Consider the following 54801-nt stretch of genomic DNA (forward strand, 5'->3'; position numbering starts at 1 on the left):
CCAATGCCGGCGGCGCCGGCATCACGACGCTGCCGAACTACCAGCTCTGGGTGAAGGACGTGAACGACGCCGGCGGGCTCGAACTGCCGGATGGCAAGAAGCTGCCGATCGAGGTGATCGAATATGACGACCGCTCCGCCTCCGAGGAACTGGTGCGTGCCGTCGAGCGCCTCGCCACGCAAGACGAGGCGGACTTTATCCTCGCGCCCTGGGGCACGGGCTTCAACCTCGCTGCCGCCCCCCTCTTCGACCGCTACGGTTATCCGCAGCTTGCCGTCTCCTCCGTCACCGACAAGGCGCCGGATTTCGTCAAGCGCTGGACGAAGAGTTTCTGGATGCTCGGCGGCGGCCATGACTATGCCGGCGCGCTTGCCGGCATCATCAAGAAGGCGGCCGCCGACGGCACGCTCAACAACAAGGTCGCCATGGTCTCGGTCGCCGACGGCTTCGGCATCGACCTCGTGACCGCCGCCCGCCCGGCCTTCGAGGCGGCCGGCATCGAGGTGGTCTATGACAAGACCTACCCGATCGGCACCTCCGACTTCACGCCGATGATCAACGAGGCGAAGGCGAGCGGCGCCGACAGTTTCGTCGCCTTCTCCTACCCGCCGGACACCTTCGCGCTGACCCAGCAGAGCCAGGTCGCGGACTTCAATCCCAAACTGCTCTATCTCGGCGTCGGCACCGGCTTCCCCATCTACGGCAAGAACAATGGCGACAATGCCACCGGCATCATGAGCCTCGGCGGCATCGACCCGGCCAATGCGGAGAATGCCGCCTACCGCAAGCGTCATGAAGAGGTGACAGGCCAGGGCCCGGATTACTGGGGCAGCGTCATCACCTACGCCTCGCTGCAGATGCTGCAGGAGGCGATCAAGCGCAAGGGCCTCGACCGAGAGGCCGTGTCGGCGGAGCTCTCGACCGGCACGTTCCAGACCGTGCTCGGCGAGACGAAGATGGAGGACAACCAGCTTCGTACCCTCTGGTGGACCGGCCAGTGGCAGAACGGTCAGTTCGTCGGCATCGCGCCCGTGGACCGCACCGGCGCAAGCCCGCCGATCCTGCCACGGCAGGCCTGGAAGAAGTAGCGGCAAGCCATCGTTACGGAAAGTGGATTGGGAAGAGGCAATCGGCGGACCGCCCCCATCCCTTCCTTCCGCACGCAGCCGAACGGGCGAGATTGCCCCTCACCCTAACCCTCTCCCCGCAAGCGGGAGAGGGAACGAGCCCCTCGCAACGGTGTTGGCTCGGGAAGCCGTCTCGGCACATCCCCTTCGCCCCCGCTCGCGGGGAGAAGGTGGCCGGCAGGGCGGATGAGGGGCATTCTGTCAGAAGTTAAAAGCCCGGCGGCTCGCCCGGCCCAAATGTAAGGAGTGGCCATGCTCGTCACGGCCGTGTTGTCCGGGCTCGTGCTCGGCGGAACCTACGCGCTGCTCGCCATGGGGCTGACGCTTCAATACGGCATCGCGCGCATCATGAACCTTGCCTATGGCGAGACGATCATCGCGGCGGCGTTCCTCGCCTATGTGCTGTTTAGCGGCTCTAGCATCAACCCGGTGCTCGGCCTTCTCGCCGCCGTCCCGCTCGGCTTCGCCTTCGGCTATCTCGTCTATGGCCTGATGATGCGCCCGCTGGTGCGCCGGGCCCGAAACCGGGAAACCCTCGAGATCGATTCCATCCTCGCCACCTTCGGCCTGCTGTTCGTCCTGCAGGGTGTCATGCTGGTGCTCTTCGGCAGCAACTATACGAGCTACAGCTATCTCAATGTCGGCGTGAACGTGCTCGGCACCAATATCGCCGCCAACCGCCTGCTCGCCTTCCTTCTCGCCATCGTGCTCGGCGGCGGCCTCTATCTGCTTTTGACCCGCACCCTCTGGGGCACCGCCCTGCGCGCCGTTGCCGTGTCGCCCGCCTCCGCGCCGCTCGTCGGCATCGACGTCGACCGCGCGGCCCGCTTCGCCTTCGCGATCGGCGGGGCGCTCGCCGCCGCCGGCGGTGTCGCCATCTCCATGTACCAGACGTTCACCGCAACGGCCGGCGTCGTCTTCACCATGAAGGCGCTGATCGTCGTCATCATGGGCGGCGTCGGCAACGTCCTGGGTGCTTTGCTCTCCGGCCTCATCCTCGGCCTCGTGGAAACCTTCGTCGCCACCTATGTCGATCCCGGCCTGACGCTTGCCGCCACCTATCTGATCTTCCTCGCCATCCTGCTCTGGCGCCCGGCGGGCCTGTTCGGGAGGGCTGCGCGGTGACCGTCCGCACTCTCCTCGGCCTTGGTATCGCCGGCCTCGTCCTCGCAGCGCTCGCAGCCCTGCCCTTCTTCGCCGGCCCCTATGCCGTGACGCTGATGATCGGCATGACGGGCTATGTGGTGCTCGCCACCGCCTGGGGCCTGTTTTCCGGCCCGACGCGGTATGTCTCGCTCGCCACCGTCGCCTTCTTCGGCATCGGCGCCTATACGGTGGGCGTGCTCAGCGAGACCCTGCCCTACCCGCTCGTCCTCCTCGTCGCCGCCCTGATCGGCCTTGCGGTGGCGCTCGTCGTCGGGCTGTCGACACTGCGGCTCGCCGGCGTCTATTTCGTCATCTTCACCTTCGGTCTTGCAGAACTCATCCGCCAGGTCGTCACCTGGTACGAGGTCAACGTGACCGGCACGCTCGGCCGCTACATCTTCCTGCCCGTGACGCCCGAAGGCATCTATTGGCAATTGCTGGCGCTTGCCGCCGCCACCTTCCTCATCTCCTGGGGGATCGGCCGGACCCGCTGGGGCCTTGCCCTGAAGGTCATCGGCGATGACGAGGTGGTGGCCAGCCATTGCGGCATCGACATCACCAGACTGAAGCTCGCGCTCTTCGCCACCAGCGCCGTCATCATCACCCTCGTGGGCGCGATCCAGGCACCGCGCTGGACCTATATCGAGCCGAGCATCGTCTTCAACCCGACCATCTCGTTCCTGACGCTGATCATGGCGCTGCTTGGTGGCGCGGACCGGCTGTGGGGGCCGTTGCTCGGCGCCATCCCGCTTTTCCTGCTCTTCGAGTGGCTGTCGGCCAATTTCCCGAACCACTATCCGATCATCCTCGGCCTCGTCTTCATCGCCATCGTCTTCCTGCTGCCGAAGGGCGTTCTGGCCGCCATCGAAGGCCGGACGAGAAAGGCAGGCGGGCAATGAGCGAACTCCTGGCGCTCACCGGCCTCACCAAGCGCTTCGGCGGCCTCACCGCGGTCAACGCCGTCTCCTTCTCGCTGGAACGCGGCGAGGTCGTCGGCCTGCTCGGGCCGAACGGGTCCGGCAAGACGACCGTGCTCAACATGATCTCCGGCCTCCTGCCGCCGACCGGCGGGCGGATCGCGCTGAACGGCGACGCGATCTCCGGGCTCGGCCCGAACCGCATCGCGAAAAAGGGGGTAGCCCGCACCTTCCAGCTCGTCCGCGCCCTGCCCTCGCTGACGGTGGCGGAAAACGTCATCGCAGCACTTGCCTTCGGCCGGCACCGGCTGTGGGGTGCCGTCGCCCGCGATGCGGCGCTCCACCACCTTTCCGCCGTCGGCCTCGCCGGGCGGGCCGATCAGCCGGCCGGCTCTCTCACCTATATCGACCAGAAGCGCATGGAGCTTGCCCGGGCGCTCGCCGCCGAGCCGGAACTGCTGCTGCTCGACGAATGGCTCGCCGGTCTCAACCCGACGGAACTCAAGACCGGCATCGACCTCATCCTGTCGCTGAAGGATCGCGGCATCACCGTGCTGCTCGTCGAGCATGTGATGGATGCCATCCGCGCGCTCTGCGGCCGCTCGATCGTCATGAATGCCGGCCGCAAGATCGCCGATGGCCCGACGGCCGAGACGCTGAAGGACCCGGAGGTGGTGCGTGCCTATCTCGGAGACGGCCATGTTTGAGATCCGCGACCTCTCCCTGCACTACGGCCAGCACCTCGCGCTCGACCAGATTACCGTCACGGTCGACAAGGGCGAAACGGTCGTCATCCTCGGCGCGAACGGGGCGGGCAAATCCTCGCTCCTCAAGGCGGCGGCAGGCCTCGTCAAGCCCGATCCCGGCGCCGGCATCCGCTTCGCCGGCACCGACATCGTCAACCGGCCCGCCCATCTCGTGCTCGAGGCGGGCATCGCGCTGGTGCCGGAAGGCCGCGGCGTCTTCGGCGACCTGACGGTGGAAGAAAACCTCGCGCTCGGTGCCTATGCCAGGCGTGCCCGTGCGCACAGCAAGGCAAGCCGCGACCTCGTCTATGCGCTCTTTCCCAAGCTTGCCGACCGGCGAAAGCAATTCGTCAACACCATGTCGGGTGGCGAGCAGCAAATGGTGGCGATCGGCCGGGCCTTGATGTCGAAGCCCGACCTCCTCATGCTCGACGAGCCGAGCCTCGGCCTTGCCCCCGTCGTGGTCGGCGAGCTTTTCGCAGCCCTCGGCCGCGTGCGCGAAAGCGGGCTGGCCCTCCTCATCGTCGAGCAGAACGTGAAACTGAGCCTTTCCCTCGCCGACCGCGGCTACCTCATGGAGGCCGGGCGCATCGTTGGCGAAAACACCGCAACAGCCCTGATGAACGACGACGCAGTGAAGCGTGCGTTCCTCGGCGCAACCGTCTGAATTTTGAGCAGGGAGCCAAACATGTCTGTCCTAGGACTGAAGATCAACAACCTCGACCAGGCGGCCTCCGACGGGCGCACCTTCTCCCGCATCAACCCGATTTCCGGCGAGGTGGCGTCCGAAGTCGCCGCCGCCTCGCTGGACGATGCGCGCCAGGCCGTCAACGCCGCGGCAAAGGCCTTTCCCGCCTGGTCGGCGACCGGCCCCGGCCAGCGGCGCAGGCTGCTCAACGCCGCTGCCGACAAGCTGCAGGCGAAGACGCCGGATTTCGTCGCCGCCATGGCCGCGGAGACGGGCGCCACGGCCGGCTGGGCAATGTTCAATGTCGGCCTTGCCGCCGACATGCTGCGCGAGGCGGCATCACTGACCACCCAGATCACCGGTGAAATCATTCCCTCCAACCGCCCCGGTTCGCTTGCCATGGGCCTGCGCCAGCCGGCCGGCGTGGTGCTGTCGATAGCGCCGTGGAATGCGCCGGTCATCCTTGGCGTGCGCTCGCTCGCCACGCCGCTCGCCTGCGGTAACACGGTCGTCATGAAGACCTCGGAAATCTGCCCCCGCACGCACCGGCTGATCGTCGATGCACTGCATGATGCCGGCCTACCGGAAGGCGTGCTCAATGCCGTCTCCAACGCGCCGGAGGACGCCGCCGCCATCGTCGAGACGATGATCGCCCATCCCGCCGTTCGCCGCGTCAACTTCACCGGTTCCACCCGCGTCGGCCGCATCATCGCCGAGACGGCGGGGCGCTATCTCAAGCCCGCCCTGCTCGAACTCGGCGGCAAGGCGCCCTTCGTCGTGCTGGACGACGCCGATATCGACGCGGCGGTCGCCGCCGCCGCCTTCGGCGCCTACATGAACCAGGGCCAAATCTGCATGTCGACCGAGCGCATCGTCGTCGATGAGACGGTCGCAGACCGCTTCGTCGAGGCGCTGGCCGAGAAAGCAAAAACCCTCGTCGCCGGTGATCCGCGCGAGGGTAACACGCCGCTCGGCTCGGTGGTCGATGCCCACGCAGCGCAACGCCTCGAGCAGCTCATCCGCGATGCGGTCGGCAAGGGTGCGGTGCTTGCCGCCGGCGGCAACGTCAGGGGTACCATCGTCGATGCCACCCTGCTCGACCGCGTGACGCCCGCCATGCGCATCTATGGCGAGGAAAGCTTCGGCCCCGTCGTCAGCGTCATCCGCGTCGGCTCGATCGACGAGGCGGTGCGCGTCGCCAACGACACGGAATACGGCCTCTCGGCCGCCGTCTTCGGCCGGGATGTCAACCGCGCCATGCAGGTCGCCCGGCGCATCGAATCCGGCATCTGCCACATCAACGGCCCGACCGTGCATGACGAAGCGCAGATGCCCTTCGGCGGCGTCAAGGAATCCGGCTATGGACGCTTCGGCGGCAAGGCCGGCATTGCCGAATTCACCGAACTGCGCTGGATTACCGTGCAGGACGGCCCGATCCATTACCCGATCTGAGCCATGACGCTTCTTCACAAAAAGACCTGCATCATCACGGGCGGCGCCGGCAGTATCGGCCTCGCCACCGCCCGGCTCTTCCTCGCCGAGGGCGCCAATGTCGTGCTCGTCGACCAGGACCGTGCCGGCCTGGAACGCGCCGCGGCCACCCTGCCGCAGGACCGGGTAGCGCTTGCCGTGGCGGATGTCACGGACGCGGCCTCCACCAGGACCTATGTCGACCTTGCCGTTGCCCGGTTCGGCGGCATCGACGTGCTGTTTTCCAATGCCGGCATCTTCGGCACCGTGGCGCCCATCGCCGACTATCCGCTCGAACTCTTCGACAAGGTGCAGGCCGTGCATGTCCGTGGCGCGTTTCTTGCCGCCCAGTGCGCCGTCCCCCACATGCGAAGCGGCGGCAGCATCGTCATCACGTCCAGCGTAGCGGCGACGCGCGGCGATGCGGGCGTCTATGCCTATATCACCGCCAAGCACGCCCAGACCGGCCTGATGCGCTGCCTTGCCAAGGAACTCGCGCCGCGCGGCATCCGCGTCAACACCGTCAATCCCGGCCCCGTTGACAACGGTTTCCAGCTTGCCGTGGAACAGGGCCTGGGAGCCGCGATCGGCGCGGATGGAACGGAGTTCTTCAACAGGCTCATCCCCATGGGCCGCCATGCCAGCCCCGACGAAGTCGCCCGCGCGGTGCTCTACCTCGCCTCCGATCAGGCGAGCTTCGTCACTGGCACGATGCTTATGGTCGACGGAGGCATGAGCATCTAGGACACAAAACCTTGTCATTGGAAAAATATATGCTACATTCTTTCCAGTGAAAGGATTTCGACCATGCAGCGCAACCCCATCCCACAGGCCAATGCAGAAGGCTCGGTGCTCACCAAGGCGGCTGTCGGCGCGGCGGATCGGCTGGGGCTGACCGCGCGCATCCTCTCCGGCGTCATCGGCGTTTCGGAGGCGACGGTGTCGCGGCTGAAGCGGCAGGATGTGCTGCTGGAGCGCGGCACGAAACCCTTCGAACTCGCCGTGCTGCTGGTGCGCCTCTTCCGCTCGCTCGACGCCATTACCGGCGGCGACGAGACCGTCGCCCGCGCCTGGATGACGGCAGAGAACAGCGCGCTCGGCGCGCGCCCCGTCGACCGTATCGTCTCCATTTCAGGCCTCATCGATGTCCTTGCCTATCTGGACGCCCGCCGCGCTCTCGTCTGAGGCGCGGCCCTTTGCGGGCCACGTCTGGCGGTTCGTCGAGGCACAGCACCGCGTCTCGACGCTGAAACTCGTCGATACGCTCGACGAGCAGGCACTGCTGGAAGACATTCTCGAGGAGAGCAAGCCGGTGCTGCCGCCGGAATGCGCCGGCCTCGACTATCTGCTCGCCACACCCTTCCGTTATGGTTCGGTCTATCCGCACGGTTCGCGCTTCCGCCGCGCCGGGCGCACACTCGGCGTCTACTATGCCGCCCTGTCGGTGGAGACGGCGCTCGCCGAAATGGCCTTTTACCGGCTGCTGTTCTTCGCCGAATCGCCCGCAACGCCGCTGCCCGGCAATGCCGCCGACTACACCGCCTTCTCCGCCGCCATCCGCACGGACTCGGCAATCGACCTGACGGCCCCGCCACTCGACCGGGACCTCACCCTCTGGACGCACCCGACCGATTACGCCGCCTGCCAGTCATTGGCTGATGGCGCAAGGACGGCGGATGTCTCCGCCATCCTCTATCGCTCGGTGCGCGACCCGGGTGCCGGCACGAACATGGCGCTCCTGACGGCGACCGCCTTCGCCGCGCCAAAACCGGTGGAGCGCCAGACCTGGCGCATCCGGCTGTCGGCGCTCGGCGTGCAGGCCTTGTGCGACCACCCGCCGAAGCGCATCGGTTTTTCCCGCGAGGATTTTCGCGCCGATCCGCGCATATCCTTACGCGGATAGAGCAGCCTCGGCAAAAAAGTCCTCCGGGCCGTCCACCTCGATCAGCCGCCGCTTCTCGATCACCCAGAAGCGGTTCGCCACCGCCCGCACGAAGGCGCGGTCGTGCGAGACGAACAGGCAACTGGCATCGCTGCCCGTCAATTCCCGCTCCAGTGCTTCCTGCCCCTCGATGTCGAGATGGTTGGTCGGCTCGTCGAGCAGGTAGAAATTCGGGTTGGTGAGCCGCAGCACCAGCATGCCGAGCCGCGCCTTCTGCCCGCCCGAGAGCTGCCCCACCGGCCGTCCCTGCATCTCGATGCTCAGGCCGGCGCCCGCCAGCAGGCTGCGCGCCCGCTGGTCGCCCACGTCGAAGCGGTGGATGATCGTGCCGTGCGGCGTTTCCGTGTCGGCGAGGTCGGAGAGCGCCTGGTCGCCATAACCGAGCACCAGCGAGGGTGTCGCCTTGATGCCGTGCAGGCTTGCCCCCGCCGCTTCGATCGCCCGGCGCAACTGGCCGACCAGCCGCGTCTTGCCGGCGCCGTTCAGCCCGAGCAGCACGATGCGATCACCCTGGCAGATGAATTTCTGGCCCGTGCGGAAGAGCGGCGTGCCATCCGGCGTCTCGACCGACGCATCCTCCAGAGTCAGCAGCACCTTGGCATGGGTGCCGCGGTTGGCGAGGCGAATGGCACCGGCCGAGCGCTCCAGATGGGCTGGCTTTGCCGCATCCTCGATCTTCTCCGCCCGCTGCTTCAGCTGCTTGGTCTTCACCACCAGGAGGTCGCTGCCGGAATTGATGCCGATATTGTTGAGCTTCGCCGCCTGCTGGCGAAGCTGCTGCGCGGTCTTCATGTCACGCTCGTAGCGCCGCCCCTCGGCCGCATCCATCTCGTCCAGCGCCGCACGGGCCTCGGAATAGGGCAGCGCGAAGAGCGGCGACCGCTCGGGGCGCAGGAACAGCGTGCGGTTGGTCACCGCATCGAGGAAGGCACGGTCGTGGCTGGAGATGACGACCGGCATGTCGCGCGGCAGCGTTGCAAGCCAGGTCTCCAGCAAGGCGATCTTCGAGAGATCCAGATGGTTCGTCGGCTCATCGAGCAGCAGCATGTCCGGCTCGCCGACGCGCACACGGGCGACCAGCGCGATACGCTGCCAGCCGCCGCTGAGCGCATCGAGCCGGCGCTCCCGCAACGCCTCGGGCACCTCCAGCTCCTCCAGCGTCACATCGGCACGCCAGCCCTCGCTCTCCTGCTGCTCGGGCGAAAGCGCGCCCAGCACGGCGTCGCGGAAGGTGAGCGTTTCGAGCCCGGCGGGCAGGTTCTGCTCCATATGACCGACGGTGAGGCCGCGCGCGCGGGTAATCTCGCCGGTCGTCGGCTCGAAATCGCCGGTGATGCATTTCAGCAGGGTGGATTTCCCACGCCCGTTGGCGGCAACGAGGCCGATGCGGTCGCCGGCGGCGATGGAAAGATTGAGGTTGGAGAAGAGGTCGGTGGACAGCGTGACGCCGAGCGCACGGATATTGAGAAGCGACATGAAAGGTCTCTGGTCTTTCGAGGCCCCCGCGGCGCGGCATCAGCCGTCAGTCACGCGAAAAGGCCCGATGAAATCTGATGCAGCAACACACCTGAAGGCACGTCAGCGCATCGCCGGGAAGGGCAGACCAGAAGAAAGCGTTCGTTCCGATCAGCCCTGCAAACGCATTTGCAGGGCAAAATCAGGGCCATGCGTACGATGTGGCAGGAAGTCGGTCTTCACGCGCAGCCCCTCTCTTTCGTGTTGCGAACGAGACAACGGGTACCATCGGGCGACGGCATTTGCAACCGGCCGGTTGTCCCGACGGCAAAAGACCCGGATGCAGGGGACATCCGGGCCTTGGGGGAGGTCAGCAAACCGTCAGCTTATTTGCAGACCTTGATCCGCTTGATGATGACGTTGCCGTAATAATCGTAGGCCTTGATCTTCTTGATGAAGCAGTAGGGCTCGTAGCCATAGCTGTAATAGCCGGCCTGCGAGGGAGCAGCGAAGGACACGGCGGCAACGAGGGCAACGGTGGCGGAAACGATGAACTTGCGCATGGGGTCTCTCCTGATCTCTAGTTGGGGATGAGCCTCTCTCATCCAGTGATCAGACTTTCCCATATCGCCCCGCACCGCGCTGTTCCGCACGGAACACGCGAAAACTACCGGAACAGCCGCTCCACATAGTCCCGCCCGAGCCCGACCTTCTCGTAGTGGTCGCGACAGAGCGCGATGTAATTGTGCACGTCGAAGAAACCGTCCGGCTCGCCCCTCTCGTCGAGCCAGATCAGCGGCCCTGTCACCTGGAAGAACACCTTCATCGGCTGCTCATGCTCGTAGGCGACGAGCGTATGGCCCTCCCCCGGCGCCTCGTAGACGAAATCGCCGGCGGTCGCCGTCCAGTCGTGCTCAAGGTAACCCCACTTGCCGGAGATCGTGTAGGCGAAGACCTCGTGCGGGTGGTAGTGGCGGTTCACCAACCCAGCCTTCTTGGCCATCAGGATGTCGCACCACTTGTTCTGCGTCGGCGAAATCCACAGCGGGCGCGACGAGACCGTTTCGGTGAAGGGCACGTAATAGCGCTCGTCTTCGGTCGGTGCGTTCTGCAGATAGACTTCCGGCAGGGCATCCGGCTGAAACACCTTGTCGATCGGCTTCAGGTCCTTCCAGAATTCATGGGTCGCCAGTTCGGGCATGGTTTCCTCCTTGCATGGGTCTGGTTCAGGCGCGGACCTGCACGTCGATGAGCGCCAGCGTCCGCTTCGTCTCGATATGCTCGAGCGCCTCCGCAATGGCGCCAGCCAGCGCCACGCCGTCGGTCACGCGGCGGGCATAGGCCCGGCTTGCCTCCGCGACCTTGACGAAATCCGGCACCGGCGACAGTGCGGTCAACGGCATGCGGTTGGTCTTTGCGGCATAGCCGTCCGGATAGAGGCCCAGCACCGACTGGCGCACCGCCCCCCATTCCGCATTGTTGACGATGAGGACGAGGATCGGCAGGTCGAGGGCTTCGGCAATCTGGTGGCAGGCGACGGGATTGGCGAACATGTAGGAGCCGTCGCCCATCGTGGCGACGACGAGCCGGTCGCGCCGCGCGAGCTGCATGCCGAGCGCTGCCGGAAAACACCAGCCGAGCCCGCCGGAATGCGGCTCCTGATACCAGGCCTGGTGATGGGCGAGCGTCATCAGCGCCATCGGGCAGCCGAGTTCCGACAGCACCGTCCCATCCCGCCCGGCCAAAGCCTCCGACAGTGTCAGCGAGACAAAATCCTTCGTCATCGGCGTGCCGTTGCCGCGCCGTGCCGTTTCAAGCACGCCGGCACGAGCCGCCCGATTGCGCGCCGCGACCTCCCGGGCGTTCCGCTCAGCCTTCGCCCTATGAGTGGGCAGGAGCAGATCCATCGCCGCCTTCAACGCGAGAAGGCCCACGTCGACATCGCAGGCAAGTGTTACGTCCGAGCGGAAATAGCGCACCGGCTGGCGCTGGTAGAGCGGGTCCTGCGCGAGCTGGATGACCTTGCAATCGGGTTTGAGCGGATGTGCATCCGGCGACCAGGGCGCGAGCGCGTCGAGCACCAGAACCACGTCCGCCTTGTCGAGCAGCGGCTTGGGATCGGCCTGCGCCGCCATCGGATGATCCGTCGCGATAGCAAGCTGCACCGCCCAGTACTGGCAGACCGGAATGCCCCACGCCTCGGCAAGTGCTGACAGCGCGGCAAACCCTTCGGCCGAGCCCGCACCGCGCTGCGCAAAGATCACCGGGTTTTCCGCTTCCGCCAGCAGCCGCGCCGCTGCCTCGATGTCCTTCGGGGACGGCACGGAGATTGCCGGCGCCATCGTTGCCGGCGCGTCCAGCCCCTCCGTCGGGCAAGGCTGGCACAGCACCTCGCGCGGCAGGCTCATATAGACCGGCCCGCGCGGCGTGGAGCAGGCGATGGCATAGGCGCGATCAACCATCTGCGGGATATGCTCGGGCACGCGCAATTCGTCGTCCCACTTGCAGGCCTCACGCACCAGCGCCGCCTGGTCGCGCATTTCCTGTCCCCAGCCGATCGGCACGGTGCGCGACCCCTTGCGCCCACGTTCGGTGACGGGCGTACGGCCGGAGAAGAGCAGGACCGGGATATGCTCCATGGCGGCGTTGATCGCGCCGATCGCGCAATTGGCAAGGCCGACATTGGTGTGCGCCATCACCGCCTGGGCGCGGCCGGTCGCAAGATAATAGCCGTGCGCCATGCCCATGGCCGCCCCCTCGTGCGGCATGACGAGCGCCTGCGGCAGGGCGATACCCTTCGCCTCAGCTTCGGCAAGCCCTTCGATGATCGGCGGAAAATCCGTGCCGGAATTGGCAAAGATATAGTCGACCCCGACGGCCTTCAGCCGGGCGAGCAGCGCGCCGCCCGCCGTCATCACCGGCGTTGCGGCGGGATCGCTTTCGTGCCTGCCCATCGGAACCTCCCCTTCGTCCGGACCCGTCGTCGCGTCCGGTCTCCTCAAACCGGGACGCACCTGTCAGGCTGCACTCTGACAGGCGAGGCAGCGATGTAAAATGAAATGCCGGCTCCGTTTCATAACGAAAGCCATATGAATCCCATCAATGCAGGCCGCCGACGCCGAGCAGGGTTTCGACCGTGTGCGCATCGGCGGACAGCGCCTGCGGCGTGCCGGTCCAGGCGATCCGGCCACGCTCCAGGATGATCACCTCGTCGGCGAAATCAAGCGCGCTCTGGATGCGCTGTTCGACGAGCAGGCTGGTCATTTCGCCCGACGCGGCCAGCATGCCGAAGGCAGCCATCAGTTCCTCGCAGATGACCGGCGCGAGGCCCTCCAGCGGTTCGTCGAGCAGCAGCACGGAAGGCTGGCCGAGAATGGTGCGCGCCGTCGTCAGCATCTGCTGCTCGCCGCCGGACAGTTGCGAGCCGAGGTTCTTCCGCCGCTCCTTGAGGCGGGGAAACATCGCATAGGCTTCCTCGATCGCCGAGCGCGGCCGGGCTTTCAGGCCGACAAAGAGGTTTTCCTCGACGGTCAGCGTCGGGAAGACGTCGCGCGATTGCGGCACATAGCCCAGCCCTTTCAGCGCGCGCGACGAACTGTCGATACCCTCGATCGGCTGGCCGCCGAGGCGGATTTCGCCGCCGTAACGCTTTGTCTGGCCGGCGAGCGTGGCAAAGAGCGTCGATTTGCCCATGCCGTTGCGGCCGAGCACTGCGAGCCTCCGGCCGGCGCTGGCGGAGAAGGAAATATCCTCCAGCACCCGCGTCGGGCCGTAACCGGCGGACAGGCCTGAAATTTCAAGCGACGCTGCGGGCATCGGCATAGCTCCCGAGATAGGCCTGGCGGACGCGCGCGTCCTTGGTAACGGCGTCCGGCGACCCGTCGAAAATGATCTCGCCCGCCGCCAGCACGATGACGCGCTTGGCGAAGCGGAAGACGAGATCCATGTCGTGTTCGATCATCAGCACGGCAAGATCGGCCGGCAGGTCGGCGATCGCCTGCTCGATGCGCGCGGTATCGCTCTGCGGCACGCCGGCGGCGGGCTCGTCCAGCAACAGCACCTTCGGCTTCAGGGCGAGCGCCAGCGCGAGTTCCAGCAGGCGCTGCTGGCCATAGGCGATTTCGCTGACGCGGAGGTGAGCCAGATGCGCGATGCCGAGCTTGGCCAGCAAGGCATGCGCTTCGTCCATGACGTCCGGCATCGCGCGATGGCTCGCAAACATGTGTCCCGAACGGACTTCGCGCTGCAGGATGGCGAGCGCAACATGCTCCTCTGGCGTCATCTCGGAAAACAGCCGCGTCACCTGGAAGGAGCGCACGAGGCCGCGGCGCACGCGCTCGGTCGGGCCAAGCCGCGTCACGTCCTGACCGCCGAGCATAACGCTTCCGGAATTCGGCAGGATGTTGCCGGTGACGAGGTTGACGAAGGTCGTCTTGCCGGCACCATTCGGGCCGATCAGCGCAACGCGGTCGCCCGGCGCCATCGAGAGCGAAACGTCGTTGGTGACGGCGAGACCGCCGAACATCTTTTTCAGGTTGCGGACGTCGAAGATCGCACTCATCGGCCCTTCCTCCCGCGGCGTTCGAGATAGGCGGCGAACGAACCGTAAAGGCCTTTCGGCGCGAAAAGCACGACGGCGATCAGGAGCGCGCCGACGATGGTGAGCCAGTGGAAGGGATTTGCCGCCGAGACGACATCCTCGAACCACATGAAGACGACGGTGCCGATCAGGGCGCCATAGAGCGAGCCGGTGCCGCCGAGCACGAGCATGACGAGCGCCTCCGCCGACAGGGTGAAGGACAGACTGTCGAGGCCGACGACCTGGGTCGAGATGGCGTTGAGGGCGCCGCCTGCCCCGGCGACGGCGCCGGAGATCGCGTACATCCGGATCACCGTGCCATGCACCGAACCGCCCATGGCGCGGATACGCACCGGATCCTGCCGGATGCCGCGGCACAGCATGCCGAAGGGTGAGCGCACGATCTGACGCAGGATGACGAAGGCGACAACGAGCAGCACGATGCCGAAGACATAGGCCGTGCGGCCCCAGAGATCGAACTGCCAGAGGCCGAAGACGGCGTCCGGCATGATGCCGGCAAGCCCATCGCTGCCGCCGGTCCAGCCGGAGGCCTTGTTGGCGGCCTCATGGGCGAGGTGAACGATGGCGATGGACAGCACGAGCTGCGGCAGGCCATGGGCGCGAAGCACGACGGCGCCGGACAGGAGGCCGGCAAGCGCGCCCGCGACGACGCCGACGGCGAGCATGGCGATCGGATCGGTGATGCCGAAATGCGCCGCCGCGATGCCCGCACCATAGGCCCCCGCACCGAACAGCGCCGCATGGCCAAGGGTTGCGACACCGCAATAGCCGGTGACGAGATCGAGCGAAAGCACCAGCAGCGCGATCGCGATGATGCGGGTGAGCAGCGCGAGATTGTTCGGGAAGAGGACATAGCCCACGACGGCCAAGGCGAGGATGACAAGCACGCCGATGGCGTCGCGCGTCAGGCGCGCGCGGCGGTCGCCCGCGGTGGAGAACGTGTCGGAATTCGTCAGCAGCGCCATCACTTCGCCCTTCCGGCAAGGCCGCGCGGGAAAAGCCAGACGATGGCGATGACCGCAAGATAGAAGAAGAATTCCCCGAATTCCGGCATGAGATAACGCCCCGTCGTGTCGATGGCGCCGAGCAGCAGGCAGGCGGCAAGCGCGCCGGGAATGGACCCCGCCCCGCCGACCGAGACAACGACGAGGAAGGTCACCATGTAGCGCAGCGCATAGTAGGGCTCGATCGGCAAGAGCTCGGCGCCGACCACGCCGCCGAAGGCAGCAAGGCCTACGGCGACGGCGAAGCTCACGGCATAGACAACCTCGGTCTTCACGCCGAGCGCTGCCGCCATCGCCGCATTGTCGACGCTGGCACGCAGCTTCACGCCGAAGGCGGTGCGCTCGATGAAATACCAGAGGCCGACGGCAACGGCGGCCCCGCAACCGATGACGAAGAGCCGGTGGGCTGAGACGGTGCGGAAACCGAGGCTGACGGGTTCGCGCAGCGTTTCCGGCGTCGGAATGGTCTTCAGCGTCGGGCCGAAAACGTAATTGGCGATGCCGATGATGCAGAAGGTGATGCCGATGGTCATCAGCACCTGCGTCAACTCCGGCTGGCCGTAGATGCGGCGATAGAGCAGGCGTTCGATGGGAATGGCGATGAGGATCGTGCCGGCAACCGCGAGCATGACGGCAACGGCATAGGCAAGGCCAAGGTCGCGCGCCGCATAGGAGGCGATGTAGCCGCCGATCATCGCGAAGGCGCCGTGCGCCAGATTGACCACCCGCATCAGCCCCATCGTCACCGAAAGGCCGATGGAGATGACGAAGAGCACCATGCCATAGGCAAGGGCATCGACCCCGATGCTGAAGACCGTTTGCATGTTCCTGTCCTGCTTGTCGCCGGGATGTCGGCGGTCACTCGTCGGAGGCGGGTGGATCCTCGGGTCAAGCCCGAGGATGACGAAAGAAGCGAGGGCGGCGTATCACGGCGGCGACGACACTTGCCGCACCGTCTGATGGACGGGAAGCGCTTCTGTCCCCTCCTTCATCCTCGGGCTTGACCCGAGGATCCACCCGCCAGGCACGTCGCCCGAGGTAATCCGGCTACTTCGCAGCCGCCAGACCCGGATCGCCCTGCTTCTCGAAGGTCTGGATTTCCTTGTTGTAGTAGGTCCCGTCCTCCGCCTTCGCCACCTCGCGCAGATAGATGTTCTGGGTGATATGGCGGCTTTCGGGATCGATGGTCACCGGACCGCGCGGGCTTTCCCAGGACAGGCCCTTCACGGCCTCGACGGCCTTGGCCGCATCCTGCTCGCCGCCCGTCGCCTCGATCATCTTGTAGATGACATGCATGCCGTCATAGGCGCCGACCGAGGGAAACGACAGTTCCGCGGGATTGCCGATCGCCTTGGCGGCGGCCTCCACGAATTTCTTGTTTTCCGCCGAGTCATGCGAGACGGCATAGTGGAAGGTGGTCTGGAGGCCGAGTGCGGCCTCGCCGAGCGCCGGCAGGTCGGACTCCTGCGTGAGGTCGCCGGGCGCGAAGAACTTGACGCCGGCATCCTTGAGACCGTTTTCGTTGAAGGCCTTTACGAAACCGAGGGTCGTCGGGCCGGACGGCAGGAAGGCGAAAACACCTTCGGCACCCGAATCCTTGATGCGCTGCATGATCGGCGAGAAGTCATTGGTCTGGAGCGGGATGCGGATCGCCTCGACGACGGCACCGCCGGCCTTCTCGAAGCCGGCCTTGAAGGCGGCTTCCGCATCGACACCCGGGCCGTAGTCGCTGACGACGGAAATCACCTTCTTCGTGCCGCCATCGAAGGCGACCTTGGCGATCGGCGTCGAGGTCTGCCAGGTGGTAAACGAGGTGCGCACCACATAGGGGCTCTTCGTGACGATGGCCGAGGTCGCGGCGTTCATCACCACCATCGGCACATTCGCCTGCTCGAGCAGGGGTGTGGCGGCCATAGCATCCGGCGTGAAGTAGAAGCCGGCTAAGTACTGCACGCCTTCCTTGACCACCAGCTCCTGCGACAGGGCCTTCGACTGCGCCGGATCGGCGGTCGGGATGTCGCGGTAGATGATCTCGATCGTGTCGTCGCCGACGGTCGCGCCGTTCAGCGCCATATAGGCATCGATGCCCGCCTTGAAATTCTTGCCCTGCAGCGCGAAGGGACCGGAGAACGGTCCGACCACCCCGACCTTGATCGTATCGGCATGGGCGACACCGCCCAGAAGTGCAGCCGTCAGAGCGGCGATTGCAATCGTCTTCATGTTTTCCTCCCAGAAAAGCCGGCCTCCCGCCAACACGCGGTCCAGTCCCAGAATGGCTTTTTGTCAGATTGCCAGATGAAACGGTGATGTAAAATGAAAAAATCGGCCATTTTCATAACTCATAAATTATGAAAATGCGTTAGGCCGCACCAAACCGGCGGATGGAAGAAAGAAGCGTGCCGGCAAGGCGAAGCGATGCGCCGCAAGCCACCACCATCTGCGGCAGGATCAGCCATTCCAGCGTCCAGGCCGCACCGGAGCGTTCCTGCTCGTGCACCATCGCCTGGGCGAGCCCCCCGAGCTGAGCGGCGTTGAAACGGGCAAGCGTGACAAGCCCTTCGGCGGCGACCGGGTTCTGCTTGTGCGGCATGGCGGACGAACCGCCGCCGCCGGCAAGCGCGATCTCGTCACCACGATCCGCCATCAGCGCGATGTCCTGGCCGATCTTGCCAAGGCTGCCGGTGATGGCCGCCAGCAATGCGGCAAGCGCGCCGATCCGGTCGCGCTGGCTGTGCCACTGGGGAACATCGGCAAGGCCAAGCTCGGCCGCCAGCGCGGCGCGCACGGCCGGCGCCTTTTTGCCGAATTTCTCCAGCGTGCCGGCGGCACCGCCGAACTGGATGGCAAGGCCCGTCTGGGCGAAGGCCGTCAAATGGTCGGCATGGCGCTGCAAGGGCGCGCGCCAGGAGGTGATACGGTCAGCCACGGTGATCGGGATTGCCGCCTGCATGCGTGTGCGCCCCATCAGCGTGCGTTCGCCGAACGTGACTGCAAGCCCGTCGAGTATATCGCTCAAGGCCGCGAGCCGCGTTTCGAAGATCGGCACCACCCGGGCAAGGCGCAGCATCAGGCCACTGTCGATGACATCCTGGCTGGTCGCGCCGAAATGCACGTGCCTGCTGTGCGGCTCGCCGACGGCGGCGCGCAGCTGGCGCACGAGATCCGGCACCACGACGCCGTCGCGCGCCGTGGCGTCGCGCAGGCTCGCCACATCCGGCGAGAAAAGATGCGCTTTATCCGCAATCACATCCGCCGCTTCGGCCGGGATAAGCCCTTCGGCCGCCTCGGCCTTCGCCAGTGCCACCTCGAAGGCGAGCATGGCTTCCAGCTCCGCCGCGATGGAGAAGAATGCCGCCACCTCCTCGTCGCCGAGAAGACCCGAGAGGTAGGGATGATCGAAGGATGAAACGGTCATGGGTCCCTCTGACAAGATGGGCGGGGCGTGGATCCTCGGGTCGAGCCCGAGGATGACGGAGGGGAGGATAGTTTGCCGGGTTTCTGGGCGGCGCGGCCTGCCGTACCGCTCGATATGCCCAGGCTTCCCTTCTTTCGTCATGCTCGGGCTCGACCCGACGACCCACGCCCCCGCGGAAAACGCATTATAGGCGATTGCCGCCCAAACGCTGCCTCAAATATCGAAGAACACCGTTTCCTTCTCGCCCTGCAGATGGATGTCGAAGCGGTACTCATCCCCATCCGCCACGGCGATCAAGGTCGGCACGCGCACGCGGTGCTCGATGCGGGCCAGCACCGGATCCTCGGCGTTGGCCGCCTCCTCGTCGCCAAAATACAGGCGCGTGTTGAGGCCGAGATTGATGCCGCGCGCGACGATCCAGACCGAAATGTGCGGCGCCATCGGACGACCGTCCTTGAACGGCACGCGGCCGGGCTTGATCGTCTCGAAACGGTATTCCCCCGTCACGCCGTCGGTCGCTGAGCGCCCCCAGCCGGCAAAATTCGGATCGGCGCTGCCGCGCAATTCCGACGGGCTGTTGTAAAGGCCGGCGGCATCCGCCTGCCAGATTTCGAGCAGTGCATCCTTCAGCGGCGTGCCGGTGCCGTCGAGCACGCGGCCGGTAATGTTGATGCGCCGGCCGAGCGTCTTGTCGTTCACCATGGTGGCGCCGAGATCGCTCTCATAGACGCCGCCGATGCCCGAGAAATTAGGCGTTAGGCCGATATGGACGTAAGGCCCCGCCGTCTGCGAGGCACTTTCCTTGAGATATCCGAGTGGCTGGACCATCAGTTGCCCTCCATGCGGTTTTCAAAGAGCGTCGAGCGGCGGCCGCGCAGCACGATGTCGAACTTGTAGGCGCGCGCATCCATCGGGATCGTGTTGCCCCAGTCGAGCGCCGCGACCAACTGCTCGATCGCCGCCTTGTCCGGGATCGTCTGCACGATGGGACATTTCCAGATCATCGGGTCGCCTTCGAAATACATCTGCGTGATCAGCCGCTGGGCAAATCCATGGCCGAAGACGGAGAAGTGGATATGGGCCGGGCGCCAGTCGTTGACGCCGTTCGGCCAGGGATAGGGGCCGGGTTTGATGGTGCGGAAAGCATAATAGCCGTCGGCATCGGTGATGGTGCGGCCACAGCCGCCAAAATTCGGGTCGAGCGGTGCGAGATAGCTTTCTCGTCTGTGGCGGTAGCGCCCGCCGGCATTGGCCTGCCAGAACTCCAGCAGCGCGCCGGCCACCGGCCGCGCCCGCTCGTCGAGCACCCGTCCATGCACGATAATGCGCTCGCCGATGGCGCTTTCGCCGGATTTGGCGAAATTGTGGATCAGGTCGTTGTCCAACTCGCCGAGGATCGAATGGCCGAAGACCGGCCCGGTGATTTCCGACACCGTGCCGTCGAGCGATAGCAGCGCCTTCTGCGGCGAGCGCAGCACGGAGGTCTTGTAGCCGGGGGTGAGACCAGGCGGATGCCACAGCCGATCCCGCGAGAAGAAGGCGCCCGTTTCGGGCTTGCGATTGGAAAGGTCCGTCATCTCTGCCTCAAGCCGCCTTTTCCGCGTCCAACTGTTCGAAGACCTGCTTGGCGACCTTGATCGCCCGGTTGGCGGCCGGCACGCCGGCATAAATCGCCACATGCAGCAGCGCCTCGGCGATGTCGTCGCGGCTCGCCCCGGTGTTGACCGTGGCGCGCACGTGCATCGCGACCTCCTCGTCATGGCCGAGTGCCGCGAGCAGCGCGATCGTCACCATCGAGCGCTCGCGCTTCGTCCAACCCGGCCGCGACCAGACCGTGCCCCAAGCGCCTTCCGTGATCAGCTCCTGAAACGGCTGGTCGAAGTCCGTCGCGGCGGAGGAGGCGCGGTCGACATGGTTGTCGCCGAGCACCGCGCGACGGGTCACCATGCCCTGGCGATAGCGATCGGAAAAGGTATGCGCATCAGCCATGGGGCTCGTCTCCGGCAGGTAGGGTGGCGATGAAGGCGCGGATCATCTCGGTGAGGATTTCCGGCTGCTCGACGCAGGGAATATGCCCGGCATCCTTGATGACCTCGTAGCGCGCGCCAGCAATGAGCTTGGCCATCGACAGCACGACATCCGGCGGCGTCGAGCCGTCCTGGTCGCCGACGACGCAGAGCGTCGGCACGGAAATGTTCTTGGTGGACTGGGTGAGATCGGCATCGCGCAGGGCGGCACAGGTCGCGGCGTAGCCGACCGCGGACTGGCGGGTCAGCATGGTGCGGTAGCCATGATAGGCGGCATTTTCCGGGCGGCGGAAGGCCGGCGTGAACCAGCGCTCCATGACAGAATCAGCGAGGCTTTCGATGCCCTTCGTCTCGACGCTTTCGATGCGGGCGTTCCACATTTCGGCCGTGCCGATCTTGTGCGCCGTGTCGCAGAGGATGAGCGCCTTGACGAGATCCGGCCGCTTGGCCGCAAGCCCCTGCGCGATCATGCCGCCGACCGAGAGGCCACAGATGATCGCGTTCCTGACGTCGAGCCGGTCGAGCAGGGCTGCAAGATCGAGCACATGATCGTCGATCGAATAGGGCACCTGGCCGAGATCGGACAGGCCATGGCCGCGCTTGTCATAGGTGACGATCGGGAAATCGCCGGCGAGGCGCACAACAACGTCGCGCCAGATGCGGAAATCGGTGCCGAGCGAATTGGCAAAGACGATCACCGGCCGCCCGGCCGGGCCGCCGATCAGCTGGTGATGCAGGATGACGTTGTTGACGGTTGCGAATTGCACGGCTTTCTCCTCCCGTCTTTCCAGATTGATCGCTTGATCTGGTTAGGTAAAATGATATTTCATGCCGTTTCGTTAACTTCAGGGTTATGAAAACCATGGTCGACAGCCGTATCAAGTTCCGTCATCTGCAAACCTTTGTCGAGGTGGCGCGCCAGAAGAGCGTGATGAAGGCGGCCGACCTTCTGCATGTCAGCCAGCCTGCCGTCACCAAGACGATCCGCGAACTGGAGGAGGTTCTGGGCGTCGCGGTCTTCGAGCGCGACGGCCGCGGCATAAAAATCACCCGCTACGGTGAGGTTTTCCTCAAACATGCAGGTGCTGCGCTGACGGCGCTGCGGCAAGGCTTCGATTCCGTCTCGCAGGCGCTGTCCGGCGATGCGACACCGATCCGCATCGGGGCGCTGCCGACCGTCTCGACGCGCATCATGCCGAAGGCGATGCGGCTCTTTCTCGCCGAGGGGACAGGCGCGCGAATCAAGATCGTCACCGGCGAAAATGCCGTGCTGCTCGAACAGCTGCGCGTCGGCGATCTGGATCTCGTCGTCGGTCGCTTGACGGCACCGGAAAAAATGACGGGGTTTTCCTTCGAGCATCTCTATTCCGAACAGGTGGTTTTTTGCGTGCGTGCCGGCCACCCGCTGCTGTCCAGTGGCAACGCGATCTTCGCCGGGCTGGACGCCTATCCGGTGCTGATGCCGACCCGCGCCTCGATCATCCGCCCTTTTGTCGAGAGCTTCCTGATCACCAACGGCATTGCCGGGCTGCCGAACCAGATCGAGACCGTCTCCGACGCCTTCGGCCGCGCCTTCGTGCGCGAAAGCGATGCGATCTGGATCATCTCCGAAGGGGTCGTCGCGGCCGACATCGCGGAGGGCAAGCTGGCCGCCTTGCCGATCGATACCAGCGGCACGAAAGGCCCGGTCGGCCTCACCATGCGCACCGATGCCGTGCCCTCCATGCCGCTCGCCATCCTCATGCAGACGATCCGCGAAGTGGCCGGGGCGGTGTCGCAGGGACATTGATCAGCCGTCGATGGATACCGGCAGGCCGTTTCGCAGCGAATGCGCGACGGTACAGACGGCCTTCGCCTTCTCGATGACAGGCCGCGGGTCCGCCCCATCCAGCGTCTCGCAATCCACGCGCATCGCCGCCGACGTTGCAACGAGAGGCGTGCCGCCAAGTTCGACTGTCACGGTAACCGCGATACGCCCGAGCGGCACGCCGATCTCGTGGGACGCGTATCGCAGATCGTTGCAAAAGCAGCCGCCGAGCGCCAGCGCAAGCAGCTAAGCGCCGTTGAAGCCGAGCCCGGCACCGCCGGCCTTGCCTTCCGGGCGGTCGACGACGATCGTATGGCCACCTGCCCAACCCATTGCGGCTTCGGTTCCTTCGACATTGCGCAGTTCTACCGCAACAGCGACCATATCCCCCTCCATGGGCAAACAATCCTGCGCCACTTTAAGACGGACAGCCGGCAGGGCAAACGCCCCGTTGAACCGGCTCCGCAGGGCGGGTAGTTCTTGCGCATGTCCGAACTCGATTCATACCGCGCCATCATCGCCCATGCCGCCCCCGACCTCGCCGATGCGCTCATCCGGCCGCTGCCCGGCGGGTGGCATTCAAAGGCTTTCGAGGTCGATGGGCGCCTCGTCTTCAAGTTCCCGCAGGGAGAACAGGCGGAAAGCGCGTTGCGGCGCGAGGCGTCGATCCTCGCCGCTGTGCGCCCGCACGTCACCATGACTGTCCCCAACCTTCGCCTGCACGAGGGGACGCCCCTCTTCTCCGAACACCGGATCGTCCCCGGGGAGCATCTGGAAACGGTACATTACGAGGCCCTGCCGGAGCCGGCGCGGCAGGCGCTGGGCACGAATCTCGCCCGCTTCTATGCCGAGTTGCACGCGCTCGACCGCACCACCATGGCCACTGCCGGTGCCCGGCCCGTCGAGCACTGGCTCGACGCCGATACGATTGCGGCCAAGGCCCTGCCGCTTCTGCCGCGGGGCCTGCATGTCTTCGCGGAGGACACCCTTGCCGGCTGGCGCGCCCTGCCGCCGGACCCTAATGGCGAGACCTACGGTTTCTTCGACGGCCACGGCTGGAACATGGCCTTCGATCATGCCGCGGGGCAGCTCAACGGCATCTATGATTTCGCCGATTCCGGCTTCGGGCCGCTGCACCAGGATTTCATCTATTCCAACTTCATCAGCCCGGACCTGACGGCGCGGATCGCCGACGGCTACGAGCGCATCACCGGTCGCACGCTCGACCGCGACCGCGTCCATCTGCTGACCGGCGTGCATCGCCTGTGGGAACTCGCGACGTTGGCCGAAGCACCGGAGCATCACGCGACGATGATTGATTCGATCACCGCCTGGGCCCGCCGTCAGTAGGGCAGACCGACGTAGTTTTCCGCCAGCACCGTTTCCGCGGCGCGGGAATGGGTAAGATAGTCGAGTTCGGCTTCCTGGATCTTCTGGTCGAAATCATTGGTCTGCGGAAACCGGTGCAGCATGCTCGTCATCCACCAGGAGAAACGCACCGCCTTCCAGACACGGGCGAGCGCCTTTGCCGAATAGCCGTCGAGGCCGCCATTCGAGCGGTCCTGATAGTGCTCCAGCAGGCCGGAGAACAGGTAATGCACGTCGCTTGCCGCCAGGTTGAGCCCCTTGGCGCCAGTGGGCGGCACGATATGGGCGGCATCGCCGACGAGGAACAGCCGGCCGAAGCGCATCGGCTCGGCGACGAAGGAGCGCAGCGGTGCTATCGACTTCTCGAAGCTCGGCCCGGTCACCATCGCCTGCGCATGGTGGGCGGGGAGGCGGCGGCGCAGTTCGTCCCAGAAACGGTCGTCGGACCAGTCCTCGATCTTCTCGTCCAGCGCGCACTGGATGTAGTAGCGGCTGCGGGTCGGCGAGCGCATGGAACAGAGCGCGAAACCGCGCGGATGGTTGGCGTAGATCAGTTCGTCACTGACCGGCGGCACTTCGCAGAGAAGGCCGAGCCAGCCGAAGGGATAGATCTTTTCGAAGGTGCGGATCGCGCCATCCGGCACCGCCTTGCGGCTTGCGCCGTGAAACCCGTCGCAGCCGGCGATGAAATCGCAGTCGATGCGATGCGTGACACCGTCCTTTTCGTAGGTGACATAGGGTGTTGCGCCATCGAAGGCATGCGGCGTCACGTTCGCCGCCTCGAAGATCGTTAGCCGGCTGTCGGCTTGGCGCTGTTCCATGAGGTCACGGGTCAGCTCCGTCTGGCCATAGACCATCACGCGTTTGCCGCCGGTGAGATCGAAGAGGTCGATGCGATGATCGCGGCCATCGAAGGCGAGCGAAAAGCCGTCATGCGGCAGCCCCTCGGCATGCATGCGCGCACCGACACCCGCCCTGTCCATCAGGCCCACCGTGCCCTCCTCCAGCACGCCGGCCCGCACGCGACCAAGAATATGCGCGCGGCTCGACCGGTCGAGGATGACGGTCTCGATGCCGGCATTGCCGAGCAGCTGGCCTAGCAGCAGGCCCGACGGTCCCGAACCGATGATGACGACCTGAACGCGCATGCTGTCCTCCGAAACTGGCATTTCGCAAAGTGTCGGCGAGATGGGTGGTTCCGGGCAATGGACGGATCAGCCCTCGACTTGTACAAATCAAACATTGCAAACCGGTAGCACCGACATGAACAGGCCCGTTCCGACCTATGATCTCTACGGCGAAAGAACAGGAAATCCGCCGGATTTCTGGTTGCACTGCGAAACGATCCCGTCGCGCAGCAGCCTGCATCGCTACGAAATCGGCCTGCACCGGCATAAGAGTTTTTTCCAGATCCTGTACATTTCCGCCGGATCGGGCGATGCGCTGTTCGGGGCCAGGCGGCTGACATTGCGCCCGCCGGCCATCGTCTCCGTGCCGCCGGCCGTCAACCACGGGTTCCGCTTTTCTCCCGATATCGATGGCTATGTCTTCACCATGCTCGCCTCACACGGGCGGCTTGCCGGCGAGGCGGCGCGTTTTGCGGCGGAACCGCGCGTCACCGCGCTCGACGCCGCCGATCCGGAGGGCGCCTTCCTGATCGCGACGCTGGAGCGGCTGGCGGCGGAATGGGCGAGCCGGCGCAGTGGACGCACGGATCTGATGGAGGCCTATCTCGTCTCGACGCTGACGCTGACGGCGCGGCTCTGGGCCCGCGACAATCCGACCGAAGGCATCGGCGAGACGGTGCGACGCATGGAGCATCTCAACGGCCTGATCCAGCAGCATTTCCGCAGCCAGAAGCCGGCAAATTTCTACGCCCAGCAGCTTGGTGTGTCGTCGACGCATCTCAACCGCATCGTCAAGGCCGCCACGGGCCTGACGGCGCACGCCTATATCGGTCGGAAACTCGTCGACGAAGCGAAACGCGAGCTCGTCTTCACCGAAAGGCCGGCGCAGGAGATCGGTCTGCGCCTCGGTTTTGCCGACCCGGCGTATTTCTCGCGGTTCTTCCTGCGCGAGACCGGCGAGACACCGCGCGCCTGGCGGCTCGCCGAACGGGCGCGGCTCGCCGCTCAGTCGTCGGCGTAACGCTCTTCCATCCAGGGATCGCCGCGCATGTGATAGCCGTTGCGCTCCCAGAAGCCGGCCTGGTCGCCGGGCAGGAAATCGATGCGCGTCAGCCACTTGGCGCTCTTCCAGAAATACAGATGCGGCACGACGAGACGCATCGGGCCGCCATGCTCGGCGGTCAGCGGCTGGCCTTCCCAATGGGTGGCGAGAATGGCGTCCTCGACGGCGAAATCGGCCAGCGGCAGGTTCGTCGTATAGCCGTCATAGCTCGTCAGCATGACGAAATTCGCTTGCGGCCGCGGCATGACGAGATCGAGCAGATCGCGGGTGGCAACGCCCTCCCAGCGGTTGTCGTAGCGCGACCAGGTCGTCACGCAATGAATGTCGGACAGCTTTTGGCTTTGCGGCAGCGCAAGAAAATCCGCCCAGCCGAAGGACATCGGGTTTTCCGCACCGCCCTTCACGTCGAGCCGCCAGTTTTCCGGACGGATCACCGGCTGCTGGCCGAGATCGAGCACCGGCCAGTTCTTGACGAGGTGCTGGCCGGGCGGCAGGCGGTCGGTCTCCGGTCTCGACATGCGGCCCGTCAGGAATTTTCCCTGGTCCGCCCATTGGCGTTTCGTGCGGGTGAGCTTGCTGTCCTCGTCGCGCATGGCGGTCTCCTGCTGCAGTGCAATAGGTGGGATCGCCGCCTGTCGTCTGTCAAGGTCGGCTCAGGCCAGCACCTGCCGGAGTGCCGCCTGCACCTCGCGCATCGCCGGCAGGTAGCGCTCGACCATCTCGCCTGCCGCCGCATGGGCTGCCGGTGCGCCGATATTGAGCGCCGCCACCACCCGGCCGCGGGCATTTTCCAAAGGCAACGCGATGGAGCAGAGGCCGATTTCCAACTCCTGGTCGATCACCGCAAACCCCTGCCGGCGCACGCGGGCGAACTCTTCCATCAGCACGTCGGGATCGGTCTTGGTGAAGGGCGTGTTCGCCCTGCGGTCCGATGCCTCCAGAATGGCGCGCGCCTCCGCGTCTGGAAGGGCGGCAAGCAGCACCCGGCCCATCGAGGCGCAATAGGCCGGCAGGCGCGAGCCGGGCATGAGGTTGATCGACATGACCCGCTTCTGTGCGGCGCGCGCCACATAGACGATTTCCGTTCCGTCGAGCACCGAGGCGGAGGCGCTTTGCCCGACCTTGTCCGAAAGCTGGTCGAGATAGGGCTGCACCAGCCGCGGCAGCGGTGTTGCCGACAGATAGGCATGGCCGAGCCGCAGGATTTTGGGCGTCAGCTGGAAGAACTTCCCGTCATAGGCCGCATAGCCAAGCTCGGCGAGCGTCAGCAGGCAGCGCCGCGCCGTCGCCCGGTCGAGACCGGTTTCCTTCGACACGTCGCTGATGGTGAGCCGCGGCTTTGCCTCGTCGAAGGCTTCGATGACCTTTAGGCCCTTGGCAAACCCGCCGATGAAATCCGTTTCCCGCATGGCGTCTCCTTTTCGGGCGGTCGATTTGGCCGTCCGCCATCGCGTCGCGTCCCTCCCTGCCCTCCGTCGTCATGCTCGGGCTTGACCCGAGCATCCAGGCTCGGGTTGCCGCATGGATCCTCGGCTCGAGGCCGAGGATGACGACGAGAGCGGAGTGAGCGTCACCGTTCCCCGCGAACAACATCTCGCGTATTTGTGCGATAATTGAACAAAAGTCAATTATCGCACAAAGTGGATTGCCCGTTTCCCCCTTCGGATTTACCTCTAGGGTCACAACGGGAGATTTTGCATGGACAAGACCATCGGAAGTCTGGCGGAGGCCGTGGCGGGTATCGGTGATGGCGCGACGGTGATGATCGGCGGCTTCGGCGGTTCGGGTGCCCCGATCGAGCTGATCCACGCGCTCATCGATACGGGTGCCAGGGACCTCACCGTCGTCAACAACAATGCCGGCAACGGCCGCATCGGCATTGCGGCGATGATCGATGCGGGGCTGATCCGCAAGATGATCTGCTCGTTCCCGCGCTCGAGCGATCCACGCGCCTTCACCGACAGCTATCTCGCCGGCAAGATCGAGCTGGAACTGGTGCCGCAGGGTACGCTTGCCGAGCGCATCCGCGCCGGCGGCGCCGGAATTCCGGCCTTCTACACGCCGACGAGCTTTGGCACGGAGCTGGCGAAGGGCAAGCCCACCGCTGAATTCGACGGCCGCATGTATGTGCAGGAACGCTGGCTGAAGGCGGATGTCGCGCTGATCAAGGCGCATGTCGGCGACACGCACGGCAACCTCACCTACAACAAGGCAGCCCGCAACTTCAGCCCGCTGATGTGCATGGCCGCGGCAAAGACCATCGTGCAGGTCTCGAAACTGGTAAAACCGGGCGGCATCGATCCGGAACAGGTCATTACCCCCGGCATCTTCGTCGATGGCGTCGTGGAAGTTTCCGCGCCCAGGCAGGAAGAAGATCTCATCCGCGCAGGAGTGGTTTACGCATGAGCCCCGTTACGAGCGAAATCGATACACGCGAAGACATAAAACTCTCCAACACGCAGATCGCCTGGCGTGCGGCGCAGGACATCGAGGACGGCGCCTATGTCAATCTCGGCATCGGCTTTCCCGAAATGGTCGCCCGCTACCAGCCGGAAGGCCGCGAAGCGATCTTCCATACGGAAAACGGCATCCTGGATTTCGGCGAGGCGCCACCCGCAGGTGAAGAGGACTGGGACCTGATCAATGCCGGCAAGAAGGCCGTGACGCTGAAGCCCGGCTCTGCCTTCTTCCACCATGCCGACAGCTTTGCCATGGTGCGCGGCGGCCATCTCGACGTCGCCATTCTCGGCGCCTACCAGGTGGCGGAGAACGGCGACCTTGCCAACTGGCGCGTCGGCTCCAAGGGGGTGCCGGCCGTGGGTGGGGCGATGGACCTCGTGCATGGCGCCAAGCAGGTCGTCGTGATCACCGAGCATGTCACCAAGAACGGCGAGCCGAAGCTCGTCGAAGCCTGCACCTTCCCGCTCACCGGTGTCGGCTGCATCACCCGCATCTATACCAGCCATGCGGTGATCGACGTATCCGGTGGCCGCTTCGTGCTGCGTGAAAAACTGGCCGGCATGACGATCGAGGAATTGCAGGCTATGACAGGCGCAAAACTTCATGTCGACGGCCCCGTTGCCGATCTCGTCGTGCCGGAACTCTAGAACGTTGTTTACGCAATTCCGCACGCAAAACCGCTGCGCACTTTTGCTGGAATTGCTTGAAAGGAAAAGCCATGTCTGACGCCTATATCTGCGACTATGTCCGCACGCCCATCGGCCGCTTCGGCGGCTCCCTTTCCGCCGTGCGCGCCGACGATCTCGGCGCCATCCCGCTGAAGGCGCTGATGGCGAAAAACACCGGCATCGACTGGGAAGCCGTCGACGACGTCATTTTCGGCTGCGCCAACCAGGCCGGCGAGGACAACCGCAATGTCGCGCGCATGTCCTCGTTGCTGGCCGGCCTGCCCGTTTCTGTCTCCGGCACCACGATCAACCGGCTCTGCGGTTCCGGCATGGATGCCGTCATCGCCGCCGCCCGCGCCATCAAGGCCGGCGAGGCGGAACTGATGGTTGCCGGCGGCGTCGAAAGCATGAGCCGCGCGCCCTTCGTGCTGCCCAAGGCGGACAGCGCCTTTTCACGCAATGCGGAAATCTACGACACGACCATCGGCTGGCGCTTCATCAACCCCCTGATGAAGAAGCAGTACGGCGTCGATTCCATGCCGGAGACCGGCGAGAATGTCGCCGAGGACTTCAAGGTGTCGCGCGCGGACCAGGACGCCTTCGCCGTGCGCTCGCAGGCGAAAGCCGCTGAGGCGCAGGCAAACGGCCGCCTGGCCAAGGAAATCACGCCCGTCACCATCCCGCAGAGGAAGGGCGATCCCATTGTCGTCGACACGGATGAGCATCCGCGCGCAACCACGCTGGAAGCGCTCGCAAAGCTCGGCACACCGTTCAAGAAAGAGGGCGGCACCGTGACCGCCGGCAATGCCTCCGGCGTCAATGATGGGGCAGCAGCCCTGATCATCGCCTCGGAAGCGGCCATCAAGAAATACGGCCTGACGCCGATCGCCCGCATTTTGGGCGGCGCCATGGCCGGCGTTCCGCCGCGTATCATGGGCATCGGCCCGGTCTATGCCACGCAGCGCCTCTGCGCACGGCTCGGCCTGAAACCGTCCGACTTCGATGTCATCGAATTGAACGAGGCCTTCGCCTCCCAGGGCCTCGCGACGCTGCGCGAACTCGGCATTGCCGACGATGCCGATCACGTCAACCCGAACGGCGGCGCCATCGCGCTCGGCCATCCGCTCGGCATGTCGGGCGCGCGCATCACCGGCACGGCCGCGCTGGAACTGCAGCTCACCGGCAAGAAGCGCTCGCTCTCCACCATGTGCATCGGCGTCGGCCAGGGCATCGCGGTGGCGCTGGAGCGGGCTTGACGTTTGCCCCTCACTCTACCCCCCGCAAATAGACGGGCCGTGCTACATGAATGCTACGCATGAACTCACAGATGTTGCTGACATTTGAGATTTGCCGCTTCATGCGTCTAGAGGTGCGATGATACGGACGGATACGATTGAGGTAGTTGGGATCGATGAGGGCGGATCGCTGTGGGTAAAGCCTTCAACGGCGACCTTTCCTTACATCTACCGAGAGGCGATGGAGGTTCATTGGAACGCTGAGAGATATTGTCTCTACAGTCCAAAGCCGCGCGAATGGTCCTATACGGCGTGGTTCAGTCAAATCGTTTGCGCCGCACACTATCAAGGCGTCAATTTGAAGCTTGCGCAGACTACATTGTGGTCAGGCATTACGCCTGAGTTGCAACAAGCCATAAAAGACAGCGATTCAAGATTTTCACCGTGCGGCTAAATCTGATTCAGCATCGACATGATCCGATGTGTCGCCCCTTGACCCGCTTGCGGGGGAAGGTGGCGGCAGCCGGATGAGGGGCAGCCTTCGCCAAGCACATTGACACCCGCCCTGCCCTCCGGCACCCATGCGGACCGATATCCTCGCTTCGATGACGGCCCGCCATGTCAAAGACCACACGCGCCACCCAGGCCCTTGCCAAGGCCGGTATTTCCTTCACCGTCCATACCTACGACTACGACCCGAATGCCGAGCGCGTCGGCATGCAGGCGGCCGAGGCGCTGGGGGAAGACCCGTCGCGCGTGCTGAAAACGCTGATGGCGGAGGTGGATGGCAAGCCGGTCTGTGTCATCGTCCCGTCAGACTGCGAGGTCAGCATGAAGAAGCTGGCAAGCGCCTTCAAGGGCAAGTCGGCGAGCATGATGAAGCCGGCGGATGCCGAGCGACTGACGGGTTATGTCGTCGGCGGCATCAGCCCGTTCGGCCAGAAGAAGCAGGTCCCCACGGCAATCGAGGAGGCGGCGCTGGTACACGCGGCGGTTTACATGAATGGCGGGCAACGTGGACTTCAGGTCCGGCTGGCGCCCGGCGACGTGCTTGTCGCGCTGAAGGCGATTTCGGCACCGGTTATCGCCTGATTGCGCCTTCTCATCCGGCAACAAGCACACTAAGTTTCTTCCGTCCCTTTCAGAAACAGACAGGCATGCCATGACCTATCCCGCCAATTCCGCCCCTGCCGTCGATGCGGCAAAACTCGACAAGCTCGCCGAAGTCGCCGTGCGCATCGGCCTGCAGCTGCAGAGGGGGCAGGACCTCGTGATGACGGCGCCCATTGCCGCACTGCCGCTCGCCCGCCTGATCACCAAACACGCCTACATGGCCGGCGCCGGCCTCGTCAGCACCTTCTATGCCGACGAAGAGGCAACGCTTGCCCGTTACCACCACGCGCCGGACGAAAGTTTCGATCGCGCAAGCGACTGGCTCTACGAAGGCATGGCCAAGGCCTATGCCAACGGCGCAGCGCGTCTCGCCATTGCCGGTGACAACCCGATGCTGCTGTCGGCCGAGGACCCCACCAAGGTCGCCCGCGCCAACAAGGCCAATTCCACCGCCTACAAGCCGGCGCTGGAAAAGATCGCCAATTTCGACATCAACTGGAACATCATCTCCTATCCCAACCCGTCCTGGGCCAAGCAGGTGTTTCCGAACGATCCGGAAGACGTGGCGGTCGAAAAGCTCGCCAACGCCATCTTCGCCGCCTCGCGCGTCGACGTTGCCGATCCGGTCGCCGCCTGGAAGGAGCACAACGCGGCTCTTGCCAAGCGTTCCGCGTGGCTTAATGGCGAACGCTTCGCAGCCCTTCACTTCAGAGGACCGGGCACGGACCTGACGGTAGGCCTCGCCGACGGCCACGAATGGCACGGCGGTGCATCCACCGCGAAGAACGGTATCACCTGCAATCCGAACATCCCGACGGAGGAGGTCTTCACCACGCCGCATGCGCTGCGCGTCGAAGGCCACGTGTCGTCGACCAAGCCGCTCTCCCACCAGGGCACGCTGATCGACAATATCCAGGTGCGCTTCGAGGGCGGCCGCATCGTTGAGGCGAAGGCGTCGAAGGGCGAAGCGGTGCTGAACAAGGTGCTGGACACGGACGAGGGCGCGCGCCGGCTCGGCGAAGTGGCGCTGGTACCGCATTCCTCGCCGATTTCGGCGAGCGGCATCCTGTTCTACAACACGCTGTTCGATGAGAACGCCTCCTGCCACATCGCGCTCGGCCAGTGCTATTCCAAGTGCTTCCTCGATGGCGCGAGCCTGACGCCGGAGCAGATCCGCGCCCAGGGCGGCAATGAAAGCCTCATCCATATCGACTGGATGATCGGCTCCGACAAGGTCGATATCGACGGCATCCGCAATGACGGAAGCCGCACGCCCGTCATGCGCGCCGGCGAGTGGGCATGACCAATCTCGGCGTGATCGGTGGCGGCGGATGGCTGGCCGGGGCGCTGCTCCGGCCGGCACTTGCCGACCGCGTCATCCGGCCCGCCGACCTTGTTCTTTCCTCGCGCTCCGGCCAGATTTCCGGTTTCGAATCCTGGCCGAGCGTGCATATGACAACGGACAATGCGATCCTTGTCGACGCCTCCGACGTCATCTTCTTCTCCGTTCGGCCGGAGGATCTCGACGCCATAGAACTCGATCTTCGCGGGCGCTTCGTCATCTCCGTCATGGCGGGGGTGACGGTCGAGGAAATCGGCGAGCGTTACGGCGCCCGTCGCATCGTGCGGGCAATGCCCAATGCCTGCGCCGAACAGCGCCTCTCGTTCACGCCGTGGTTTGCGACGGACGACGTGCGCCGCTCGGAAACGGCCTTCGCGCAGCGCTTCTTCTCCGCATCCGGCCAGGCGCATCTCATCACCAACGAGCAGGACCTCGACTATTTCACCGCGCTAACCGGCTCGGGCGCCGCCTTCCCGGCACTCATGGCGGATGCGATGATCCGGCACGCCGTCGAGGCCGGCATCGATCCCGATACGGCGGACCTCGCGGTTCGCCAGCTCTTTCTCGGCGCCGCCACGCAGATGGCACGGGTTTCCGACACGCCGGCCGACATCGTGGAGCTCTTCATGGAGTACCGCGGCACCACGGCCGCGGGCCTTTCCGCCATGATGGAAGCCAATATCGAACACGCCATCTTCAACGGCCTGACCGCGGCGCGGCGAAAGGCGGCGCAGAGCGGGAGCTGACCGGCACCGGCCGCGATGCCTGCGCCCACTGGCTGAGCCAGACGCTCGCCAGCACGACGACCATGCCCGCGATCTGTAGCCAGCTCAAATCCTGCCCGAGCATCGCCCAGCCGAGCACGACGGCAACGAGCGGGCTGAGGAAACCGAGCGGCGAGATCGCCGCCGGACCGAGCTTCGCCAGGCCACGGAACCAGACGATATAGGTGAGCGCTGCGCCGATCAGGCCGAGATAGAGGAAGCCGATGAGGTTCTGTGTCGTCGGCATGGGCAGGGCCGGTTCGAAGAACAGCGCGACGGGCACGAGCAGCAGGCCGCCCGCCGTCAACTGCCAGGCGGTGAAGGTCAGCGGCGGCACCGGCGGCTGCCAGTGGCGCGAGAGCACCGTGCCGAACGCCATGGAGACCGCACCGGCAAGACCGGCGGCAATGCCGATCGGGTCGAGGCTGGCAGACGGCGTCAGCACGAGGAGGGCGACGCCTCCGATACCGGCAAGGCCGGCAACGATCGACAGCGGGTGCACCGTCGTTCCCATCACCGCGCGGGACAGCCCCAGCACGATCAGCGGCTGGATGGCGCCGACCGTCGCCGCCACACCGCCCGGCAGGCGATAGGCCGAGACGAACAGCATCGCCCAGAAGAACGAGAAGTTCAGTGCGCCGAGCAGAAAGGTCCGGCCCCACCAGATGCCCTGCGGCAATTGCCGGACGAGGAGCAGCAGGAGCAGCCCCGCGGGAAGTGCGCGCAGCATAGCGACGGTCAGCGGATAGCCGGCCGGCAGCAGCTCGGTCGTGACGATATAGGTACTGCCCCAGATGGCGGGTGCGGCGGCGGTGAGAAGGACATCGGTGGCGCGGGACATAATTATCTCCATTCAAAGAATCTTGAATTCAAGATATCTGATTTTATCTTGACGTCAAGAGAATCTCTTCGTTAAGTCGGAGCATGGATCACGTCGATAGAATTCTCGCCCAATGGAACCGCGAACGGCCCGACCTCGATGTCGAGCCGATGGGCCTGCTCGGCCGCCTGGCGCGGCTTCGCACGCATCTTGCCCGCGAGATCGAAAAGGCGCTCGCCGGTCACGGGCTCAACTCGGCGAGCTTCGACGTGCTGGCGACGCTGCGCCGCTCCGGCCCGCCCTACCGGCTGTCACCGGGCGATCTCATCGCGACGACGATGGTCAGCTCCGGCACGATGACCAACCGGCTCGATCAACTGGAAAAGGCCGGCCTCATCGAACGCTCGCACAATCCGGACGACCGACGCAGCGTCATCATCGCGCTGACGCCGAAGGGTTTTGCGCTGGTGGACGAGGCCGTGACATCGCATGTCGCCAACCAGCATCGGCTGCTGGAAAACCTGAGCACGGACGAACGCGCGGCACTGGATGGCCTGCTTCGAAAATTTCTCGTCGACTTCGAATAGTCAGATCCGGTCGACCAGTTTTTCGACCCGCGCGATATGCGCCTTGCGCTTTTCCGCGCTCACCCGGTCCATGTCGCAGAGATTGGTGAGCCTGAAATCGAGCCCCTTGGCGCAGAAAGCGGCGATGCCGCGCTTCAAAAGCCGCTTAACCGGGTTTCCCATATAGAGATTGACCACCCACCAGGGCGAGCCTGTGGTGGTGAAGGCCCAGAACAGGTGGATATTGCCGAGCCGCGGCTGGATGCGCCCGCCGTCCGGGTCGTTCTCGAAAGCGACGCCGGGTGCAAAGACCCGGTCGAAGAAGCCTTTCAGGATGGCCGGGAAATTGAACCACCATTGCGGAAAGACCAGCACCAGCCCGTCCGCCTGCTTCAGCCGGGAGATGAAGGGTTCGGCGGAAGATGGATCGTAAGCCGGCTCAAAATAGCGCGCCCGTTCGTCGGGCGTCAGACGCGGATCGAAGCCTTCGCGGTAGAGATCGAGCAGATCGACCGTATGACCGTTCGCCGTCAGCTTCTGCCGCACCGTCTCTGCGACGCTTGCGGCAAAACTTTCCTCCAGCGGATGGGCGAGCACGAGCAGGATGCGCATGGCGGCCTCAGAACAGCGAGCCTTGGCGGGCTGCGGGTTTTTCCGCCTCCGCGTCTGCCTTCGCCTTCCTGCGCGGCGGCGTCCCGCCACCCGAGCCGGTGACGGCATCCACCGTGCCGTCGGCGAACTCGATGGCGATCGCACGGCCGGGGCCGAGGTTGGCTGCCCCATTCACCGGCGCGCCCTCCTCGTCGCGCACCAGCGCATAACCACGCTTCAGCACGTTGCGGTACGACAGCGATTGCAGCATCCGGTCCTGCGCCTGAAGCAGCGCGCGGCGGCGGGCGAGGTCGCCGGCAAGCGCACTTTCACCGCGCAACGCGAGGCCGGCGAGCCGGTCGCGCGCGCGACCGGTATAGGCCGCGATACGCGCCGGCGTCGCCCGCAGCGAGACGTCGAAGGCCGAGAGCCGGGCGCGGAACTGGTCGAGCCGGCGCTCGACGATGCGTTCGGCCCGTTGCACGCGATCGGCGACACGCTGGCGGCGGTCGGCGATGCGGGTGAGAAGCATGTCGGGCCTCAGATGCGCCGCCGTGCGCTCGAAGGCGCGGCGCTTGTTCACCGTGTTCATCTGCAAGCCGCGGCCGAGGCCGGCGGCCGCTTCATCGAAACGGCGACGCGGCAGGCCGAGAAGCTGGTCCAGCGACGGAAGCGCGCGGGCAAGCGCACGAACACCCTGGCGGCGGTTGTCCATCTGGCGCAGCACGGCGCCGCTGAGCCGCGCACCGAGCGAGGCGGCCTCCGCTTCGAGATCGGCCTTCACAGGCACGGCCATTTCCGCGGCCCCCGTCGGCGTCGGTGCGCGCCGATCGGCGGCGTGGTCGATCAGCGTCCAGTCCGTCTCGTGGCCGACGGCGGAGATGAGCGGGATTTTTGACGCGGCAGCGGCCCGCACCACGATCTCGTCGTTGAAACTCCAGAGGTCTTCGAGGCTGCCGCCGCCGCGTGCGACGATCAGCACATCCGGCCGTGGCATCGGCCCGCCGGGCTCGAAGGCGTTAAACCCCTCGATCGCCGCGGCCACCTCCTGGCCCGACCCGTCACCCTGCACCTTGACCGGCCAGACGATGACATGCACCGGAAAGCGATCGGCGATACGGTGCAGAATATCGCGGATGACCGCGCCGGTCGGCGAGGTAACGACGCCGATCACCTTCGGCAGGAAGGGCAGCGGCTTCTTTCGCTCCTGGTCGAACAGTCCTTCGGCGGCAAGCTTGCGCCGGCGCTCCTCGAGCAGCGCCATCAGCGCCCCTGCCCCGGCCGGCTCCAAAGTTTCGATAACGATCTGGTATTTCGACGAGCCCGGGAAGGTGGTGATCTTGCCGGTGGCGATCACCTCCATGCCCTCTTCCGGCTTGAAACGCAGCTTTGAAAAACTGCCCTTCCAGATCACCGCGTCGATGCGCGCCCGGTCGTCCTTCAGCGAGAAATAGGCGTGGCCGGAGGAATGCGGCCCGCGATAGCCGGAAATCTCGCCGCGCACGCGCACCTGGTCAAAGGCCTGCTCGACGGTGCGCTTGATGGAGCCGGAGAGTTCCGACACCGAATATTCGGCAAGGTTGCTGGGCGAATCAGTGTCCGAAAAGAAGCTCATGGCAGAAGTGTAGTGCGTTTGCTTGCCGATGACAGGCCCGCAAAGGCCGCATCCCCAGCACACTTGGTTGTCAGGCGCCGCGTCCCGGAATGGGCCAGCCCTCTATTCCGGCCGCACCCGGTAGAGCCGCAGCGCCGCCGTCTCCGTGCCCGCGACCGGCTCCAGATAGGCCGGCACCCGGCCCTTGAGGAGATCGGCATAGAGGCCTTCGGGTTCGGCGCCGGCAATGTTGTGGGTCTGCGTGTCGGTTTCACAGAAGGCGACGAGCGTCACCTTCGCACCGCGCAGAAAGGCCTCGGCCTGATGCGGATTGGACAGGCCGATATGCAGTTCCGTCAGCATGCCGCCCTGGTTGCGGTGATAGGGCGCCGACAGAACGCGGTGGCGCGTAAAGCGCAGGGTCGATGCGCCAAGATCGGACGCCGCCGCGACCACGCCGGTCGGCTCGCCGGCGAGCGGTGCCATCGCCGCCTGGTCGTTGCAGACTTGCCGCGGCGCGGCTTCCTCGGAGATTTCGGCCGCCAGGATGTCCTGCGACCGGCCGGGCAGCAGTGCGCCCGCCAGCGCCCAGCTCGCCGGCACGGCGGCAAGCGTCGCAGCGACGAAGGCAAGCCCGCGCTTCAGGTTCTTCGGATCGGCATGGGAGGCGTGGCGCAGATCGGCAATCAGCAGGCCAAGCGGCAAGGCGGACAGCAGGTTGGAGAAGATCGCGCCGCGGATCTGGATGAGCGTCACGGCATAGGCGACGACATGCAGCGTGAGCAGCACCAGATGGGTTTCCACCCGGTCGCCGCGCCGGATCCGCCACAGGCAGACCAGGATCGCAAAAAGGCCCACCGCGTAAAAGCCGCCAATGGAGCCCGGATCGAGGCGGAACTGGGCAAACAGCGATTGCGCTTCGATCACGCCGGCAAGCCAGAAGGTTTTCAGCAACGGATCGAGCGTGTCCAGCGGGTTGGCAAGGCAGCCGGGCGCAATCAGCAGGACCGCGGCGGCCACCACCACCCCGGCAACGGCGAGCGCGCCGACTCGCCCGGCAAGTGACCAGGTGCTGGTGAGCGACACGGTCAGGAAAAGTATGCCGCCGCCGAAGGTGGCGAGCGCGTAGAAGCCGTAGGAAAGGCTGTCGCAGGTGACCTGCGCATAGTGCGACGGCGCGACGGTCGAAAAGAAGGCGATGGTTACCGTCAAGGCCAGGGCGAGGCCGAAAGCGGCCGCGGCTTCGCGAAAAGCCTGCCCGTGCCAGACCCAGCGCAGCGCCACCACGATACAGACGGCGCCGATCAGCGGCGTCGTTTCCGCGCCGATGGCAATGGCGAAACCCGAAAGCGCTCCGGCAATGGCATGATCGCGGGCCTGTTTGGCGGGGTCGAGCAGCATGGCGGCGATGCAGGCAATGAGCGCGATCTGGAGATTGTGATGGTCGATCGCGCCGGGCTGGAAGCGGTTGACCGAGAGAATGAAGATCGTCGTCAGCACCAGCGTCGCATGCATGGCCGCGGTGCCACCCAGCCGGTAGGCCGCGAGCCCCATGCCGAAGAAGGTCGGCACGACGAGGAGCGCCGGCCACACGGCGAGCGCCAGCGCTTCCGCCTGCTCCTGCCCGGTGAACAATGAGAAGAAACCGATGAGGTTGGCGATCGGCAAGTCGACGAACCGCGACCAGTGCATCGTGGTGCCGCCGTCGAGGCCGAGGCGATACTGGGTCGTGTCGAACCAGTTCTGGCCGGCGATGAGATCGCGCACCGTGACGAGCCGCATCGTGTCGTCATTGTCGGGGCCGACATAGTCGGTCGCAAAGGGCAGCGTTATCGCCAGCAGCAGAACGATCGTAAGGAGGGAATAGGCCGCGAGCACGCCCAGCGTCATGCCCTCGCGGCGCGATGGCGCCTCGGGGCTTGCGAACGGCAGGACCGCAGGCAGGTTTTTCAGCACGTTTCGCCCCTTCGTCCACCATTGGAACCGTGTGCGAAACCTAGCCTTAACCTTCTCAAGAAATAGTAAAACCGGCGGTCGCATGAGGCGGCCGGATGGGAGAACGCGTCGTCATGACGGAAGCCTTGCTGGAAGACCTCGAGATTGCCGTACTGCTGCCCTGCTACAACGAGGCGCAGACCATCGGCGACGTCGTGACGGCCTTCCGCGCCGCCCTGCCATCCGCCCGCGTCTATGTCTACGACAACAATTCCACCGATTCGACGGCGCTGCGCGCAGCCCTTGCTGGTGCCACCGTCGTGCGCGAGCGCCGCCAGGGCAAGGGCAATGTGGTGCGCCGCATGTTCTCCGATATCGACGCGGATATCTACCTCATGGCCGACGGCGACGGCACCTATGCCGCCGGCGATGCGCCGGAACTCGTCCGCACGCTGATCACCGAGGGCGCCGACATGGTCGTCGGCACGCGCCGCAACGTGCGCGCCGATGCCGGACGCCAGGGCCACGCCTTCGGCAACCGCATCTTCAACACGCTGTTCCGCTCGCTGTTCGGCAATGATTTCTCCGATATCTTCTCCGGCTACCGCGCCTTCTCGCGCCGCTTCGCCAAGAGTTTTCCCGCCGTCTCCGGCGGTTTCGAGATCGAGACGGAAATGTCGGTGCATGCCTCGCGCCTGCGCCTGCCGATCGCCGAACTGGAACTCGATTACGGCCGCCGGCCGGAAGGCTCGCATTCGAAACTTTCTACCTTCCGCGACGGCGCAAAAATCCTCTGGATGTTCGCCATGCTGATGAAGGAGACGCGGCCCTTTGCCTTCTTCGGCGCGATCAGCGGCCTCTTCATGCTGGCAAGCCTCACCTTCATGGCGCCCGTCCTGGCCGATTATTTCCGCACCGGCCTCGTCGACCGCATGCCGACCTGGGTGTTCTCGCTGGTGCTGATGATGATGTCCTTCCTGGTCTTTTCAGCCGGCATGATCCTCGATTCGCTCGCCCGCGCCCGCGCCGAGCAATTGCGCATCCACTATATGGGCCTGCCCGCCATCCAGAGCGGTCACCGCCGCCGCGCCCGGCCGGCGGAGGCACCGGCAACGCGGTCCCGCGCCGCATGAAACGCGTCCTGCTCTTCGCGGTTGCCGGCGCCGCCGGCTTCCTCGTCGACGCGGGCATCCTTGCGCTCCTCCTCTGGGCAACGCCGCTCGGGCCGCTCGTCGCGCGGCTCTTCGCCATCGCGGCCGCCATGCTCTTCACCTTCTGGGTGAACCGCACCTTCACCTTCGAGCGCAGTGAACGCAGCGTCGCCGCGGAAGGCGCACGCTATGGCGGCGTCGGTATCAGTGCAGCGGTGCTGAACTACGCCGTCTATTCGGCGCTCGTGCTCGCCTTCCCGGCGCTCTGGCCGGTTCTTGCCGTCGCCATCGCCTCGCTCGTCGCGATGGTCTGGTCGTTCCTCGGCTATTCCCGCTTCGTCTTCGGCGCGTCCTCGCCCTCGAAGTGAGCCCGGGTCTCGGCGTCCGCCGGGAAAAAGCTCTCGATCAGCACGCCCTGCACCAGTGCATCCTGTGCCGAACCAAAAGAGGTGAGCGTGGTGATCCAGTTGAAGCGCTTGGCGCCGATCTTCATCTCGATCGGCAGGATCGGCAGCCGGTCGGTTTCCGGGAACGCCTCCAGTGCCGCCTGAATATCCGCCGCCGCCGACAGTCGCTCGATGCGCTTGGAGAGCGGGCTGCGCGGCCCCTGCAGCCAGGCTTCCGCCCTGATGCGATGCACCAGATCGGCCGCCGACTGCGCCCAGTTGACGACGATGGAGCGCAGCGGCGTTGCGCCGAGATAGGCATCGAGAAAATTGTCGCCGGGTGACACCGCAATGCCCGCCATGCCGGCAAGGCCGAGAAATGCCGGGTTTGCTGTCAGCACGTTATATTCGTGGTCGAAGACGACACCGGGATAGGGATCGTGCCGGCCCAGGATGAGGCCGATCGCTTCCGCCACCGCCGGCGGGAAGGCCGCAAGGCTGGCGGCCGGCGCGGTTGCGAAGCGCGGGCGAAACCCGGCGGCGGAAAACAGCATGCCCCGGTCGCGCGCCGGAATGTCGAGCACGGCGGAAAGCCTGAGGATCATGCCCTCGGACGGACGCGAGCGGCCGGTCTCCAGAAAGGACAGGTGGCGCGACGAAATGCCGGCCTCGGTCGCCAGCTCCAGCTGGCTCATGCGCCGGTGGCCGCGCCACTCCTTAAGATGGTCTCCGAATTCCATGCTTCACTCCTCTCATGTCCCGCGCACTAAACATGAGGCACGGCATGATTTCCATTACCTCCAAGGTAATTGGTTTGCCGCACGGCTCCCGGCAGGATTGGCCCATCGAAACGAAAGGAGCCCCATCATGTTCGCCACCCTCAACCGCAATCTGCTGAAGTCCATCATGCTCTTCGACGGCGTGTTCTCTATCGTCACCGCCGCCGGCCTCTTCGCCTTTTCCGGCCCGGTCAGCGCCCTTGTCGGCCCCCATGCGACGCCTGCCATCGTCAACGGCTTCGCTGCCTTCTTCCTGCTCTGGGGCGCCTTCCATCTCGCTGTCGGCCGGCAGGAGCGGCCCTCACCCGCCGCGGTGCGCTTCGCCATCATCGGTGACACGCTGTGGATACTCGGCAGCATCGCCGTCCTCCTCGTCGCCCGCGACGGCCTGACGCTGATCGGTATCGGCCTCATCGCCGTCGCCGCCGTCGCCGTCGCCGATATCCTGCTTCTCAAGCAAATCGGCCTCGGCCGGCAACAGCGCGCCGTCCTCGCCTGACGCCCAAAACCCCTTCTCCCCAGCGGGGAGAAGGGGAAGCAGGAACCGCTCTTCAACCCGGTAGGATTGCCCTCGCCAAAAGCGGGGGCGAAGGCCGTTTGTGGCCCGGCAACAAAGCAGAAACCTACCCCGCAGGAGTGATTCCCCTCTCTCGCAAAATGCACTACCGTCGCGCCCGAATGACAATGGGAGCCTTTCATGCGCGTTATCTTTTCCGAGGACCACAAGCTCAGGAACGCCCGCAGCGAGCTGCACGGCGGCGAACTCGTGCCGCCGTTCGAGGCGCCGTTCCGGGCGGAATGGATTCTGGCCGCGGTCAAGGATGCCGGCTTCACCGACATTGCAGCACCGGAACGCCACGGGCTCGAGACCGCGCTGAAGGTACACGATGCCGGCTACCTTTCCTTCCTCGAAACCGCCTGGGACCAGTGGAAGGCGGCGGGCTATAACGGCGAGGCGATCGCCACGTCGTTTCCCGTGCGCCGCACCTCGCCGCGCATCCCGACCCAGATCGACGGCCTGCTCGGCTACTATTGCAATGCCGCCGAGACGGCGATCTCGCCCGGCACCTGGGAGGCAGCCGTCTCCTCCATGCAGACCGCGCTGACGGCGACCGATATCGTGGCGGGCGGTGAAAAGGCCGCCTTCGCGCTCTGCCGTCCACCCGGCCACCATGCCGGCATCGACAGTTTCGGCGGCTACTGCTTCATCAACAACGCCGCCGTCGCCGCCCAGCGCTTCCTCGACAAGGGCGCAAAGAAGGTCGCCGTGCTCGACGTCGACTTCCACCACGGCAACGGCACGCAGGACATTTTCTATGAGCGCGGCGACGTCTATTTCGCTTCGCTGCACGGCGACCCGGCCGAAGCCTTTCCGCATTTCCTCGGCTATGCCGAAGAGACCGGCAAGGGCGCCGGCGACGGCACGACGCAAAACTATCCGATGCCGCCCGGCACGCCCTACTCCGTCTGGGAGGCCGCCCTTCACGACGCGCTGAAGCGCATCGCCGCCTTCGGCGCGGAAGCGATCGTGCTGTCGCTCGGCGTCGATACGTTCGAGAAGGACCCCATCTCCTTCTTCAAGCTCGTCTCGGCGGACTACATCACGATGGGCCGGGCGGTCGCCGCCGGCGGCGTGCCGGTGCTCGTCGTCATGGAAGGCGGTTACGGCGTGCCGGAAATCGGCCTTAACGTCGCCAACACGCTGAAGGGCATTGCCGGCTGAGACCAGCATCAATTTTCCTGAAGCAAGACGTCACGATTATCCATTTGTCGCAGGACGCGCCCTCGTCTAGGACTGCGACGCGGTTCATTAGAGCCCCCTCATCCGCCTGCCGGCACCTTCTCCCCGCTGGGGAGAAGGGGAAGACATACGGCGCCTCGTTTCCCTTCTCCCCTCGGGGAGAAAGTGTCCCGAAGGGTCGGATGAGGGGGCTTTCCTATGATGGCGGCGATGCCGGGAGGGCTTCAACATGGCAGATCAACAGGTAGCGGCAGGCGGCGGGCTTTCGGGCTCGGGAAATGCGGGGCTCTTCACGGGCATCCTGCTCTGTTTCGCCTCCATGTCGTGCATCCAGTTCGGCGCGGCGTTTTCCGCGACGGCGATCGCCGATTTCGGGCCGTTCGCCACGACCTTCCTGCGCCTCGTCATGGCGGCGGCGATCCTCGCCGCCATCGTGCGCCCGCCGATGCGCTCCTACAGTCGCCAGCAATGGAAGAGCGCGCTGGCGCTCGGCGCCACCATGGCCGCGATGACGCTCTGCTTCTTCGCGGCGATCGGGCGCATTCCGCTCGGGCTTGCCGTGGCGATCGAGTTTCTCGGGCCGCTTGCCGTCGCAACGTGGGGCCTTGGCGGCGGCTGGCGGCTGATCTGGCCGCTCGCGGCCTTCATCGGCGTCGTGCTGCTCTCGCATGATGGCAGCGGCTGGGTCGGTGACCCCGTCGGCATGCTCTTCGCCTGTGGTGCCGGCGTCGGCTGGGGCACCTACATCATCCTGATGAAAAAGTCCGGCAAGCTCTTCAAGGGGCTCGAAGGGCTGTCCATGTCGCTGATCGTCGCCGCGATGGTCGCAGCACCCTTCGGCCTGCCGCGGGCGCATGAGGCGATGAACCCGGAAGGGCTCGGCATGATGCTCGGCCTTGCCCTCCTCGTGCCGCTGATCCCCTACGCACTGGAAATGACGGCGCTGCGGCGCATGCCGATGGCGGCCTTCGGCATCCTGATGAGCCTGGAACCAGCGCTCGGCGCGCTCGCCGGCTTCCTCGTGCTCAGCCAGCCGATGACGCCCTTCCAGATGCTCGGCACGGCACTTGTGGTCGCCGCCAGCGCCGGCGTGACCTCGAGCGGCGGCGGTGAAACCTAGTCAAAAGGACCGCCCCCTTTCATGTTCCTGCCGCAATCGGTAGGTTCAAGCAGAATCATCGAATTCTCGGGGACGCCTCAATGTACAAGAAATACGCTGTCGTCGCGCTTGCCGCGGTCTACCTCACCGGCTGCACGACCACCGATCCCTATACGGGCGAGCAGAAGGTTTCCAACACCGCAGGCGGCGCCGCGATCGGTGCCGGCATGGGCGCGGTCGCCGGCCTTCTCATCGGCAACAACCCGAAGCAGCGCCGCAATGCCGCGCTGATCGGCGCGGGCATCGGCGCATTGGCCGGCGGCGCCATCGGCAACTACATGGACACGCAGGAATCCGAGTTGCGCGCACAGCTTGAGGGCACCGGCGTCTCGGTCACCCGCAACGGCGACCGCATTATCCTCAACATGCCGTCGAACGTCACCTTCTCGACCGACCAGGACCAGGTAATCCCGCCATTCTACCCGACGCTTGATTCCGTCGCGATCGTGCTGCGCAAGTTCGACAAGACGCTGATCGACGTCGACGGCCATACCGATTCGGTCGGCAATGCCGGCTATAACCAGGATCTCTCCAACCGCCGCGCCAACTCGGTCGCCAACTATCTGGCGTCGCGCGGTGTCGATCCACGCCGCATGTCGGCAATGGGTTACGGTCTGGAGCGCCCGATCGCCTCCAACGCGACAGAAGCCGGCCGCGCGCAGAACCGCCGCGTCGAAATCGCGATCTCGCCGCTCAAGAGCTAGGCCGCGAACGCGTAAATTCGAAATGACCGGTGTGGGGTGTGCCGGGCCGTCCGGCGCACCAGAAGCCCGAGATCGAATGGGAAGCCGAAGTGGCATGCAGCTGTTGCTGATTACCGGACCCGCCGGCGTGGGCAAATCGACGCTGAGCTGGGAAATGAGTGCTCAACTCGCCGCAGCTCAGGTCGCTCACGCCGTTATCGAAAGCGATGAACTCGACAGGGTGTTCCCGCGCCCCGATGCCGATGAGCTTGGCAGAATTCAGCCCGGCGCGGTTGACGTCAGCAGCATCAACCTGGCTGCGCTCTGGTCGACATACCAGGCCTTGGGGCACACGCGCTTGATCATGTCGGGCGTCATGATGCACCTGAATTTTGACAAGCGGTGGATCCTTTCCGCCATACCCGAAGCGCGAATTACGGTGGTCCGCATGGTGGCTGCCGAGCCGACACTGTTGGCGCGGCTTGCGCAGCGGGAGACCGGTTCTGGAGCGGACGAACAAGCACAGCGCTCGCTTCGGCAGGCAAGGCGCATGGCAGGCGAAGACGCGGACGGCATCATCGTGCTGCCTACCGACGGCAAAAGACCTGCGGAACTGGCAGGGATCATTCTTCAGAAAACTGGCTGGCTCGATACCGGCGGTTAGCAAGAAAAAGCCTGCTGGAACATGCTCGAAGCGGGCTTCAGGCCCGCTTGAGCCGCGGGTCGTCGTCGGCCGGGTTGTAGAAGAGCGAGAGCACCAGGCTCTTCGCGATCCGCTCGGCCGTCGCCATGAACCACGCCTTTGCTTCCGGTGAGGGCGCAATATCATCGAGCGTGGCGGAGAACAGGCCGAGCCAGGTCTGAAACAGCGGCGGGTTCATGCCCTGAACGCCCTGATGCGCCATGACTGGCTTGCCGCCATAGCTGCCGTCCTTGAAGGCGACGGCGGACCAGAAGCGATTCATCTTTTCCATATGCTCGGGCCAGCGGCCGTTCAGCCGGCCGTCGAAGACCGGGCCAAGCTCTGGATGCGCCCGCACCCGGCCGTAAAACGTCTCCACCAGCAGCGGAATGAAATCGGCGGTGACGCCGATCGCCTGCATGTCGGACTGTGCGCGGACGCGCATGGCGGCGAAGTGGGAAAGACGGTCTGGATCGGTTTCGCTCATGGCCGGAAGATAGGGAGCTTTCCGTGCCGGTACAATCCGCCCGATCGCCGCAGGACGGAGCAGGACGAAATCAAGGCCCCTCCCGCCCCGGCGCCCATTCCAGCCGCTTGTAATCAAACCCGTATTCCAGCGTCGGCTTGATGATTTCGAAGTAGGGCGAGAGGTCGAAGTCGCGCGGCGTGTAGAGCGAATAATGCCGGATATGCAGGATTTCCTCGCGCGAATAGGTGGAGGTCGCGGCCGCATGGCCGGGCGCGCGGGCGATTTCCGGCAGGATCGGGTAGCGGATCCGCTCGAAAGCCTCGGCGATCAGCGTCGAGCAGATCGCCCGCGTCGGATCGCCCGAGCCGAAGGCCAGCATGCGGCGACGCCAGCGCACTGGCACGGGCGGTGCCGGCAGGAAGTAGCGCAGCATGTCGGTGATGTTCTTCAGGTCGTATTTGAGGCCGAGGCGCGAGACCATGAAGGAGACCAGCGCATTGCGGTCCTCCGGCGTCAGCCCGACCGGGCGGCAGATGCGCGTGTTGTAGGTGCGGTACTTTGTGAGCGGCACGGCGACGCAGCCTTCGCCGAGATTGACCTCGATGAGCTGCGGGCGCTCCACCGAGGTCAAGGTCGCCTGGTCGAGCGTCAGCGGGGTCTCGTCGCCGACGAAGAGCGCCGCATGCGACCAGGTGGATTGCGTGAGATACTTGATCACCGCCGAGACCTTCTGGTTGCCCTCGACGAGCAGGATGTCGCCGGGCCTCAGCGTGCGCGCCAGCGTTTCCGGGTCGGAAGGCGTGTAGGGTTCGTAGCCGGAGGTCTGGCTTTGCAGCCGGTCCGCGACGCGACGGCCGAGGCGGTCGAGCAGCGTGTCGCGGCCTAGGGAAAGCGGCTTCAAGGCAGCAGTCACGGCTCGTCCTTCACAGTCTCATATCGCGCCACTCTAACCCTAGCCGCGACATCCTGTCGAGCTTGACCAAAAGGCTCCACGCCCTATATTTAGAATTATTCTAAACTGGATATTTGCAGATGTTCTCCCGCCTTCTCCGCCCCGGCAAACGCAGCCTCGAATCCTTGAGCGAACAGGAAATCCTGGCGCTCGCGATTTCCTCCGAGGAGGACGACGGCCGCATCTACCTTGCCTATGCGGATGCGCTGCGTGATGCCTATCCGCGCTCCGCCCGCGTCTTCGAGGAAATGGCAGCGGAGGAAAGCCATCACCGCCAGATGCTGATCGACCGGCACATCGCACGCTTCGGCGATCGCATTCCGCTGGTGCGGCGCGAATTTGTGCGCGATTTCCCGGATCGCAAACCCGACTGGCTGATTCACAACATGCCGATCGAGAAAATCCGCGCACAGGCCGAGGCGATGGAGGAGGCCGCGCACCGCTTCTATCTCGAAGCCGCCGCGCGCGCGCAGGATGCCGCAACGCGCAAACTGCTTGGCGATCTGGCGCTGGCGGAAAAATCGCATGAATCGCTCGCCCGCCGGCTCGGCGAGGAGCACACCCCCGTGGATGTGAAGGCCGAGGAGGACCAGACGTCCCGGCGGCAGTTCGTTTTGACCTATGTGCAACCTGGCCTTGCCGGCCTGATGGACGGCTCGGTCTCGACGCTCGCGCCGATCTTCGCCGCCGCCTTCGCCACGCAGGATACCTGGCAGACGTTTCTGGTCGGCCTGTCCGCCTCGGTGGGCGCCGGCATCTCCATGGGCTTCACGGAAGCCGCACACGACGACGGCAAGCTGTCCGGCCGCGGCTCGCCGGTCAAACGCGGCCTCGCCTCCGGCATCATGACGGCGCTCGGCGGCCTCGGCCACGCCCTGCCCTACCTGATCCCGAATTTCATGCTGGCGACGACCATCGCCGTCTTCGTCGTCTTCGTGGAATTGTGGGCGATCGCCTTCATCCAGAACCGCTACATGGAAACGCCGTTCCTGCGTGCTGCCATGCAGGTCGTGCTCGGCGGCAGCCTCGTTTTGGCCGCGGGCGTGCTGATCGGCAATGCGTGAGGGCTAGCGCCCGGTCGGGCGGTTCATGTCGCGCACGACCCAGCGGAAGAAAAGGTAGATACCGCCGCCCATGATGGCGAGGGGTAGAAGATTGGCAATAGAATCCATGTCGACCTCGTTGTCCCCTTGAGGGAACAGTTAAGGTCTTGCTAACCAATCCGCAATCGCGAAACCTGTTACGCTGTGTTCACAAAATGCGACCGTCGCACACGGAAACGAGAGCGGGGCGTTGACGCCCCGCTCCCTAATCGCTCAGGCGCGCAGCGTGCCGCCCGTGGTCTTCAGCACATTGCCGACGATCTTGGCGGTCAGCGCCTCGAAATCCTCGTCGGTCAGGGTCTTGTCGGTCGGCTGGATGACGACCTCGATGGCGATCGACTTCTTGCCCTCGCCGACGGAGGCGCCCTCGAACACGTCGAAGACGCTGACCGTCGAAATCAGCTTGCGGTCGGCACCCGTCGCCGCGCGCACGATCGCACCCGCATCCACCGTCTTGTCGACGACGAAGGCGAAGTCGCGCTTCACCGCCTGGAACGGCGAAAGGTCGAGCGCCGGCTTGGTGCGGGTCGCCTTCTTCTTCGGCTCCGGCATGGCATCGACATAGATCTCGAAGCCGGCGAGCGCACCGGACACGTCGAGCGCACCGAGCGCCTTCGGGTGGAATTCACCGAAGTAGCCGAGCACGACCTTCGGCCCCATCTTGATCGTGCCGGAGCGGCCCGGATGATACCAGGCAGGCGCACCGGCCTCGATCTGCACATTGCCCATCGGCAGGCCGCAGGCCTCGATCACGGCCAGCGCATCGGCCTTGGCGTCATAGATATCGACCGCCTTGCCGCCGCCCTTGGCCGCATTCGACCAGAGGCGACCGGCGCCGGCAAGCGTGGCCGTGCCGCGACGGATACCGCCGGCGACGCGACGCTGGCCTTCCGGCCTGTCGTTCTCGTAGGTGCCGGAGACTTCGAAGAGCGCGACGTCGCCATAGCCCTTGTCGGCATTGCGCTGGGCAGCAGCGAGCAGGCCCGGCAGCAGCGAGGGCCGCATGTCGGACATGTCAGCCGCAATCGGGTTCGAGAGTGCAAGCGAAGCCGCACCGCCGCCGAAGAGTTCGGCATGGGCCTTCGGGATGAACGACCAGGTGACGGCCTCCATCATGCCGCGCGAGGCAAGCGCGCGCTTGGCCAGCCGCGAGCGAATCTGCAGCGTGGTCAGGATGCGGCCGTTCACCGCGCCATGGCTTTCCAGCGGCGCCGGCTTGATATTGTCGACGCCGTGGATGCGCATGACCTCTTCGACGAGATCCGCCTTGCCATCGACATCCGGGCGCCAGGAGGGAACCGCGACGGAGACGCGCTCGCCGGAGCCCGAAACCTTGAAGCCGAGGCGGGCCAGGATATCGACGCTCTCCTCCGACGAGACGTCGAGCCCCGTCAGGCGCTTCACCTCGGAGAACGGGAAGTCGACGATCTTGGCGTCATAACCCTTGTAGCCGACGACATCGGTTTTCGCGGGCGTGCCGCCGCAGAGTTGCAGCACCAGTTCGGTGGCGCGCTCGAGGCCCGGCACCATGTATTCCGGATCGACGCCCCGCTCGAAACGATAGCGCGCATCGGTGATGATGCCCTGCGAGCGGCCGGTCTTGGCGATGTTCATCGGGTCCCACAGCGCCGATTCGATCAGCACGTCCGTGGTGTCCGCGTCGCAGCCGGAATGCTCGCCGCCCATGATGCCGCCGATCGATTCGACGCCATTGTCATCGGCGATGACGACGTTGGCCGGGTTCAGCGTGTATTCGCGCGTATCGAGTGCCAGCACCTTTTCGCCGTCCACTGCCCGGCGCACGACGAGATTGCCCTTCACCTTGGCCGCGTCGAAGACGTGCAACGGACGGCCCTGGTCGAAGGTCATGTAGTTGGTAATGTCGACGAGCGCGTTGATCGGACGAAGGCCGATCGCCAGCAGCCGCTGCTGCATCCAGCGCGGGCTCGGGCCGTTCTTGACGCCACGCACAAGGCGGAGCGCGAAGCCCGGGCAGAGATGCTCGTCACCGCCGAGATCGAGCGTCACCTTGACCGGCGTCTCGCCTTCGATCGCGAAGGACGGCGCCTTCGGGGTCTTGAGCGTGCCGAGGCCGGAGGCGGCGAGGTCGCGGGCAATACCAAAAATGCTCGTGCAGTCCGGACGGTTCGGCGTCAGGTTGATCTCGATGACCGGGTCATCGAGGCCGGCATAGGCGGCATAGCTCGCACCGACCGGCGCATCGGCCGGCAGATCGATGATGCCGTCATGGTTGTCGGAGATTTCCAGTTCCTTCTCCGAGCACATCATGCCGCGACTTTCGACGCCGCGAATGGTGCCGACGGCGAGCGTCACGTCGATGCCGGGCACATAGGTGCCGGGCGCCGCAAAGGCGCCGACGAGGCCGTTGCGGGCATTCGGCGCGCCGCAGACGACCTGGATCGGGTCGCCCTTGCCGGTGTCGACCATCAGCACGCGCAGCTTGTCGGCATTCGGATGCTGTTCGGCGGAAACGACCTTGGCGATGACGAAGGGCTTGAACGCCGCCTTGTCGTCGACCTCTTCCACTTCAAGCCCGATCGCCGTCAGCTTCGCGCAGATGTCGTCCAGCGAGGCGGCGGTCTCGAGATGGTCCTTCAGCCAGGAGAGCGTGAATTTCATAATGTTTCTCCTTGGATGCCGGTTACGCGCTGAGGCCGCCGAACAGGGTCGGCATGTCGAGCGGGCGGAAGCCGTAGTGGCTGAGCCAGCGGACGTCGGCGTTGAAGAAGTCGCGCAGGTCCGGCATGCCGTATTTCAGCATGGCGATGCGGTCGAGGCCCATGCCCCAGGCAAAGCCCTGGTATTCGTCGGGATCGAGACCGCCGGCGCGCAGGACGTTCGGGTGAACCATGCCGCAGCCGAGGATTTCCATCCAGTCGGTGCCTTCGCCGAACTTGACGATCGGGCCGGACGAGCGGTCGCACTGGATATCGACCTCGAAGGACGGCTCGGTGAACGGGAAGAAGGACGGGCGGAAGCGCATGGTGACGCTGTCGACCTCGAAGAACGCCTTGCAGAACTCTTCCAGCACCCAGCGCATGTTGGCGACATTCGCCTTCTTGTCGACCACGAGGCCTTCGACCTGGTGGAACATCGGCGAATGGGTGGCGTCACTGTCCTGGCGATAGGTCTTGCCGGGGATGATGATGCGGATCGGCGGCTTTTGCGCTTCCATGGTACGTATCTGCACGGGCGAGGTGTGCGTGCGCAGCACCTTGCGTCCACCATTCTCATCCGGCGGGAAGAAGAACGTGTCGTGCATCTCGCGGGCCGGGTGGCCTTCCGGGAAATTCAGCGCCGTGAAGTTGTAATAGTCCGTCTCGATATCCGGACCTTCGGCAATGGAAAAACCCATATCCGCGAAGATCGCGGTGATTTCGTCGACGATCTGGCTGATCGGATGGATGCGGCCGCGCTCGGCCGGCGAGGAGCGGACCGGCAGGCTGACATCGACCGTCTCCGCCTTGAGGCGGGCGTCGATCGCGGCATCGCGCAGCGCCGTCCTGCGCTCGGTGATCGCGTCGGTCACGCGGGTCTTCAGCGCGTTGATCGCCGCACCGCGCGTCTGGCGCTCTTCCGGCGACATGGTGCCGAGCGTCTTCAGGAGGTCCGAGACGGAGCCCTTCTTGCCAAGCGCGCCCACGCGCACGGCTTCGATCGCCGCTTCGTCGGAGGCTGCGGCAACGTCGGCGAGGAGCTGATGTTCCAGTGTGTCGAGTTCAGTCATCTTTACCTGCTTTGCTTGCGTCGGCCGGGCGGAGGGCCAAGAGAACCTGCGACAGATAGCGGGTTGCGGCGCGGAAGCCCGCAGATCACTACCCATGTGCACGCGCCCGATCAATCGGGTGCGCCATAAAAACTTGGCAACGACCGCCGCCGGAAGACGAGGCATGGAAACGGTGCAGGCCCGTTTCGGCGGTGGCCATCACGCAAAAACCCGCACCGGTTTCCCGGCGCGGGTTTCACAACGAAAAGACGTTTGGTTGTGGAAGCGCCGGTTAGTTTACGGCGGCTTCAAACTCGTTCTTCGTACCAGCGTCCTTGAGGTATTCGAGAGCCTTCTTGGAGGCAGCGACGAGCGCGCCGAAAGCTTCGGTCTCATGGATCGCCATGTCGGACAGCACCTTGCGGTCCACTTCGATGCCGGCCTTGTTGAGGCCGTCGATGAAGCGGCCATAGGTCAGGCCATGCTCGCGGACGGCAGCGTTGATACGCTGGATCCAGAGCGCGCGGAAATTGCGCTTGTTGACCTTGCGGTCGCGGTAGGCGAACTGCTTCGAACGGTCAACCGCGGCCTTGGCGGCGCGGATGGTGTTCTTGCGGCGGCCGTAGAAACCCTTGGCTGCCTTCAGTGTCTTCTTGTGCTTGGCGTGGGACGTTACGCCGCGTTTTACACGTGCCATATCATGATCTCCTTAAACGTATCAAAAGTGCCAGATAGTCTCAGAGACCGTTGGGCAGGTAGTTCTTGATGACTTTCTTGCCATCGGCTTCGGCCAGCACCATGGTACCGCGCGCGTCGCGAATGAACTTGTTGCTACGCTTGATCATGCCGTGGCGCTTGCCGGCGGCAGCCGCGACGACCTTGCCGGTCGCGGTGATCTTGAACCGCTTCTTGGCGGACGATTTCGTCTTCATCTTGGGCATTTTGCTACTCCATTCTTCTTGAATTGAACCGCGTGACGATGCACGGCTCCAGCGAAAAGAACGGCCACGGCATGCCCTGCCGGACCGTTCGGACGGCGGCTTGTAACCGAAGTCCTTCGAAAGCGCAACCGGAATCCTTGTTTTGGTGTTCCCGGTGCAAAAAGGAAAAGCCGCCCCGTAAGGCGGCTTCGATCCGTGCGGTCCGTAGACGCGCGAGAGAGGGGCTCACTTCGGAGCGAGCACCATCATCATCTGGCGGCCTTCGAGCTTCGGCTCGGCTTCGACCTTGGCGATGGTCAGCGTGTCTTCCTTGACCTGCATCAGGAGCTTCATGCCGAGTTCCTGGTGGGCCATTTCGCGACCACGGAACTTCAGCGTCACCTTGACCTTGTCGCCCTCTTCAAAGAAGCGGTTCATCGCCTTCATCTTCACCTCATAGTCATGGGTGTCGATGTTCGGGCGCATCTTGATTTCTTTGATTTCGACGATCTTCTGCTTCTTGCGCGCTTCGGCCGCCTTCTTCTGGTTGGCGTATTTCAGCTTGCCGAGGTCAAGAATCTTGCAGACGGGCGGTTCGGAGTTCGGCGAAATCTCCACGAGATCGAGGCCTGCTTCTTCCGCCATGCGGAGCGCCTGATCGGTGGGGACGGTGCCGTGGTTGTTGCCGTCGGCGTCAATAAGCTGAACCCGGGGAATCCGGATTTCCTTGTTGGAGCGCGGGCCGTCCTTGACGGGAGCTTCCGCTTTAAAAGGTCTGCGAATGGTCGTGTTCTCCTCGAACTGTTTCGACAGGTATGAATTAGGGTGCGTCAACCGGGCCGTTTGCCCGCCTTTCGGCGTTTTTCGGCAATGTGTTGATCACGCTTGCGAAGTCAATAGCATGGCCCGTGGAAAAAATCACCACCTGTCCTTGCACGCGCGAATCTGGTCTAGGTTTCGGCAAAAGACCGGCTTTTCGGGGCCGGGATGCAGACAGGAGATAGGTATGACGGCGACGAAGGACAACGGGGCAGACTTCCTCACGGTCGGCAAGGGTGACGATGCCCGGCAGATCGCGATCGCGCTCCAGCCGGCCGCCGCCGGCAATGCGCTCGCCCATGTCGTCTGGCTCGGCGGTTACCGCTCGGACATGACCGGCACCAAGGCTATCGAGCTTGCAGCGCTCGCCGCCCGCCTCGGCACAGCCTGCGTGCGCTTCGACTATTCCGGCCACGGCGCCTCGGGCGGCGCCTTCGTCGACGGCACGATCTCGCGCTGGCTGGAGGAATCGCTCGCCGTGATCGACCATGCCGCAAAGGCCCTCGGCACGCGCCGCGTCGTCCTCGTCGGCTCCTCCATGGGCGGCTGGATCGCGCTGCGCGCCGTTGCCGAACTGGCCAAACGCCGGGATGTCGCGGTCGTCGGCCTCGTGCTCATCGCGCCCGCGCCCGATTTCACCTCCGAACTGATCGAGCCGAACCTGACGGATGCCGAGCGCACGGCGCTCGCCGAGCGCGGCCAGTTCGAGGAGCCGACGCCCTACGGCCCCGATCCGAACATCTACACGCTGAAGCTCATCGAGGACGGCCGCGACAACCGTGTTCTGACCGGCGTCATCGAGACCGGCTGCCCCGTGCACATTTTGCAGGGCATGGCGGATCCAGACGTGCCCTATACCCATGCCGTGCGCCTGATGGAGCACCTTTCCGGCGACGATGTGGTTCTGACCATGATCCGCGACGGCGATCACCGCCTGTCGCGCCCGCAGGATATCACCAAGATCCTCGAGGCGGCGGAGGCGCTCGCCCGCGCGGAATGAGGCCTTTGCGCATTCCGGCGGTCGCATTTTAACCATATTGTCGGATCGCCAATTCTGATGATTGACGAGATGCCCTCCTGACCGTTAACTCTTTGTTAACGATTAGGGGACGTTTCATGGCACGAATGATTGGTGCGAAGGCTGGGGCTGCGGCGTTTTTTGCGCTCCTCGTTTCTTCTTCCTCGGCTTTCACGGCTCCGGCGTCGGCGCTTTCCATGAAGACCGGCGGCGTGACCTCCC

The 54801-nt window shown here is 65.0% G+C and carries 59 protein-coding genes and 1 pseudogene (2 of these 60 running past the window's edge); 30 read left to right on the forward strand and 30 right to left on the reverse strand.

Going from position 1 to position 54801, the window contains the following annotated elements; translation table 11 throughout:
• From AC1RT2_RS14360 to AC1RT2_RS14400, 9 genes are all read left to right on the forward strand, one after another.
• On the forward strand, window positions 1-1088 hold the 3' portion of the coding sequence (locus AC1RT2_RS14360; protein ID WP_493102797.1) for an amino acid ABC transporter substrate-binding protein. Its footprint begins 139 nt before the window's first position; only the last 1088 of its 1227 coding nucleotides appear in the window; the start codon falls outside the window, past its left edge; it ends in the stop codon at window positions 1086-1088.
• A gap of 291 nt (window positions 1089-1379) precedes the next feature.
• A complete protein-coding gene (locus tag AC1RT2_RS14365) occupies window positions 1380-2252 on the forward strand; it encodes a branched-chain amino acid ABC transporter permease (RefSeq protein WP_493102799.1) in 873 nt (290 codons plus the stop codon).
• Window positions 2249-3172 carry a branched-chain amino acid ABC transporter permease gene (locus AC1RT2_RS14370; protein ID WP_493102801.1) on the forward strand — a complete coding sequence of 308 codons (924 nt, stop codon included), beginning with the start codon at window positions 2249-2251 and terminating at the stop codon, window positions 3170-3172. The genes AC1RT2_RS14365 and AC1RT2_RS14370 overlap by 4 nt, the downstream gene beginning before the upstream one ends.
• Window positions 3169-3897, forward strand: a complete 729-nt coding sequence (locus AC1RT2_RS14375; protein ID WP_493102803.1) for an ABC transporter ATP-binding protein — start codon at window positions 3169-3171, stop codon at window positions 3895-3897. Before AC1RT2_RS14370 ends, AC1RT2_RS14375 begins: the two co-directional genes overlap by 4 nt.
• On the forward strand, window positions 3890-4603 hold the full coding sequence (locus AC1RT2_RS14380; protein WP_493102805.1) for an ABC transporter ATP-binding protein: 714 nt from the start codon (window positions 3890-3892) through the stop codon (window positions 4601-4603). The genes AC1RT2_RS14375 and AC1RT2_RS14380 overlap by 8 nt, the downstream gene beginning before the upstream one ends.
• Window positions 4604-4624: 21 nt before the next feature.
• The gene (locus tag AC1RT2_RS14385; RefSeq protein ID WP_493102807.1) at window positions 4625-6076 is read left to right on the forward strand and encodes an aldehyde dehydrogenase; all 1452 of its coding nucleotides are present in this window, start codon (window positions 4625-4627) and stop codon (window positions 6074-6076) included.
• A 3-nt stretch (window positions 6077-6079) separates the two neighbouring features.
• On the forward strand, window positions 6080-6838 hold the full coding sequence (locus AC1RT2_RS14390; RefSeq protein ID WP_493102809.1) for an SDR family NAD(P)-dependent oxidoreductase: 759 nt from the start codon (window positions 6080-6082) through the stop codon (window positions 6836-6838).
• Between the two features lie 63 nt (window positions 6839-6901).
• Window positions 6902-7279: an antitoxin Xre/MbcA/ParS toxin-binding domain-containing protein gene (locus AC1RT2_RS14395; RefSeq protein WP_493102811.1), complete on the forward strand. Its 378-nt coding sequence runs from the start codon at window positions 6902-6904 to the stop codon at window positions 7277-7279.
• Entirely contained in the window at window positions 7239-7997 is a 759-nt protein-coding gene (locus AC1RT2_RS14400) for an RES family NAD+ phosphorylase (protein ID WP_493102813.1), read from the forward strand. Before AC1RT2_RS14395 ends, AC1RT2_RS14400 begins: the two co-directional genes overlap by 41 nt.
• Here the strand turns inward: AC1RT2_RS14400 and AC1RT2_RS14405 are convergent.
• From AC1RT2_RS14405 to pcaD, 14 genes are all read right to left on the reverse strand, one after another.
• Window positions 7986-9512 (reverse strand): ABC-F family ATP-binding cassette domain-containing protein, encoded by a 1527-nt coding sequence (locus AC1RT2_RS14405; protein ID WP_493102814.1) that lies wholly within the window; start codon window positions 9510-9512, stop codon window positions 7986-7988. The genes AC1RT2_RS14400 and AC1RT2_RS14405 overlap by 12 nt on opposite strands.
• Before the next feature lie 365 nt (window positions 9513-9877).
• Window positions 9878-10054, reverse strand: a complete 177-nt coding sequence (locus AC1RT2_RS14410) for a hypothetical protein (RefSeq protein WP_493102816.1) — start codon at window positions 10052-10054, stop codon at window positions 9878-9880.
• Window positions 10055-10158: 104 nt separating this feature from the next.
• A complete protein-coding gene (locus AC1RT2_RS14415; protein ID WP_493102821.1) occupies window positions 10159-10692 on the reverse strand; it encodes a 2,4'-dihydroxyacetophenone dioxygenase family protein in 534 nt (177 codons plus the stop codon).
• Between the two features lie 25 nt (window positions 10693-10717).
• Entirely contained in the window at window positions 10718-12445 is a 1728-nt protein-coding gene (locus AC1RT2_RS14420; protein ID WP_493102823.1) for a thiamine pyrophosphate-requiring protein, read from the reverse strand.
• 145 nt (window positions 12446-12590) lie between these two features.
• A complete protein-coding gene (locus tag AC1RT2_RS14425; RefSeq protein WP_493102825.1) occupies window positions 12591-13307 on the reverse strand; it encodes an ABC transporter ATP-binding protein in 717 nt (238 codons plus the stop codon).
• Entirely contained in the window at window positions 13288-14052 is a 765-nt protein-coding gene (locus AC1RT2_RS14430; protein ID WP_493102827.1) for an ABC transporter ATP-binding protein, read from the reverse strand. Before AC1RT2_RS14430 ends, AC1RT2_RS14425 begins: the two co-directional genes overlap by 20 nt.
• Window positions 14049-15056, reverse strand: a complete 1008-nt coding sequence (locus AC1RT2_RS14435; protein ID WP_493102829.1) for a branched-chain amino acid ABC transporter permease — start codon at window positions 15054-15056, stop codon at window positions 14049-14051. Before AC1RT2_RS14435 ends, AC1RT2_RS14430 begins: the two co-directional genes overlap by 4 nt.
• A complete protein-coding gene (locus AC1RT2_RS14440; protein ID WP_444799811.1) occupies window positions 15056-15919 on the reverse strand; it encodes a branched-chain amino acid ABC transporter permease in 864 nt (287 codons plus the stop codon). The genes AC1RT2_RS14435 and AC1RT2_RS14440 overlap by 1 nt, the downstream gene beginning before the upstream one ends.
• Before the next feature lie 223 nt (window positions 15920-16142).
• Complete coding sequence (locus tag AC1RT2_RS14445; RefSeq protein WP_493102831.1) at window positions 16143-17315, reverse strand: ABC transporter substrate-binding protein; 1173 nt, start codon at window positions 17313-17315, stop codon at window positions 16143-16145.
• 139 nt (window positions 17316-17454) lie between these two features.
• On the reverse strand, window positions 17455-18510 hold the full coding sequence (locus AC1RT2_RS14450) for a 3-carboxy-cis,cis-muconate cycloisomerase (RefSeq protein ID WP_493102833.1): 1056 nt from the start codon (window positions 18508-18510) through the stop codon (window positions 17455-17457).
• 213 nt (window positions 18511-18723) lie between these two features.
• Window positions 18724-19338, reverse strand: coding sequence for a protocatechuate 3,4-dioxygenase subunit alpha (gene pcaG / locus AC1RT2_RS14455; protein ID WP_493102835.1), 615 nt, complete (start codon window positions 19336-19338; stop codon window positions 18724-18726).
• On the reverse strand, window positions 19338-20087 hold the full coding sequence (gene pcaH / locus AC1RT2_RS14460; RefSeq protein ID WP_493102837.1) for a protocatechuate 3,4-dioxygenase subunit beta: 750 nt from the start codon (window positions 20085-20087) through the stop codon (window positions 19338-19340). Before pcaH ends, pcaG begins: the two co-directional genes overlap by 1 nt.
• Window positions 20088-20094: 7 nt before the next feature.
• Window positions 20095-20499, reverse strand: coding sequence for a 4-carboxymuconolactone decarboxylase (pcaC, locus tag AC1RT2_RS14465; protein ID WP_069060293.1), 405 nt, complete (start codon window positions 20497-20499; stop codon window positions 20095-20097).
• Entirely contained in the window at window positions 20492-21304 is an 813-nt protein-coding gene (pcaD, locus tag AC1RT2_RS14470; RefSeq protein ID WP_493102839.1) for a 3-oxoadipate enol-lactonase, read from the reverse strand. The genes pcaC and pcaD overlap by 8 nt, the downstream gene beginning before the upstream one ends.
• A 95-nt stretch (window positions 21305-21399) precedes the next feature.
• Between pcaD and pcaQ the strand changes: the two genes are divergently transcribed.
• Window positions 21400-22326 (forward strand): pca operon transcription factor PcaQ, encoded by a 927-nt coding sequence (gene pcaQ, locus AC1RT2_RS14475; RefSeq protein WP_069060295.1) that lies wholly within the window; start codon window positions 21400-21402, stop codon window positions 22324-22326.
• On the opposite strand, the pseudogene AC1RT2_RS14480 reads toward pcaQ, so the two are convergent.
• Window positions 22327-22728: pseudogene (locus tag AC1RT2_RS14480) on the reverse strand (OsmC family protein).
• 102 nt (window positions 22729-22830) lie between these two features.
• Here AC1RT2_RS14480 and AC1RT2_RS14485 point away from each other — a divergent pair.
• A complete protein-coding gene (locus AC1RT2_RS14485) occupies window positions 22831-23694 on the forward strand; it encodes a phosphotransferase family protein (protein WP_493102842.1) in 864 nt (287 codons plus the stop codon).
• Here AC1RT2_RS14485 and pobA read toward each other — a convergent pair.
• On the reverse strand, window positions 23688-24860 hold the full coding sequence (pobA, locus tag AC1RT2_RS14490; protein ID WP_493102844.1) for a 4-hydroxybenzoate 3-monooxygenase: 1173 nt from the start codon (window positions 24858-24860) through the stop codon (window positions 23688-23690). The genes AC1RT2_RS14485 and pobA overlap by 7 nt on opposite strands.
• A gap of 115 nt (window positions 24861-24975) precedes the next feature.
• Here pobA and AC1RT2_RS14495 point away from each other — a divergent pair, with 115 nt between their 5' ends.
• Entirely contained in the window at window positions 24976-25860 is an 885-nt protein-coding gene (locus AC1RT2_RS14495) for a helix-turn-helix domain-containing protein (RefSeq protein ID WP_493102846.1), read from the forward strand.
• Here AC1RT2_RS14495 and AC1RT2_RS14500 read toward each other — a convergent pair.
• Together AC1RT2_RS14500 and AC1RT2_RS14505 are read right to left on the reverse strand one after the other, a co-directional pair.
• Window positions 25845-26495, reverse strand: coding sequence for a sulfite oxidase-like oxidoreductase (locus tag AC1RT2_RS14500; protein ID WP_493102848.1), 651 nt, complete (start codon window positions 26493-26495; stop codon window positions 25845-25847). The two genes, AC1RT2_RS14495 and AC1RT2_RS14500, sit on opposite strands and share 16 nt — an antisense overlap.
• A 60-nt stretch (window positions 26496-26555) precedes the next feature.
• The gene (locus AC1RT2_RS14505) at window positions 26556-27311 is read right to left on the reverse strand and encodes an IclR family transcriptional regulator (protein ID WP_493102850.1); all 756 of its coding nucleotides are present in this window, start codon (window positions 27309-27311) and stop codon (window positions 26556-26558) included.
• A 289-nt stretch (window positions 27312-27600) separates the two neighbouring features.
• Between AC1RT2_RS14505 and AC1RT2_RS14510 the strand changes: the two genes are divergently transcribed.
• From AC1RT2_RS14510 to AC1RT2_RS14540, 7 genes are all read left to right on the forward strand, one after another.
• On the forward strand, window positions 27601-28308 hold the full coding sequence (locus AC1RT2_RS14510; protein ID WP_493102852.1) for a 3-oxoacid CoA-transferase subunit A: 708 nt from the start codon (window positions 27601-27603) through the stop codon (window positions 28306-28308).
• On the forward strand, window positions 28305-29009 hold the full coding sequence (locus tag AC1RT2_RS14515) for a CoA transferase subunit B (protein WP_493102854.1): 705 nt from the start codon (window positions 28305-28307) through the stop codon (window positions 29007-29009). The genes AC1RT2_RS14510 and AC1RT2_RS14515 overlap by 4 nt, the downstream gene beginning before the upstream one ends.
• A 71-nt stretch (window positions 29010-29080) precedes the next feature.
• On the forward strand, window positions 29081-30286 hold the full coding sequence (pcaF, locus tag AC1RT2_RS14520; RefSeq protein WP_493102856.1) for a 3-oxoadipyl-CoA thiolase: 1206 nt from the start codon (window positions 29081-29083) through the stop codon (window positions 30284-30286).
• Between the two features lie 118 nt (window positions 30287-30404).
• Window positions 30405-30719, forward strand: a complete 315-nt coding sequence (locus tag AC1RT2_RS14525; protein WP_493102859.1) for a hypothetical protein — start codon at window positions 30405-30407, stop codon at window positions 30717-30719.
• A gap of 164 nt (window positions 30720-30883) precedes the next feature.
• Window positions 30884-31357 (forward strand): Cys-tRNA(Pro) deacylase, encoded by a 474-nt coding sequence (gene ybaK, locus AC1RT2_RS14530; RefSeq protein ID WP_493102861.1) that lies wholly within the window; start codon window positions 30884-30886, stop codon window positions 31355-31357.
• Between the two features lie 70 nt (window positions 31358-31427).
• Window positions 31428-32681 (forward strand): aminopeptidase, encoded by a 1254-nt coding sequence (locus AC1RT2_RS14535; protein ID WP_493102863.1) that lies wholly within the window; start codon window positions 31428-31430, stop codon window positions 32679-32681.
• Window positions 32678-33466: a pyrroline-5-carboxylate reductase family protein gene (locus AC1RT2_RS14540; RefSeq protein ID WP_069060306.1), complete on the forward strand. Its 789-nt coding sequence runs from the start codon at window positions 32678-32680 to the stop codon at window positions 33464-33466. The genes AC1RT2_RS14535 and AC1RT2_RS14540 overlap by 4 nt, the downstream gene beginning before the upstream one ends.
• Here AC1RT2_RS14540 and AC1RT2_RS14545 read toward each other — a convergent pair.
• A complete protein-coding gene (locus AC1RT2_RS14545; protein WP_493102865.1) occupies window positions 33417-34337 on the reverse strand; it encodes an EamA family transporter in 921 nt (306 codons plus the stop codon). The two genes, AC1RT2_RS14540 and AC1RT2_RS14545, sit on opposite strands and share 50 nt — an antisense overlap.
• Before the next feature lie 71 nt (window positions 34338-34408).
• On the opposite strand from AC1RT2_RS14545, the gene AC1RT2_RS14550 reads away from it, so the two are divergent.
• On the forward strand, window positions 34409-34891 hold the full coding sequence (locus AC1RT2_RS14550) for a MarR family winged helix-turn-helix transcriptional regulator (protein WP_493102867.1): 483 nt from the start codon (window positions 34409-34411) through the stop codon (window positions 34889-34891).
• Here AC1RT2_RS14550 and AC1RT2_RS14555 read toward each other — a convergent pair whose 3' ends face one another.
• The 3 genes from AC1RT2_RS14555 to AC1RT2_RS14565 all read right to left on the reverse strand — a co-directional run bounded on the left by AC1RT2_RS14555 (window position 34892) and on the right by AC1RT2_RS14565 (window position 39011).
• Window positions 34892-35482: an NAD(P)H-dependent oxidoreductase gene (locus AC1RT2_RS14555; protein ID WP_493102869.1), complete on the reverse strand. Its 591-nt coding sequence runs from the start codon at window positions 35480-35482 to the stop codon at window positions 34892-34894.
• A gap of 7 nt (window positions 35483-35489) precedes the next feature.
• Window positions 35490-37076: an exodeoxyribonuclease VII large subunit gene (gene xseA / locus AC1RT2_RS14560; protein WP_493102871.1), complete on the reverse strand. Its 1587-nt coding sequence runs from the start codon at window positions 37074-37076 to the stop codon at window positions 35490-35492.
• 102 nt (window positions 37077-37178) lie between these two features.
• On the reverse strand, window positions 37179-39011 hold the full coding sequence (locus AC1RT2_RS14565; protein WP_493102873.1) for a hypothetical protein: 1833 nt from the start codon (window positions 39009-39011) through the stop codon (window positions 37179-37181).
• Window positions 39012-39124: 113 nt separating this feature from the next.
• Here AC1RT2_RS14565 and AC1RT2_RS14570 point away from each other — a divergent pair, with 113 nt between their 5' ends.
• Entirely contained in the window at window positions 39125-40123 is a 999-nt protein-coding gene (locus AC1RT2_RS14570; RefSeq protein WP_493102875.1) for a glycosyltransferase, read from the forward strand.
• Window positions 40120-40509, forward strand: a complete 390-nt coding sequence (locus AC1RT2_RS14575) for a GtrA family protein (RefSeq protein ID WP_493102877.1) — start codon at window positions 40120-40122, stop codon at window positions 40507-40509. Before AC1RT2_RS14570 ends, AC1RT2_RS14575 begins: the two co-directional genes overlap by 4 nt.
• On the opposite strand, the gene AC1RT2_RS14580 is transcribed toward AC1RT2_RS14575, so the two are convergent.
• Window positions 40467-41267: a helix-turn-helix domain-containing protein gene (locus tag AC1RT2_RS14580; RefSeq protein WP_069060314.1), complete on the reverse strand. Its 801-nt coding sequence runs from the start codon at window positions 41265-41267 to the stop codon at window positions 40467-40469. The genes AC1RT2_RS14575 and AC1RT2_RS14580 overlap by 43 nt on opposite strands.
• Before the next feature lie 127 nt (window positions 41268-41394).
• Here AC1RT2_RS14580 and AC1RT2_RS14585 point away from each other — a divergent pair, with 127 nt between their 5' ends.
• From AC1RT2_RS14585 to AC1RT2_RS14605, 5 genes are all read left to right on the forward strand, one after another.
• Window positions 41395-41805, forward strand: a complete 411-nt coding sequence (locus tag AC1RT2_RS14585) for a hypothetical protein (RefSeq protein ID WP_493102880.1) — start codon at window positions 41395-41397, stop codon at window positions 41803-41805.
• Between the two features lie 198 nt (window positions 41806-42003).
• A complete protein-coding gene (locus tag AC1RT2_RS14590; RefSeq protein ID WP_493102881.1) occupies window positions 42004-43029 on the forward strand; it encodes a histone deacetylase family protein in 1026 nt (341 codons plus the stop codon).
• 247 nt (window positions 43030-43276) lie between these two features.
• Window positions 43277-44167 (forward strand): EamA family transporter, encoded by an 891-nt coding sequence (locus tag AC1RT2_RS14595; RefSeq protein ID WP_493102883.1) that lies wholly within the window; start codon window positions 43277-43279, stop codon window positions 44165-44167.
• A gap of 80 nt (window positions 44168-44247) precedes the next feature.
• Window positions 44248-44910 (forward strand): YiaD family glycine zipper/OmpA-like lipoprotein, encoded by a 663-nt coding sequence (locus AC1RT2_RS14600; protein ID WP_069060318.1) that lies wholly within the window; start codon window positions 44248-44250, stop codon window positions 44908-44910.
• Between the two features lie 94 nt (window positions 44911-45004).
• Window positions 45005-45553 carry an AAA family ATPase gene (locus tag AC1RT2_RS14605; protein WP_493102886.1) on the forward strand — a complete coding sequence of 183 codons (549 nt, stop codon included), beginning with the start codon at window positions 45005-45007 and terminating at the stop codon, window positions 45551-45553.
• 37 nt (window positions 45554-45590) lie between these two features.
• Here AC1RT2_RS14605 and AC1RT2_RS14610 read toward each other — a convergent pair whose 3' ends face one another.
• The gene (locus tag AC1RT2_RS14610) at window positions 45591-46058 is read right to left on the reverse strand and encodes a group III truncated hemoglobin (RefSeq protein WP_493102888.1); all 468 of its coding nucleotides are present in this window, start codon (window positions 46056-46058) and stop codon (window positions 45591-45593) included.
• A gap of 70 nt (window positions 46059-46128) precedes the next feature.
• Window positions 46129-46953 carry a C40 family peptidase gene (locus AC1RT2_RS14615; RefSeq protein ID WP_286157138.1) on the reverse strand — a complete coding sequence of 275 codons (825 nt, stop codon included), beginning with the start codon at window positions 46951-46953 and terminating at the stop codon, window positions 46129-46131.
• Between the two features lie 119 nt (window positions 46954-47072).
• Here AC1RT2_RS14615 and mbfA point away from each other — a divergent pair, with 119 nt between their 5' ends.
• A complete protein-coding gene (mbfA, locus tag AC1RT2_RS14620) occupies window positions 47073-48056 on the forward strand; it encodes an iron exporter MbfA (RefSeq protein ID WP_493102891.1) in 984 nt (327 codons plus the stop codon).
• Window positions 48057-48308: 252 nt separating this feature from the next.
• Here mbfA and pheT read toward each other — a convergent pair whose 3' ends face one another.
• The 5 genes from pheT to infC all read right to left on the reverse strand — a co-directional run bounded on the left by pheT (window position 48309) and on the right by infC (window position 53525).
• A complete protein-coding gene (gene pheT / locus AC1RT2_RS14625; protein WP_493102893.1) occupies window positions 48309-50735 on the reverse strand; it encodes a phenylalanine--tRNA ligase subunit beta in 2427 nt (808 codons plus the stop codon).
• Window positions 50736-50757: 22 nt separating this feature from the next.
• Window positions 50758-51843: a phenylalanine--tRNA ligase subunit alpha gene (gene pheS, locus AC1RT2_RS14630; RefSeq protein WP_493102895.1), complete on the reverse strand. Its 1086-nt coding sequence runs from the start codon at window positions 51841-51843 to the stop codon at window positions 50758-50760.
• A gap of 271 nt (window positions 51844-52114) precedes the next feature.
• On the reverse strand, window positions 52115-52519 hold the full coding sequence (gene rplT, locus AC1RT2_RS14635) for a 50S ribosomal protein L20 (protein ID WP_069060325.1): 405 nt from the start codon (window positions 52517-52519) through the stop codon (window positions 52115-52117).
• Window positions 52520-52559: 40 nt separating this feature from the next.
• The gene (gene rpmI / locus AC1RT2_RS14640; protein WP_069060326.1) at window positions 52560-52763 is read right to left on the reverse strand and encodes a 50S ribosomal protein L35; all 204 of its coding nucleotides are present in this window, start codon (window positions 52761-52763) and stop codon (window positions 52560-52562) included.
• A 225-nt stretch (window positions 52764-52988) separates the two neighbouring features.
• Window positions 52989-53525: a translation initiation factor IF-3 gene (gene infC, locus AC1RT2_RS14645; RefSeq protein ID WP_286157226.1), complete on the reverse strand. Its 537-nt coding sequence runs from the start codon at window positions 53523-53525 to the stop codon at window positions 52989-52991.
• Between the two features lie 223 nt (window positions 53526-53748).
• Here infC and AC1RT2_RS14650 point away from each other — a divergent pair, with 223 nt between their 5' ends.
• On the forward strand, window positions 53749-54561 hold the full coding sequence (locus AC1RT2_RS14650; RefSeq protein ID WP_493102897.1) for an alpha/beta hydrolase: 813 nt from the start codon (window positions 53749-53751) through the stop codon (window positions 54559-54561).
• 116 nt (window positions 54562-54677) lie between these two features.
• A protein-coding gene (locus tag AC1RT2_RS14655; RefSeq protein WP_069060328.1) for a transglutaminase-like cysteine peptidase crosses the window boundary here: on the forward strand, window positions 54678-54801 show its beginning. The gene runs 494 nt beyond the window's last position; 124 of the gene's 618 nt are visible here — the first part of the coding sequence; it begins with the start codon at window positions 54678-54680; its stop codon lies off the right edge, out of view.

Source organism: Shinella sp. GW821-FHT11G07, from assembly GCF_058808115.1.

Coding starts and splice junctions, on each gene's coding strand:
- AC1RT2_RS14535 (WP_493102863.1), top strand. CDS start 31,428: ATGACCTATCCCGCCAATTCCGCCCCTGCCGTCGATGCGGCAAAACTC.
- AC1RT2_RS14595 (WP_493102883.1), top strand. CDS start 43,277: ATGGCAGATCAACAGGTAGCGGCAGGCGGCGGGCTTTCGGGCTCGGGA.
- AC1RT2_RS14510 (WP_493102852.1), top strand. CDS start 27,601: ATGGACAAGACCATCGGAAGTCTGGCGGAGGCCGTGGCGGGTATCGGT.
- AC1RT2_RS14515 (WP_493102854.1), top strand. CDS start 28,305: ATGAGCCCCGTTACGAGCGAAATCGATACACGCGAAGACATAAAACTC.
- rpmI (WP_069060326.1), bottom strand. CDS start 52,763: ATGCCCAAGATGAAGACGAAATCGTCCGCCAAGAAGCGGTTCAAGATC.
- AC1RT2_RS14485 (WP_493102842.1), top strand. CDS start 22,831: ATGTCCGAACTCGATTCATACCGCGCCATCATCGCCCATGCCGCCCCC.
- AC1RT2_RS14380 (WP_493102805.1), top strand. CDS start 3,890: ATGTTTGAGATCCGCGACCTCTCCCTGCACTACGGCCAGCACCTCGCG.
- AC1RT2_RS14410 (WP_493102816.1), bottom strand. CDS start 10,054: ATGCGCAAGTTCATCGTTTCCGCCACCGTTGCCCTCGTTGCCGCCGTG.
- AC1RT2_RS14430 (WP_493102827.1), bottom strand. CDS start 14,052: ATGAGTGCGATCTTCGACGTCCGCAACCTGAAAAAGATGTTCGGCGGT.
- pobA (WP_493102844.1), bottom strand. CDS start 24,860: ATGCGCGTTCAGGTCGTCATCATCGGTTCGGGACCGTCGGGCCTGCTG.
- xseA (WP_493102871.1), bottom strand. CDS start 37,076: ATGAGCTTCTTTTCGGACACTGATTCGCCCAGCAACCTTGCCGAATAT.
- AC1RT2_RS14425 (WP_493102825.1), bottom strand. CDS start 13,307: ATGCCCGCAGCGTCGCTTGAAATTTCAGGCCTGTCCGCCGGTTACGGC.
- AC1RT2_RS14435 (WP_493102829.1), bottom strand. CDS start 15,056: ATGGCGCTGCTGACGAATTCCGACACGTTCTCCACCGCGGGCGACCGC.
- pcaF (WP_493102856.1), top strand. CDS start 29,081: ATGTCTGACGCCTATATCTGCGACTATGTCCGCACGCCCATCGGCCGC.
- AC1RT2_RS14415 (WP_493102821.1), bottom strand. CDS start 10,692: ATGCCCGAACTGGCGACCCATGAATTCTGGAAGGACCTGAAGCCGATC.
- AC1RT2_RS14600 (WP_069060318.1), top strand. CDS start 44,248: ATGTACAAGAAATACGCTGTCGTCGCGCTTGCCGCGGTCTACCTCACC.
- AC1RT2_RS14605 (WP_493102886.1), top strand. CDS start 45,005: ATGCAGCTGTTGCTGATTACCGGACCCGCCGGCGTGGGCAAATCGACG.
- AC1RT2_RS14540 (WP_069060306.1), top strand. CDS start 32,678: ATGACCAATCTCGGCGTGATCGGTGGCGGCGGATGGCTGGCCGGGGCG.
- AC1RT2_RS14500 (WP_493102848.1), bottom strand. CDS start 26,495: ATGCGCGACGAGGACAGCAAGCTCACCCGCACGAAACGCCAATGGGCG.
- ybaK (WP_493102861.1), top strand. CDS start 30,884: ATGTCAAAGACCACACGCGCCACCCAGGCCCTTGCCAAGGCCGGTATT.
- AC1RT2_RS14590 (WP_493102881.1), top strand. CDS start 42,004: ATGCGCGTTATCTTTTCCGAGGACCACAAGCTCAGGAACGCCCGCAGC.
- pcaC (WP_069060293.1), bottom strand. CDS start 20,499: ATGGCTGATGCGCATACCTTTTCCGATCGCTATCGCCAGGGCATGGTG.
- pcaG (WP_493102835.1), bottom strand. CDS start 19,338: ATGGTCCAGCCACTCGGATATCTCAAGGAAAGTGCCTCGCAGACGGCG.
- AC1RT2_RS14400 (WP_493102813.1), top strand. CDS start 7,239: ATGTCCTTGCCTATCTGGACGCCCGCCGCGCTCTCGTCTGAGGCGCGG.
- AC1RT2_RS14505 (WP_493102850.1), bottom strand. CDS start 27,311: ATGCGGGAAACGGATTTCATCGGCGGGTTTGCCAAGGGCCTAAAGGTC.
- AC1RT2_RS14575 (WP_493102877.1), top strand. CDS start 40,120: ATGAAACGCGTCCTGCTCTTCGCGGTTGCCGGCGCCGCCGGCTTCCTC.
- AC1RT2_RS14495 (WP_493102846.1), top strand. CDS start 24,976: ATGAACAGGCCCGTTCCGACCTATGATCTCTACGGCGAAAGAACAGGA.
- pheT (WP_493102893.1), bottom strand. CDS start 50,735: ATGAAATTCACGCTCTCCTGGCTGAAGGACCATCTCGAGACCGCCGCC.
- AC1RT2_RS14450 (WP_493102833.1), bottom strand. CDS start 18,510: ATGACCGTTTCATCCTTCGATCATCCCTACCTCTCGGGTCTTCTCGGC.
- pcaQ (WP_069060295.1), top strand. CDS start 21,400: ATGGTCGACAGCCGTATCAAGTTCCGTCATCTGCAAACCTTTGTCGAG.
- AC1RT2_RS14610 (WP_493102888.1), bottom strand. CDS start 46,058: ATGAGCGAAACCGATCCAGACCGTCTTTCCCACTTCGCCGCCATGCGC.
- AC1RT2_RS14445 (WP_493102831.1), bottom strand. CDS start 17,315: ATGAAGACGATTGCAATCGCCGCTCTGACGGCTGCACTTCTGGGCGGT.
- AC1RT2_RS14650 (WP_493102897.1), top strand. CDS start 53,749: ATGACGGCGACGAAGGACAACGGGGCAGACTTCCTCACGGTCGGCAAG.
- AC1RT2_RS14550 (WP_493102867.1), top strand. CDS start 34,409: ATGGATCACGTCGATAGAATTCTCGCCCAATGGAACCGCGAACGGCCC.
- AC1RT2_RS14545 (WP_493102865.1), bottom strand. CDS start 34,337: ATGGAGATAATTATGTCCCGCGCCACCGATGTCCTTCTCACCGCCGCC.
- AC1RT2_RS14570 (WP_493102875.1), top strand. CDS start 39,125: ATGACGGAAGCCTTGCTGGAAGACCTCGAGATTGCCGTACTGCTGCCC.
- AC1RT2_RS14420 (WP_493102823.1), bottom strand. CDS start 12,445: ATGGGCAGGCACGAAAGCGATCCCGCCGCAACGCCGGTGATGACGGCG.
- AC1RT2_RS14365 (WP_493102799.1), top strand. CDS start 1,380: ATGCTCGTCACGGCCGTGTTGTCCGGGCTCGTGCTCGGCGGAACCTAC.
- AC1RT2_RS14555 (WP_493102869.1), bottom strand. CDS start 35,482: ATGCGCATCCTGCTCGTGCTCGCCCATCCGCTGGAGGAAAGTTTTGCC.
- pcaH (WP_493102837.1), bottom strand. CDS start 20,087: ATGACGGACCTTTCCAATCGCAAGCCCGAAACGGGCGCCTTCTTCTCG.
- rplT (WP_069060325.1), bottom strand. CDS start 52,519: ATGGCACGTGTAAAACGCGGCGTAACGTCCCACGCCAAGCACAAGAAG.
- AC1RT2_RS14390 (WP_493102809.1), top strand. CDS start 6,080: ATGACGCTTCTTCACAAAAAGACCTGCATCATCACGGGCGGCGCCGGC.
- AC1RT2_RS14440 (WP_444799811.1), bottom strand. CDS start 15,919: ATGCAAACGGTCTTCAGCATCGGGGTCGATGCCCTTGCCTATGGCATG.
- AC1RT2_RS14585 (WP_493102880.1), top strand. CDS start 41,395: ATGTTCGCCACCCTCAACCGCAATCTGCTGAAGTCCATCATGCTCTTC.
- AC1RT2_RS14385 (WP_493102807.1), top strand. CDS start 4,625: ATGTCTGTCCTAGGACTGAAGATCAACAACCTCGACCAGGCGGCCTCC.
- AC1RT2_RS14580 (WP_069060314.1), bottom strand. CDS start 41,267: ATGGAATTCGGAGACCATCTTAAGGAGTGGCGCGGCCACCGGCGCATG.
- AC1RT2_RS14525 (WP_493102859.1), top strand. CDS start 30,405: ATGATACGGACGGATACGATTGAGGTAGTTGGGATCGATGAGGGCGGA.
- AC1RT2_RS14395 (WP_493102811.1), top strand. CDS start 6,902: ATGCAGCGCAACCCCATCCCACAGGCCAATGCAGAAGGCTCGGTGCTC.
- AC1RT2_RS14375 (WP_493102803.1), top strand. CDS start 3,169: ATGAGCGAACTCCTGGCGCTCACCGGCCTCACCAAGCGCTTCGGCGGC.
- mbfA (WP_493102891.1), top strand. CDS start 47,073: ATGTTCTCCCGCCTTCTCCGCCCCGGCAAACGCAGCCTCGAATCCTTG.
- AC1RT2_RS14405 (WP_493102814.1), bottom strand. CDS start 9,512: ATGTCGCTTCTCAATATCCGTGCGCTCGGCGTCACGCTGTCCACCGAC.
- pheS (WP_493102895.1), bottom strand. CDS start 51,843: ATGACTGAACTCGACACACTGGAACATCAGCTCCTCGCCGACGTTGCC.